Raw genomic sequence first — 57472 nt, 5'->3', positions numbered from 1 at the left:
GTTTCGAAGATGGCGGCCATACCCATCTTGGTCATGCCCATGAAGGCATGGCTTGCATGGGCCGCGACGATGGCGTCGGCGGCGATCTGCACTCCGCCGTCGGTGCCGTTCTTGAAACCGATCGGGCAGCTCAGCCCCGAAGCCAGTTGCCGATGGCTCTGGCTCTCTGTCGTCCGTGCGCCAATAGCGCCCCAGGCAATCAGGTCCGCAATGTATTGCGGGCTCAGCAAGTCGAGAAACTCGGTGCCCGTTGGCAAGCCGATGCCGCTGATGTCGAGCAGCAGCTGGCGCGCGCGGCGCAGGCCTTCGTTGATACGAAACGTGCCGTCCAGCAGCGGGTCGTTGATGTAACCCTTCCAGCCCACCGTGGTACGTGGTTTTTCGAAGTACACGCGCATCACGATCAGCAGGTCGTCGCGCAGTTCGTCAGCGGTTGCTTTCAGCAGATGCGCGTATTCGAGCGCCTGGTCGTGGTCGTGGATCGAGCACGGTCCGACCACAACGACCAGCCGGTCGTCGCGGCCTTGAATGATGTCGGCTATTTCAACCCGGCTTTTTTCAACCAGCGTCTGCACCGCGAGCGGCACAGGCAGGTCGTCTTGCAGCAGCGCAGGGGAAATCAGCGGACGGACGGCGCCAATGCGGACATCGTCGATGCGGGTCGTATCTTGCGTCGAGTCGGCACGGCCGGCCTCTTGGTCGTGATACGGGTTGTCGAGGCGGCTCATGGGATGGTTCTCCGGAAAACAGGGTGACAGCCGGGGATTATCGCATTTGGGCCGGGCAATGCAGGTGACCCGGTAGAGCAAATGACAGGCCGGATGAGTTCGGTCGTCATCAATGCCAAGCCTTGTTTCGACAACACCGACCCAAGCGCGTTTACCCGCAATGTAGTCATACTATTTTGAAGTTTATGTCGCCGTGCTTATGCTGTGGTATGTCGGTCAAGACTGAGGCTTTCTCTACCTGAACATGGACTATCGACATCTGCAGCAAGGCAAAAGCATGCACGGGCGCATCGTGCAGAACCTCGGCATGGATATCGTTGGCGGTAAGGTGGCGCCCGGCGAACGCCTGCCCGCCGAAGTGCTGCTGTGCGAAACCTACGGCGTGAGCCGCCCGGTCTTGAGGGAGGCAACGCGTGTGCTTGTGGCAAAGGGACTAGTGGTGTCGAAACCGCGGGTTGGCAGCGTCGTCAGGCCGCGCGCTGACTGGCACATGCTCGATCCCGACGTGCTCTACTGGACGCTCAGCAGCGTGCCCGAGGGCGAGTTCTTCCGGTCGCTGCTCACGGTGCGCCGCGTCATCGAACCGGCTGCTGCGGCGCTCGCGGCGACGAGCGGCAGTGGCGAGGATCTTGCCCGGATCGAGGCCGCATACACTCGCATGGAAGCGGCTGCGACCGCGCCTGAATTGCTCGAACCCGATCTGGAGTTTCATCGCGCGATCATGGCCGCCACCCATAACGACATGCTGGCGTATATCGGCAATATGCTGTCGCTGGCATTGTCCGAATCCATTCGCCTGACCAGCCGTCATCCCGATACCCACGCGCTGTCCTTGCCCCGCCACAAGGCAATTCTTACGGCCATTCAAAGCCGCGATCCGCTGGGCGCTCGGCAGGCGAGTCTGGTGCAACTCGAAAGCGCGCGGGTGGATGCTGACAGCGTGCTTGAAGAGGGCGGTAAGCGGCACGCTTAGTGAGTTGCGAGCTGCGTATTGGTTTCCCATTGGTGGGAAATATAGTAAGACTATTTGATGATTAAGCCGGGTTTACTCCGCTGCCTGTCCGAATCGTTGCGAAATATAGTGTGACTATTAAAAGCCCCTAAAGGCCGCCTATTAGGCGCCCGATCAAGGGCGTCCATTCGCGTAGACGAGGAGACGGATGTGGCTGACAAGCTTGTATCTCCCGCTGGAGCTACAACCGGCGCCGGCATGAATTTTCGCTGGACCGTGCTGATTTGGCTGGTGGCGGGCGGCATCATCAATTACATCGACCGGGCTAGCCTCTCCATTGCGGCGCCGGAAATGATTCGCGAGCTTGGGTTGTCGCGAACGCAGATCGGCTTGCTCGGCACCGTGTTCGCGTGGACCTACGCCGTGATGCAATTACCGGCGGGCTGGGTGATTGACCGCTTTGGCGCAAAGAAGGCCTACGCCGTTGCCATGATCTGGTGGAGTGTCGCGACCTACATGACGGGCGTGGTCGGATCGGTCAGCGCGCTGCTTGTGATGCGCGCGCTGCTCGCCGTTGGCGAAGCGCCGTGCTGGCCAACCTCGGCGAAGATTACAGCCGCGTGGTTTCCGACCAAGGAGCGCGGATTTGCCACAGGCATCTGGGATTCGTCATCCAAATGGGGACCCGCGCTTGCGCCCGCTGTGCTCGTTGCGTTGATGGTCGCGTTTGGGTGGCGCTCGCTGTTTCATGTAGCGGGGTTCGTTGGCATCGCGTTCGCCATTGTGTTTCTCTTTCTTTATCGAAATCCCGAGCAGAGCAAGCGGCTTTCGAAGGAAGAGTTTGCTTATATAGAAGCGGGCGGAGGCGGCCGTGAGCGGTCGATCAGCAATTCAACCCACGAGTGGCGCGGACTGTTCACGCACCGCAGCGTATGGGGCATGATCCTCGGCTACTTCTGCGCGATCTGGCTGTGGAACCTCTTCCTCGTGTTCCTGCCGCTGTATTTGCTTGATCGCTTTCACATATCGTTCGTACAACTGGGGATTTACGCGAGCATTCCGTGGATCGGCGGCGCGGTGGGTGAGATTATCGTTGGGTATCTGACGAAGAAGATGGTTGATCGCGGAATGGCGACGCCGATTGACGCCAAGCGCATGTGGATCGTGATCTGCGCGATCGGTGCGGCGGCTTCGGCGGTGGCAATTCCTTTCGTTGATTCACTGGGTGTCACCATCACGCTGATGACGCTGGGTCTTGCGTTTCTCGCGGCCATTATTGGCGCGGCATGGGCGCTGGCATCGGACGTTGCGCCCAAGTCGATGGTCGCGTCCGTCAGCGCGATCCAGAATTTCGGCGGCTATTTCGGCGGCGCTTTCTCGCCGGTGGTGGCGGGGTTTATCGTCGATAAAACCGGCTCTTATTCGATCGCGCTGATTTCAGGCGGGTTGATTGCAGGATGTTCCGCGCTGTTTTACTGGTTCATGGTGCGGAGGGTGGTGCCGGAGGGGGAGTGATTCAGGGGTGTGAAATTTGATTGATGGTTCTGCCCGATTTAAAGCTTGTCGGGCAGATCACGCTTGATTTAAGCGACGTCAATCTTGGTCAAAGGCCACGGTAAGTGGACCGTACGGCCTGATTCGTCCTGCCGAGCGGTCCCATGTTGCTTCGAACACGACCTCAAACCGCCGTCGCTTGCCCCGATCCAAGATCGGCTCCGGTAGTCGGATCCGAACTCTTGTCCGATGCCGTGCGTGCGGCCATGGCTTGCAACACATCCACGTCTTCCGCCGATACGCCCACGGTCGCAGGTCCATCGCCGCCATCCACGGCGGGTTGCGGATCCTCCACGAACTTCCAGTCGCCGCCTTCGTTCCACGGTCCGCGCACTGCCGGCTCGCTGCCTTGCGACATGTTGTAGTAGACGCTTGTAAACTCCGGCACACCCGGCAACTTGCCTTGCGGGAAATTCGGCTGGATGGAATGCAGTGCCTTCTCGAACGACTTCTGATGCGCAATTTCACGCGTCATGAGGAATCCGAGCGCTTCCTGGATACCGGGGTCATCGGTGACATTGATCAGGCGCTCGTACACAATCTTGGCGCGCGCTTCGGCCGCGATATTCGAGCGCAGATCGGCAGTCGGCTCGCCAATGGTGTCGATATACGCCGCCGACCACGGCACGCCCGCCGAATTCGTAAGGGCGGGACCGCCGCCGTAGAGAAGCGCGGTGGTGTGCGAGTCGTTGCCGCCGGAAGTCATCGACCGGTACAACTCGGCTTCCTGTTCGACTGCTTCGGCCAGTTGACCCTTCGCGCCTTTATTCAGCATCGCGACAATTGAGCCGATGATTTCCAGATGGCTCAGTTCCTCGGTGGCGATATCGAACAGCAGGTCCTTACGGCCCGGATCATCTTCCCCTACGGCTTGCGTGAAGTAGCGACAGGCCGCGGCAAGCTCGCCCTGCGGGCCACCGAACTGCTCGAGCAGCAGGTTGGCGAGACCGGGATTCGGCGCAGCGACGCGGACGGTGTATTGCAGGCGTTTATTATGAACAAACATAATTAGGATTCCTTTGATAGTTGATCGTTCTGTGTTTCTTAAGCGCGCGACAGGCGGACGAAACCACGCGAAATGGTCGCGATGAAAAAACAGAACGAAGGTGGCGATTGCTCCGGACAGCAACGTGAGGCCAAAAGCCACGTCGCACCCAACCTTGGGCGCCCGGGTCTCAGAGCGGCGAAACGCTCTGGCGTACAAGCGGCAGTTTCGCCGCGAGGGAAAAAAGGAGTGCGATGACCACTCCAGCATGGGCCGTTCCTGAGGCGCCTTCCCCCAATTTCGATGTGCCCCAGATCGCTGCGAATCGGCGAAAAGCGTTGACGCAATGCAAAAACCAGCCTATAAACATCCCATTGGATGGTAAAGGGATGTTTTTGATGATTCAAAAAATTGAAGTGCTCAGGCCGAAAGGCGGTGAGACAGAGAAGATCACGATCAACCTGGGTCCTGTGGACCTGGGGCAGATCGACTTGCTGGTGGAAGAGGGTTTTTATTCAAACCGCACGGACCTGATTCGCACGGCTATCCGGAATCAATTGGCGACGCACTCGCAAGTCGTGAATGAAACGGTAACGCGGCGCGCGCTGGTGTTGGGCATGCAGCACTTTTCGAAGCGTGATCTGGAAGCGGCGCGCGAGGCGGGTGAGCGGTTCGACATTCAGGTGCTGGGACTCGCCAGCATTGCTGCTGACGTCTCTGCCGAACTGGCGCTGGACACCATCGCATCGATCGTCGTGCTCGGCGCTTTTCATGCCTCGCCTGCGGTGAAAGCGGCGCTGGCCGGCCGGATTGCCTGAGGGTGCGGGGCGTGGGTAGACAAGCAATAGCAGGGAACAACGGGAAAGATAATGAAAATCAATGAAGGATTCCTGCATTCGATGCAGGATGCAATGAAGCTGCTGCGCGCACGCGGCCCGAAAGAAGCGACCGAGGCGCTGCAGCGTGCGCTCGGGGGCCACGCTCAGCCAATGTCCCAACCGAATACCGACGCCCCGGCTGACACGTATCCGGGAACGTTCACGACACATACGTTCGCGAACGCCGCTGGTCACCGCAACTACAAGCTGTACGTGCCGAAGCACCACAACGGCCGGCCTTTGCCGCTGGTGGTCATGCTGCATGGCTGCACGCAGGACGCCGACGACTTCGCCGCAGGCACGCAAATGAACGCGGTGGCGGAGCGGGACGGATGCATCGTGGTGTATCCGGTGCAGCCGCAGGGGGCGAACGCATCGAAGTGCTGGAACTGGTTCAAGCCCGCCGATCAGCGGCGTGACAGCGGCGAGCCGGCGCTGATTGCAGGCATCACGCGAGAAGTGATGTCGAAGCACGCAGTTGATTCGGCGCGCGTATTCGTCGCCGGTTTATCAGCGGGCGGGGCGATGGCCGCCATCATGGTCCAGGCGTATCCGGATCTTTATGCCGCCGCGTGTGTGCATTCGGGGCTGGCAGTGGGAGCGGCGCATGATTTGCCATCGGCGCTGGCGGCCATGCGCGGCGGAAAGTCACCTGGCGTTCGTGTCACGGCAGCACCGAAACGGCCGCTGATTGTGTTTCACGGCGATGCCGACGCAACGGTGCATCCATCAAACACGGCTGAGTTGTTACGCGGGTTCGGCGCTCAGGCCGTCGTATTCGACGAGACTTCTCATGGAGAAGCGGGCAAGCGCAAGAGCACGGTGGAACGGCTTAAATCAGCGGACGGTGTGGATGCCGAGTTGTGGCTGATCCATGGTGCTCCGCACGCGTGGGCCGGGGGTAGCAAGAATGGTTCGTACACCGATGCGACGGGTCCGGATGCAAGCACGGTCATGATGCGCTTTTTCCTCGATCATCCGTTGCAAGGTTGACCCGTAAGGCCTTCGAAAACAGAATGTTTGCGGATGCAAAACAAAAGGGCCATGCGAATGGCCCTTTTGTTCATCGTGTTCTAGCTACTCCCTCTCAAGCCGGCAGCGAAAAGCTCCCGATCGCTTCACGCAGCACATCGACCTGATCCTTCAGCGAATGGGCCGCCGCTGCCGCTTCTTCCACCAGCGCCGCGTTCTGCTGCGTCACCTGATCCATTTCACCCACTGCGCGGTTCACCTGTTCAATACCCGCGCTTTGCTCATTCGAAGCGTGGCTGATTTCATCGAGGATTTCATTCACGCGGCGCACCGAGCTTACGATTTCACCCATCGTCGCACCGGCGTTCGACACCAGCGAAGCACCTTCTTTCACCGTCTCCGTCGATGTCCCGATCAGCGCCTTGATCTCCTTCGCTGCCGTCGCCGAGCGTTGTGCAAGGCTGCGGACTTCCGCTGCGACCACGGCGAAACCGCGTCCTTGTTCGCCGGCACGCGCTGCTTCCACGGCCGCGTTCAGCGCCAGGATGTTGGTCTGGAACGCGATCCCATCAATCACGCCGATAATGTCGCCAATCTGCTTCGAGCTTTCCGTAATGCGCGTCATGGTGTGGATGACCTTCTCGACCACGCCGCTGCCGCGCTGGGCCACATCGGCGGCTTCGCCGGCCAGCTTGGCGGCTTGCGTGGCGCTGTCGGCATTCTGCTTCACGTTAGCCGTCATCTCGTCCATGCTCGACGCGGTCTGCACCAATGCGGCGGCCTGCTGCTCGGTGCGTTGCGACAGATCGGTATTCCCCGCGGCAATCTCCGATGCCCCCACGTTGATGTTCTCGGTCCCGGTGCGCACACGCGTGACGGTTTCGACCAGGCCGCTTTGCATCTCGCTTAACGCAAACATGAGGCTATGCGAATCGCCGTCGATAAGCGGTACATGCGTGGTCAGGTCGCCGCGCGCAATGCGTTGCGCCGCGCTGACAGCAATTGACGGATCGCCGCCGAGTTCGCGCTTGATGCTGCGTAACACCAGCAGCATGACAAGCGAAGCGAGCACGCCGAGCACGGCGGTGATCGCGAACCAGCGCCATGCGCTCGCGTAGAACGCGGCGTTGATGTCGTCCGTGTACATGCCGGTCACGATGAACCAGTCCCACGGTACGAAGTGCTTCGCAAAACTCATCTTCGGCACGGGGGTGTCGCTGCCGGGCTTCGACCACAAATAGTTGACGAAACCACCCTCGGGCGACGAACTGCCGGCGTTGACAATATTGACGAAGAGCTTGTTACCCGCCGGGTCGGTGAAGTTGGCGAGGCTTTGCCCGTTCATGGCAGGCTTGATCGGATGCATGATCATCTTGGACTGCGAGTCGTTGACCGAGATGTAGCCGTCGGTGCCGTAACGCATTGAAGCAAGCACTTCCAGCGCGCGCTTTTTCGCCTCGTCTTCGGAGATCGTCTTGTTCGCGGCGAGACTCTGGAAGTGAGCGGTGGCGGTCATGCCTTCCGCAACCAGCGCTTTCAATTGTTCACGGCGATCGTCCATCGTCGATGAACGGCTTTGCCACGCCCCTATAAAGCCGATCGCGATCAGTCCGAGCCATAGCACGGCGATCATCGATCCGAGCTTCTGATTCAATGTCATTTTCTTCATGTTTTCGCCGTCGCTTAATGTTGAACCGTTAAATTGAATATGCGGCGTCGGGCGTTGCCGAACGCTATGCCTCACTCCTTTACGGCATAGCGGTGGCGGAATGTAGGGGTGGGATAACCCGTAGTAAGAGAAACAAGCGTCTGTTATTCATCAGACAATAAGATCGTTGATGCTTAAGTCGCGTATCCGTTTGCGCGGCCGCATGGAGCAACCGGATACGCATCGTATTGACCGTCAGTAGTCAAATCATTAAATCAGAAAGTGCTGCGAATTCCCGCACGGCCAACCGCCTGCTTCTGATTGCTCGAAGGATTGAAGCCTGCGATCTGCGCGGCTTGTGCGTCGCCGGCAGCTTTCTGGAACACGCCCAGCACATACAGCGATGTCCGCTTCGACAACGCATATTCGGCCGTCAGGTTGAACTGGTTGTATTTGGGCTGTGCGCCGGTCGCATGATCACGGCCGGTGGTGTAGGTGTAACCCGCGCCGATCGTCACTGCGGGTGTCGGGTTATAAAGGCTCGACAACTCGTAGTTCTGGAAAGTTGCATCGTGTCCCGCGCTGCCTTGCTGGAAAATTGTATTTGTGAAATCGGCTAGCACGCGTAGCGACGCGAGGATCTGATATGAAGCCCCTACGCCCAGCACTTTCTGCGCGCGGGCGGCGGCCAGGAAGTCGCCATAGACCGCGTTCGTGAAGCCGGGATAGTTCTGGTAGCCCTGCGTCGAGACACCTGGATCGTTGATGCGCAAATATCCCACGCCTGCGCTGATCGGCCCCGCTGCATAGGTCGCGCCTGCGCTAAACGTGGAGTTATTCGAGAACTGCCCGGCGATACCGCCTAACGAATACAGTCCGCCAAAGGTGAACCCGGCGAAAGTGGGGCTGCGATATTTGATTGCATTCGAGATGGGAAAACCGTTGTCGGTGTTGTCCATATCGTTGGGATGGGCGAAGTAATAGCCACCGATATTGCCGTTCAGCGTATAGGGTTCGACGAAGTCTACAATCGAGTCCCATTGGCGTCCGAGTGTGACTGTGCCGGCCTGCTCGCTTTGAAGACCCACATAGGCGTTACGTGAGAATGCGAGACCGCTGCCCAGGTTTCCCGAGTTGATATTGAAGCCGCTTTCGAGGCGGAAGACGGTTGAAAGGCCGCCCCCCAGGTCCTCGGTGCCGCGCACGCCCCAGCGGCTACCCGCGGTCACACCGGATGCAAGCTGGACCAGATGGTTTCCCTGCACGTTGCTCACTATATCGGCACCGTCCTCCAGGATTCCGTATAACGTGACCGCGCTCTGGGCATGCGCCATGGCGGCGGTGGCCATGATCGGGATAATCGCTGCAAGTTTTTTAATCATATAAACGCCCGGTTTAGAAGGTTAGGGGATGGTTTGATTTAGAGGGCATACACTTAGTACAACAAAGGTAGAAAAGCGAGAGATTGGAGTGTCAAATTTCGTCCGTTCGATAATCGAGGCGTTATCTGTTACGATCACGAAATTTTATTTCGGATGACTTATAAATAAGGTTTCAGATAATTCTGAATTTCCGCTGATCGCTCGTCTGCGAGCGATCAAACGTGTTCCATCACTATCGTTATTACCGGGCTAACGCGAGAAATCCTGCGATCACAGCGCAACGAGCGCGCGTTCATTCCCTGTTTGAACGGCCGCAGCCACTGCCCTGAAAAATAGATCGAGCCACAGCAATTGGTCGATGGCACGCGCGGCGATCTCACCCATCTGAAAAAACGTCAGCGGCATTAATCGCCGACGCTCAAGTCCGAATCTCCCCGTGCCGATAAACAAACATGGCGAGCCGCCGCTGATTTAAACAGCCGTTACAAAGCTGTGCCGATTAACCCGGCGCTTTCCCCCTTTGCGACAAAGTGTTGCGATTTTGCCGACAACCCGCCCAAACGGGCGATCCAGGCATAGAGTTAAAGTGTTTTATCAAGTTCAGGTTGCAGTGCGGGAGGTGTGTCATGAAGCGCAGGACAGCTAGGCAACTTGTTGCTCAACTTGCAGATTTAAGTTATTTGGCGCGGTGCAGCGCACTGAGGGCGTCGGCAGTCAGCAGGACCATGGCTCAAAGCCCGGATGAAGAAACGGGGCGGACCGCGGACAGCGTCGAGCCCGTGCGAAACGGAGTCGAGCAAGAGTCGTTTGCCGGAGCAGCACATGAAATCCACGCATGAATATTCGCTACGTACGCAAGTCGATAAATGGCTGGCGCCCGCCCTCTCGGCACCCGTTCGTGTCACCGAGTTCAGCCGCACCCGCTTGGGCGGAAGGCGGTATGTGTGTGTAGAAACCGCATTGCCGCTTGGATCGCGCGCGCTGCTTTTCTTTCGGCACGACGACGGTTGCTGGTGCGTGTTTCCGCCTGCGTCGGATCGTCCGAATATGACGATGGGACGTTTCACCGAACATTGACTGGCGTTTCGAATGCACGTTGCAAATGCACTGAATGACGGGTCAATAGTTTGGGATGCTTAGTTCGTTAAGCTGCTGGTGTAAAGATGGTGGGCCACCGGACGGCGGCGGCTAATAGAACGGAAGACTGATAAGCGGAAAAAAGGAGGGCTATGCCAGAAACGACAGCATCTTTATACGCCACCCCCCCTTAATTAGCGGAAGCGGATAAGCCCATGTCGCCGCGCGAATGCGCGTTCGAACCCCGAGCTGCCGACTTTCCGTGAACTCAAAAGTCCAACGTTGGGAGAGTCACCATGTACATCGGGCTGCTGGTCTCGCAGGTTCGGCAGGTTCAGGAGGTTCACTACCATCCGGACGAAGAATTGTCGATCGACGTCCCGACCCCGCACCGTCTCGCGTTCTGGCAACGAATCAGGCGCCTCTTCGCGTAAAGGCTGTTTGTGGCAGAGTCGTCTACTGAGTATTAACGTCGCAGCGATGCTTGCAAAAACCGTTTCAACCACGGGCAAGAAACGCATTCGCTGCGACGTTTCGCTTATCGGGCCACCAAGTTCGACGTTCGAAGTTTTCATCTCGACCCCCGCCATCGCAGCGACTCACGATGCAGTCAGCGAGTCGCCAGAAACATGCACCCGTTGTCCGCTCTGAAGCCCCGGGTCTGTCTGGTAACTGAAGTTGCGATAACTGCCGTCCTCCATCCGGACCTGCACATCGTAGGTGGTTGCTTTGTGCACCGCATGCTCCACCGTGTTGCCCGCCAGTCCACCGCCAAGCGCACCTGCTATGGTCGCGGCCGTGCGCCCACGGCCGTTGCCAATCTGAGTGCCGGCAAGTCCACCCAGCACGGCGCCGCCCAACGCACCCAGGCCCGTGGTCGGCTCCGCAGTCCTGACCGCGTTAATGGAAACGACCTGGCCGGCGTACGGGTCCGCAGCAGGAGCGGCGGGGAACGCCGGTCCTGCTGGCACGCGATTGATTTCATTCGATGCATAGTTTTGCGGCGACGGCGCGACGTGGTGATGGTGCGTCACAGTCACCGGACGAGTCGGCGCGGCGCTCGATGCTTGCGGCTCCACGTTGGGTTTTAGCCCGTTCAAGGAATCGCTGGGCTGTGTGTCGATGAGTGCGGGCCCGGTCACTGCGACCGGAACGGCCTTCGACGAGGGGAGAATTCCGGTCAAAGCAGCGACGCCAACACTGCTGACCACAATGACCGCGACGGCGGCGGCTGCAATCAACGGGTGAATGCGGCTACGTGGTGACTCTGACAAATTTGGATGGGCGCTCACGGCAATCTCCAAGGTGGATGCGTCCCTATACAACGCACCTGTCGGATTGCGCGCTTACCATCAGCTTGTTAGATGTGTAAGCAATTGTGGGAGATAGAGAAGCGGCTTGGGAATGGACAAGCTAGCCGAGCTAGCTACCCGGCGTCGTCGGCCAACTCAGGCCGCAGCATGACGCGGCCTAGTAGCTTGCGCGCCTGATCCGTTTGCGCGTGCTCAAAAGCATCCTCGAAGTCATCCAGCTCCTGAGCGCCAAGTCCAACGTCCGGCGTAACGGCCACTTGCCGCCAGTCCATGACCGCGTCCAGGACCTCCCCAAGAATCATCTTGGCCTGCGCATCGGAGAGTGAAAAATAGGCGCACGTATCCAAAAGCATCTGGACTGATTCGATAGGACCCGCATCTTCAGTGAGCCAGGTCTTCGACTCCCGTACCTTGCCGGGCATCGGATTTACGTCGAACGCTGGCGAGATGCGCCACAGGCCGTTGCCGTCGTACAGGAAACCGAGGTTCTGCAGATGGTCGTCGGTGTTAGTGACGAGCAGGTTGAAAATCAGGCGACGCCATAACTCGCGCGCGTCGTCGTCCGGATGCGAGCACTTTTGCTGCATGACATCGACGATCTCGGTGTAGGCGTGGACATTCTGCCGCGAGGCCTGAAGCATGGACGCAGCCGAGAGATAAGGGATGCGCAGGTCGCCGTCCTCCCGGTCAAACCGTTCGATGATGGCGACGGGCGTGTCATTGAGCGTGACGCACCGGGCGTTGGCCGTCGTAATGCCGGCCTGGCGCGCGAGCTTGAGCGCCAGTACTTCGCCCCGGGTCACATTGATGGTGTCATTGACACTCGGAAACTTGCCGATGGCGAGCTTGCCGTTTTCATCGAGTACGGTGCATTTGGGCCGCATCCCGCCGAGCGAGGTGCCTTTGCCTTGCAAGTAGCGCAGGTCCTCGACGGTTTCCCTGGTTGTCTCGACTGCGCGCGTGGCCCTGAACATGCGTTCGAGTTCGATCAGGGGCGGCGTAGTACGCCGGCCTTCATCAACCGTCCTGAGATAGATCCCTTCCTTGCAAAGACGAAGCGCGCCGATGCGGCTGAAGTCGTCCACTGCACACAGATAGTCGAGCTCGTTCAGAGGGAGCAGGCGCGGATTGTCCTTGCGCGCCTTGGCGTGGATACGGTTGATGACACGACGCCCCCACGCGTCAGGGGCCGTGTCGGCCAGTGCAAAGTGAAACACCGAGTCCACGGGGTTGGGTGCTCGACGCGGCTGATAGCCAGGTTCGAGGGGCAAGTCGGGGGAGACTTCAAACCGGTCGGGGTTGGCCAGCCAAGCCTCGTCATAAGCGAACTGCGACAGTTCGCGCCGCCCCTGACTGACATAGTTCAGATGGCCGGCAAGCGTACCTGCGGCCCCGAGGCAAACCTCCAGGGCCGTACTGATGCCGGGCTTGCCGGACCTGGCAGGTTTGGTTTTCATTCACTTATGCCGTCAGAATGCTTTGGTGGTTTTTTTGGCGGTTCGCACCCGTTGCGGCAGTTTTTCATCCATCAATGCGAGGCCGATATCGTCCTGGCCGCTGTCGAGGAGGTCATTGAGCCGCTGCAGCTCACCAAAAAAATGGAGCGCGCGCACGAGGAAATGCAACTGCACGTGCGGATCGCCGTTCTCCATGCGCTTGACGGTGTTGAGCCCCGCGCCGATGCGCGCGGCGAGCGCTTGCTGCGTCAGCCCTCTGCGGCGGCGCGCGCGATTGAGGTCATCGCCGAGTTTCGCGAGCGACCGCTGCACAGGAATAGGGAGCGGTTTACTTGCTTTACGGACCTCAACAGGGCTCTTAATTGGTTTAGTAGACTCCATATGGGCCATTATAGCGGTTCAGAGAGAAAGTTTCGAGATTTTTACTTAAAGTACCTTATGCGGACTCTTATCGAATTTTACGGTCTTTATGAGGGTCTTTATAGCGATACTGGAGCGGGCAGAAGATTTGTCACCAACGCGGCTAGATCGCTCCGCTGGTACCCTCTCTGTTGCGTTAGACCTGAGCAGAGGCCTGCATCCTGTCCAGCAGATAGCCTTTGGAAAAAACCCGTGGATCGGAGATCAGACTCTGGCATTCAATGGCACGAAAGTACCTGCGACGATCCGCTTGCGTTGCTAACCACCCAGTCGGTTGCGTTTATCCGGGAACAGGCTTCGTTAAGTCTGCAACCAAACGAAAACGTCATTGAAAAAAACGTGGGCGCGTGTTTAAGTGCCCGCTGAACGTCGTTTTTGTCACTCGTCAGGAGCGTCACGCGACGGACCTTGGCCGCCAACGTGAATTTCAATGAACGCCGTCTTCAAGACTTTTCTCGCGCTGATCCGTCTTCCCGGTTATCCCGGCATTTCCCTCGCGATGTTCCTGTCGGGCATCGCATCCTCTTTCGCGGTGCCGTACACGTCACTGTTCGGCGCGACCGAGGCGCACATGACGCCGGTTCGGTTAGGCATCTTCATGACGCTGACCGCGGTGAGCAGTGTGGTCGTGAGTACGTATCTCGGGCGTATCGCCGATCGCCGGACCGATAAAAAACGCATCGTGCTGCTGTCCATCGCGGGGTCGGCGCTGGGTTATGCATTGCTGTGCGTCACGCGCAACTATGTGTTGCTGACGATCTTCGGCTGTGTCTTCCTGAGCATCGGCGCGGCGGTGTTTCCGCAACTTTTCACGTTCGGTAAAGCGAGGCTGCACGCGGAAGGTATCGAACATACCGAACTGCCGATGGCGACGTTGCGCACCACGCTTTCTTGCGCGTGGGTGTTCGGTCCGGCGGTGGGCGCGATCGTGCTAGGTGTGTCGGGATTTAACGGACTGTTCTTGTCGGCGGCGGGCGCGTTTGCGGTGGCGGGTTTCATCGTGCTGTGCATGCGCGAGCCCAAGGCCTACGACACCTTTGAAGCCGCCGATAAAACCACCAGCGAAATTCCACCGCAAGGCAAAAACGCACACGTATATGCAGCGCTCGTGAGTTTTACGCTGATCGGCATGGGCTCAGCGATCGCGACCATCATGCTGCCGGTGCTGATTGTCGATCAGTTGCACGGCACGACCGCGCATGTCGCACAGATGGTCGGCCTCGGCGCGTTCGCCGAGATTCCGATGATGCTTTTTCTCGGCGGCGCGTCCCGGCGCATCAACAAGGCAAACATGATTGCGTTCGCGTCGCTGTCGCACATTGTGTATTTCGCGGGCATCGCGCTCGCGCCAAACCTGTGGGTACTCGTGCCGCTACAGATCCTTAACGCGGTTGTGGTCGCGGTGACATCCTGTCTCGGCATGTCGTACTTTCAGGAACTGATGCCCGGCGCGCTGGCCCGGGCGACCACGCTGTTTTTCAATACCATGCGCACCGGCTCCGTGCTGGCGGGCGTGGCGTCGGGATTCGTGGCGGCGACGTGGGGTTATCGCGCGGTGTTCGTGTTTTGCGTGTTGCTGGCGTCTACTGCGTCGGTCGTGCTGTTCATGTTTAACTATCAACGCGGTACGAAGATTTTCTTCGATCCCACCCTGGAACCCGTTGTGCAAGGCAACGCGGTTGCCATGGTTGTCGCCGATGGCGAGCAATAGGAAACCGCGCCATAACGTTGGTTGATACCGGGTCTACTAAACCGGATGCCCGTCCGGCGGCGCGTCGGGATGCTGCGGCTCATCGGGGCGATGCCCCGGCGACGGCGGCGACAGCGGGTCTGCCTCGGGGTCGCGGTTTGGATCGGCGAGCGGGTCGGGGATCGGGTTGGTCTGCATGTCGTATCTCGTGTACTGCAAGTGGTTCACGTAGTTCATGAGTGGCCTCGGTTTGTTCTGTCATCGACAGTGAATGTCATTGTTCTTCAGCATAGGCGCATGCGGACTGAAAGGCAGGCCCGCAAGCTCCAACTGCCCACGTTAAACCCGTCGGGCACCGAGCGGGCAACGATTCACGACGGATGACCTGCGTCCCGTGGTCCGATGACAATTAAAGGAGTGCCGCGTTCACGCCCGGCACGTCCCGCATGCCACCTCCAGACTACCCTCAAGCCGCCATTTTTCGTAGCCGTACAGGGATCGCCTTGGCTGCCGGCACCTTGCTGCGTTTTGCGTGATGCGACACCGGAATCAGACGATTGCACTCCGGGTAATAGCCCATCACGCACCCGGCGGGAATGTCGAACGCATGCACGCGCAGACCGCCCAACTCGCGCAGTACCTCATCCCGCGAGACTGTAATTGCCGTGACCGCATCGTTTTCAGCGAAGCCCAGCCGGGTCATATCGGCTTGGTTCATCAACAACACGTCACGCGTGTCATACACGCCGCGGAAACGGTCATCGAGTGAGTACACGGTCGTATTGAACTGGCTGTCGCCGCGCGTGGTCATCAGGCGCAGCGTGCGTTCGCCGTCAAAGTCCATGTCCGGATCTTCACCGAAACCATCCGGCACGATGAAGTTCGCCTTGCCAGTCTTTGTTTTCCACTCGCGTTTCGCAGCCGGCAACGGCCGATGAAAACCGCCGGGTTGCGTCATGCGCCGGTTGAAATCCTTGAACTGCTCGGGGTAGGTGCGCTCGATGGCATCACGAACTAATCCGTAATTGCCTACCCACGCATCCCAGGGGACATTCGGGTTCGGCGGCAGGATCGCTTTCGCCAGCCCCGCGACAATCGCCGGCTCCGACAGCAAGTGTTCACTCGCCGGATCGGCCATTCCCTTCGATGCGTGAATGCACGCGGTGCTGTCCTCTACGGTCACTGTCTGCTCGCCGCTCGCCTGCCGGTCCACCTCGATCCGGCCAATACACGGCAGCAAATACGCCGCGCGCCCATGCACGATATGGCTGCGGTTAAGTTTGGTCGCAATCTGCACGGTAAGCGGCAGTTGCTTCCACGCCGGGTCCATCACGCCGTGATCGGGAATCGCGCGCGCGAAATTGCCGCCGAGTCCGATAAACGCATCGAGATTACCGTCCCTGACGGCTTCGCAGGTATCCACGGTGGTCAAGCCGGTTTCCTGGGGCGGCTCGAATTGATACAGCTCCTTGAGCTTGTCCATGGGGACGAGCGCAGGTTTTTCGGTGATGCCCACCGTACGCTGCCCTTGCACGTTCGAGTGGCCGCGAATCGGGCAGATCCCGGCTCCCTTCTTGCCGATATTGCCGCCAAGCAGCATCAGGTTCGTCAGCATCTGTACAGCAAGCACGCCTTCCCGATGCTGTGTGATGCCCATGCCGTACAAGATGATCACGGCCTTCGCGCGCGCATATTCGGTCGCGGCCGCTTCGAGCGCGGAGCGTGTCAGCGCCGACATCGACTCGATATCTTTCCAGTCCGCGGCCCGCATCGCGTCAGCGAAGGCATCGAAACCGTGTGTATGTTCCGCGATGAAACCCGCGTCCAGCACGCGCGGTGCGTTCGCTGCCTGGGCTTTGTCGTCGGCTTCTATCAACGACTTGCAAATGCCCGTGATCGCCGCTATGTCTCCGCCGATCTTCACCTGATGGTATTGCGTGCTGATGCAGGTTTGCTCGGTCGAAAGCATTTCCTTCGGCGACTGCGGATTCGCAAAACTCACCAGTCCGCGTTCGCGCAATGGATTGAACGTGATGATCTGCGCATTGCGTTTTCTCGCTTCCTGCAACGGATGCAGCATGCGAGGCGCGTTCGTGCCGGTGTTGTGGCCGAAGAAAAACAGGCAATCAGTGTGGTCGAAGTCTTCGAGTGTCACGGTTCCGACCGGCACGCCGATGGTGTCGGGCAACGCCACGGACGTGCTCTCGTGGCACATGTTCGAACTGTCCGGCAGGTTGTTGCAACCGTATAAACGGGCAAGGAGCGCGTACATGTAGGAGGTTTCCAGCGACGCGCGCCCCGACGCATAGAACACCACGCGTTTCGGATCGAAGCCACGGAGCTTTTCGCCGATTTCATCGAAGGCTTGCTGCCACGGGATGGGCAGATAGCGATCGGTCGCGGCGTCGTAGCGCATGGGGTGGGTCAGCCGGCCTTGCGACTCGAGTTCGAAATCGCTCCAGGCTTCCAGCGCGGCGACGGTGTGGTGGTCGAAGAACTCGGGCGTCGCGCGTTTGGTCGTGATTTCCCACGCGGTGGCTTTTGCGCCGTTTTCGCAGAACTCGAACAGATGCGGATCGGCTGGTTTAGCCCACGAGCAGCTCACGCACGCAAAACCATCCGGTTTGTTCTGCTTGAACAACACCCGCGTGCCGTTCACGGCGACGTGCTCTTGCATCAGTATCGATGAAACGGCTTTGACTGAGCCCCAGCCACCTGCCGGATGGTCGTATTGCTTGATACGAGGTTGTTTGCTCATGGTTGCATCGCTCCGCGGGTGAACAGGCGCGAACGACGAGAATGCGTTCGCGGGCGGAACTCATTCAGCAAGAAACAGGCTCGACGCAAGAACATAAAAATGAAAGCCGCCGGCCCGCGAATGCGGGGCGGCGGCTTTCAGATTGTTCACACCTGGATTTTCACCCGGCGAACGGCGACGATATTTGGCCGTCTTTCGCCGCGGTTTATGCGACGGCAGGCACGACTATCAGCTTTCTGCCGGCTCCAGACCTTCCGTTTGCGGTTTGAACGCATCGGCGCGCCGACGAATTTCTTCCGCTTCCACGGTCACGAACGTCCGGTTGTCGGCGGCGAGGGCGTTTTGATACGAGATGCCTTCCGGTACGCGATGCAACAGCGCACGCAGCTCGCCCTGGGTGGTCTGCTCGACCGGTTCGTAGTTGTAGAGCCGGAGCGTGAGTTCCGTGCGCTCGTGCAGCAGGAACAGGCACGCCGCGAACACGGCCACGCCGACCACCTCCTGGGCACCAAAACTGAAATCGTTGGGGATAGACGAGAACGGCAGCATCGCCACGGCGATTACGCCCGCGATAGCCAGCGCGATGGTCGCATACAGAAAGAACCTCGCGCGGCCGACGATGCGGTCGTGTTCCGTCTTGAGTTGGCCGGCGGATCTCGGGACGAGCGCCGCGTGGCCTTGTTTTTGTCGACGTTGCTGGAGTGCTGAAAGCGGGAGGGCGGCCATGGAGTCGGTTGCCTTGAAAAGCGTCGCCAGGATTGGCGCTGTCCACGGGTTAACGCCAAGCTTTCAGGAAAGTTGACTCAGGTTACGTGTTGTTTCAGTTGGACCTCAAAAAAATGTTTCGGGCGGTTTTACTCGTTAGCCATTTGGACAGCTATCAAGGGCCGAGGTCTCGTGTGTAATATTTACCACACCCGGATGCTTACCTCGTCGATAGTTGTAAGCAACCTTGGCGCTAACAAGGGAGAATAAAACGAATGAAAGTAGGTCAATATAAGGGGAGGCGCATCGCTGTGCTCACTAGAGACGAGCATTGTCCGCCGCATGTGCATCTGGATGGAGGTGACTGGTCCGCGCGGTTTGAATTTTCGTTTTGGCACAATGGGGTGAGTCTGCTAGATGTCATTCCAGATACCGCCAGAGTGCCTTCTCAAGTGAGCAGTGACGTCATCGCCATTGTCAAAGATCGCTTGCCCGAGGCCAGGGAAAGTTGGATGGAAGCTATAAAAAACACGTGCATGGAAAATCAGGCATGGGATGAAGCAAAACAGTATGTTGTGAAGCCGAATCTGGCGGGAAGGACGCTGGTTAACATCCAGGCGGGAACGTATGATCCCGCCGAGCGGATGACCGTGTTGCACTTGGCAGACCGCACGCAAGTAGGGATCAAGTTATGAAAATCATCAACGCGCCCGACGAAAAACCTGTCGACCTCGACGAGGGACGCGACACGCTTTTTGTTCTGGAGCGTCGCCCGGCTGGCGCACTGTTCAAGCTTAAAACTGCGTTCGAGACCATCCAGAGCACTTGGCATGGCTCTCATTCCGGTGCCCTCCCTAGCGTTGCGGAAGGTGTGAAATATCTTCCGGAACAGGCCGTGATCATGATTCATTTCCCGCGCGGAAAGAGTGTAGTGATCCCCGTTGACCAGATATCGGAATTGGACAACGTCCCGGCTGGCGCGCTCTCGTCAATTGCGCTGTCCTTTGCCGGTACGGCGCTTACCCTGATAGACCACAATATCGACATATCCATACAGGGGCTACTAAAGTCCCGTCAAGGTAAGGATGGCTCCGGGTCGGCGGAAGACCAGTTCAATGGAAACGCCGCGAAGCACGTCGGTTAAACCGGAAGCCGGCAAGTCTTGGCACCAGTATGGGCAAGCAAAAGTCCAGATCGAATTCCTCAACGCCCTTGCGCCGGTGAAGTTCAGCTAAGGGCTGCCAACAAATTTCACGTTTCCGATGCCCGATTGAGCCGTCCGATGCCGTTTCTCTGTGAGGCGGCCGTCTCGATGAGCGTGTGACGCGACTGACTCGCTGTTGCGCGTCCCACGTGCAGGCCTACTCCAGACGCCCCACGCCGTCCAAGTATTGCCCACGCTCCAGCCGTCAACCCCGTCCAATGTTCGCTTGCCCACATTTAGCCTAGGCACCGGCTGACCTTTCAAATCGCTGGGAATAGCCATTGCTGTGTCCTTCTGCAACCGTGTCCGGGCAATCCGGACGCCAAAAATGCGAAGGGAGAGAACACATGCTTGGCATCATCATTCCTGCTCATAACGAAGCGGGGCACATCGGGGCATGCGTGAGTGCGGCAAAACGCGCAGCGAATCATTACGAATTGCTGGGGGAGGACGTACGCGTGATCGTGGTCGTCGATCATTGTATTGACGAGACTTCTGCCATTGCTACTTCGCTCGGCGCCGACGTGCTTAGCGTGAATGCGCGAAACGTCGGCGTGGCGAGGGCGGAGGGGGCGCGCCACGCGTTATCGCTGGGCGCGCGCTGGCTGGCGTTTACCGACGCGGACAGCATCGTCGCCGATGACTGGCTGGTCCGGCAGCTAGATTGCCGTGCCGATGCCGTATGTGGCGTGATCGCTGTCCACGACTGGTCACCGCACCTAGCAGCCGTGCGGGAGCATTTCGCGCGCACTTATACCGATGCGGACGGTCATCGGCATATTCATGGCGCGAACATGGGGGTATCGGCGCAAGCTTATGTGCGGGTGGGCGGCTTCGCGCCACTCGAGCACAGCGAGGATGTGGCGCTGGTGGAGGCGTTGATTGCGGATGGGGCGTCAATTGCCTGGAGTGCTATGCCAAGGGTAGTGACGAGCGCGCGCACGGATTTTCGCGCGCTGAAGGGATTTGGAGCGACGCTGGTGGATGTGAGCCGACGGTGTTTTTTGGCAGGGGAGCCCGATGCCAAGATCGCCGCGTGAAGAAGGTTGGGTCGGCGGGTTGGATCGGCGTTTGGGGGCCGAACCCGGCACGAATGCAATCAGCAACATCATTTAGTGCAATTGCAAATCCCCCGGTAGATCCACATCGCGCAAAATGTTCGCATCTTCAACGTCGATGCGCTCAACCACCTCCGACATAAACAGCGCCCGCGCGCCGGCATCGCCGTCGAGCGCGCTGAGCGCGTCCAGATGCATGGCGCCAAACCCCGCCGGATGTCCCCTTTGCCCGCGATAAAACGGCGCAACAATCGACGCCCCGCCGTCCAGCGATCGCGCCACCGCCTCGACCGTTCCCGGCTCAATCCACGGCATATCGCCCAGCGTGACCAGCCAGCCTTCGGCGTCCTGCGTCGCGCGCACTGCAGCGGCAAGCGTCGCGCCCATGCCGCGCTCGGCATCGATGCAAAACATCACGTCGCAACCCGCTTCGTTCAACACCTCCGCCAATTTCTCCGACCCCGGCCGCACCACGGCCACCACCCGCGACACCGCGGAAAGCAATCGCCGAGCGGACTGAAACACGACCGGCGTACCGTCGGGGAGCGTGGCGAGAAGTTTGTTGTGAAGACCGCTTGGATCGAAGCGGGAACCGTAACCGGCTGCAAGCAGAATGCCGGTCGCACTCGATGAATAACTCATGGCCGGCTTCCTGATAGTAAGAAGCGTCGATTTTGACAAGCACCAAGGCTCGCCGCAAGCACGAAAAAAAACCGCGCGGCAAGCGCCGTGGCGCAACCGCTCGGTTTCCCCGGCAAAAACGTCAGACCGTTGTTTTTGGCATCACTTTGTCAAGCGTGATCGGCAAATCGCGCACCCGCACGCCGGTCGCGTGATACACGGCATTCGCGATCGATCCGGCCACCCCCGTAATGCCGATCTCGCCAATCCCGCGCGCGCCAAGCGGGTTGATATGCGGATCGGATTTGCCCAGCAACGTGATGTCGAGCACACCGATATCGGCGTTCACCGGCACGTGATACTCGGCAAGGTTGGCGTTCGTGTAGCGGCCATAACGCGCATCGAGTTCGCTCTTCTCGGTCAACGCGGAGCCGATCCCCCACACGAGGCCGCCCATCAACTGGCTATGAGCGGTCTTTTCGTTGAGCAGGCTGCCGACGTCATACACCCCGACAATGCGCGGGACGCGGATCGTGCCGAGATCGGCATCGACGTGAACTTCCGTGAACACCGCGCCGAACGAGTGAAACGCGAACTGCTGTTTCTCATCGCCGGGCTTGGTGGTCGCCATTGCTTCAATCGGCTTGCCGCCGTTGCGCGCGATCACTGCGGCCGCTGGATCGCGCTTCGATGGGTCAGCGCGGCTGATGACCCAGCCGTTGTCGACGGTGACATCGTCGATGGAGCCCCCGCTTAGCGGCGACCCCGAATCCGCTATCGCCATGGCAATCAACTTGCCGCGTGCCTGCGACGCCGCTTCACGCACTGCGGGCGACACGCTCGCCACCGACTGCGAACCGCCCGACACCGGCGCGTGCGGCAGCGACGAATCGCCGAGCGCGAAGTCGACCTTATCCATCGGAAAGCCCAATGCGTCGGCGGCTACTTGTGTCATCACGGTATAGGTGCCGGTGCCGAGATCCTGCGTGCCCGATGCGACCATCGCCGTCCCATCCGGCAAAATGCGTGCGATAGCCGATGCCTCGCTGCGGTTCGCCGGATAGGTTGCCGTCGCCATGCCGAGACCGATCAGCGTGTTGCCGTCGCGCATGGAACGCGGCTTCGGATTACGCCGCGACCAGCCGAATTTATCGGCGCCAATTTGATAACACTCGCGCAGCGACTTCTCCGACCACGGCTTCTTTTCCTGCGGTTCCATCTCGGCATAGTTCTTTAATTTGAACGCGAGCGGATCCATGTTCAATTCGTACGCCATTTCATCCATCGCGGATTCAAGCGCGAAAGAGCCGCTCGTTTCGCCCGGCGCGCGCATGAACGTCGGCGTGCCGACATCGAGTTTCACCAGTTTGTGCGTGGTCGCCTGGTTCGGCACGGCATACAGCATGCGCGTGAGGATGGCCGAGCTTTCGTTCCAGTCTTCGAATGTCGATGTAGTCGAGATCACGTCATGGCGCATGCCGGTGAGCGTGCCGTCGTCGCGCGCCGAGATCTGGATGTGCTGATCCGTGAATGGCCGGTTGCCCACCATGCCGAACATTTGCGGACGCTCCAGCACGAGGCGAACCGGCCGGCCGGTTTGCTTCGCGGCCATGGCGGCGAGCACGACATGCGACCACGCCGAGCCTTTGCAACCGAAACCGCCGCCGACGAACGGGCAGAGCACGCGCACGTTTTCTTCCTTGATGCCGAGCGTTTTCGCCACCGCGCCGCGGGCGCCGGAGACGCCTTGGGTTGCATCGTAGAGGGTGAGGTTTGGACCATCCCATCGAGCAAGCGTGGCGTGCGGCTCCATCGGATTGTGATGTTCGTTCGGCGTCGTGTAGACCACGTCGAGGCGGGTAGGTCCTTGACGCAGACCGGCGGCCACATCGCCACGTTGTGTATCGATTGGTCGCCCCATCATTTTTTCCGGCCGGTACGCGGAGCCTTTTGCGCGCTGATAGTCCGTGTTCGGCGTCGCGGCTTCGTAACGAATCGATGCCTGGAGTTTGCGGGCGCCATCGGTTGCGCGTTCGAGCGTATCGGCCACGACTACGGCGACCGGCTCGTTGCTGTAGCGCACTTCGTCGGTTTGCAGGAGCGACAATCTGCGCACGGCCGGTGGCTCGGCATTCGGTTTGCCGCCATTGGGCAGGCGCATGGCGGTTTCGTGGGTCATTACGAACAGCACGCCGGGCATGGCTTGGATGCGCGCGGTATCCATGGAAGCCACCCTGCCATGGGCGATCGTGCTTGTCACCAGCACTGCGTGCGCGAGCTTCGCTTCGGGGTTGTCGGCGGAATATTTCGCCTGGCCCGTGACTTTCAGAAGACCGTCGGTGCGGTCGAGCGGTTGTCCAAGAACACTCATGCCACACCTCCTGCAGTCGATACCGCGCGGACAATCGCGCGTTGCGCCAGCTCGATCTTGAAGCCGTTCTCTCGATAACTCCGCGCGTCGCGAACGGCGAGCGCCGCGGCGCTACGCAACGTGTCGCGTGATAACGGCTGGCCAGTGAGCGCTTGCTCGGTCGCTGTGGCACGCCACGGTTTGTGCGCGACGCCACCCAGCGCAATGCGCGCCGTCTTCACGGTGTTGCCGTCCATCTGCAATGCGGCGGCCACGGACACAAGCGCGAACGCGTAGCTCGCGCGGTCGCGCACTTTCAAATAATGCGAGTGCTGCGCGAAGAGCGGGGGCGGCAGATCGACGGACGTAATCAGTTCACCGGGTTGCAGCGTGGTATCGACTTCAGGATGATCGCCCGGTAAGCGATGAAACTCCGCGAACGCAATCGTGCGTTCACCCTGCGGGCCGTTCACGCGAACCACGGCATCGAGCGCGGCGAGCGCCACGTTCATATCGGATGGATTCGTCGCGATGCATTGCGCGCTCGCCCCCAAAATTGCGTGGATGCGGCTGTTGCCTTCTATCGCCGCACAGCCGCTTCCCGGAGTGCGTTTGTTGCATTGGGGAAAGCCTGTGTCATAGAAGTAATAACAGCGCGTGCGTTGCATCAGATTGCCGCCGACGGTGGCCATGTTGCGCAATTGCGCCGATGCACCCGCGAGGAACGCCTGCGACAGCAGCGGATAGCGTTCGCGAATCCACGTGTGATTTGCAGCGTCGCTATTGCGAACGAGTGCGCCGATCCGCAGGCCGCCGTCGGGCAGTTCGCTCACCGTGTTCAAGCCGGCTATGTGCGTGATGTCGACAAGCTTCATCGGCCGCGCGACACCGCCCTTCATAAGGTCGAGCAAATTCGTTCCGCCGCCGATAAACGCAACACCCGGCTGCTGCGCCGCCTTGATTGCCGCGCTCACATCAGTGGCGCGTTCGTAAGAGATGGCATCCATGTGGCGCTCCTAAGCTTTATTGATCACGACGGTTTTCACCGCCGCGACAATGTTCGGATACGCGCCGCAGCGACAGATATTGCCGCTCATGCGTTCGCGGATTTCATCGTCGGAGAGTTGGGGCGGACGGAAGCGGACATCGGCGGTTGCGGCGCTGGCGTCGCCGGCACGGAATTCGTCTATCAACGCGGTTGCCGAACACAGTTGGCCGGGCGTACAGAAGCCGCACTGGAACGCGTCGTGATCGATGAAAGCCTTTTGTATCGGGCTGAGGGTGAGCGTCTGCGCGTTGGCAAGTCCTTCCACCGTCACGATCGAATCGCCATCGTGCATGACGGCGAGCGTCAGGCACGAGTTGATGCGGCGGCCGTTCGCGATCACCGTGCACGCGCCGCACTGGCCCCGGTCGCAGCCTTTCTTCGTGCCCGTGAGGCTCGCGTATTCGCGCAATGCGTCGAGCAACGTCGTGCGTGCTTCAAGTTGCATGTCGTAAGCATGGCCGTTGATGGTCAGCTTCACGGGCATGAGCGGCGCGGCCGTGGTGACCGTGGGGGTTGGCGGCGGTGGTGCGGAAGTCGCTGCCGGTTGCTGCGCATGGGCGAGCGGCGAGGCGGTGACGGCCGCCGCTGCTGCTGCGGATTGCAAGAACCTGCGGCGCGACGGTTTTATCGCTTCGGATGATTCGGGGTCTGGGGTGCTGTTGCAGGGGACGTTGGTGTGGCGCATGGCGAAATGAAGCTCCTCGCTCGATCGATTTAGCGCTTTGTGTGGCTGGACGCGTCGCGGAAGTCGGCGTGTCTGGCTGACAGAGGCGCTTGCACCATTCGCTCGGGTCTTGCGGGTTGCAAGCCAATGGCGCGAATGGCGACGATGAGAGTCAGCAAATCCAGTGCCATCAGCGAGTGGCGCGCTGGTACGGTGTTTGCCGTTAAGGATTGCAGGTAAGGGCTACATTCATCGGTAAATCGGAGGCTCGCAGTGGAGTGAAGGTATCGAATGAAGAATGGAATACCGGAGGCCGGCGACGTGGTCAGGTTGCACGTCGGCCCATCCAAGGGCAATGAACAGGACGGCTATCGCGCGGTCTTGATCATCTCCGATTCAGTCGTGAATGAGATCACCGGCCGCTTCACCGGTTTGCCCATTACGTCCACCGTGAGAGAGTGGGCGACCGAGATTCCGCTCAAGAGCCTCAAGCGCCCAGGCGTGGCCCTCGTTGATCAGATTCGGAGCTGGAGTTACATCGCCAGCGAGGTCAACTTCAGGGGCAAAACCGTCACGACAGAGGAGCTTAACGCGGCTAAATACGCGACTAGATCCTTCCTCCAGCTTTGAGCTTGGCGGGCTCGGAATGAGCCGTTTTGCGAGAGTTGAGCGGCTAAGGTAGCAGCGCCAGGCGCTGTGAATTTAAATCGCTCAAACGAGCATTTTCAAAAATAGCCAAAGGCGGCATAAGTCGCGGTCACCGTACCAGCCAAAAACGCAAACTGCCACCTTTCGGTGGCAGTTTGCATTTCACATCGTCGACGTTCAGTCTTGTTTACAAATCGCTCGGATACGGCGCTTTGAGCCACTTCGTCGAGAGCTTGTTCAGTGTGCCGTCGTTCTTCGCTTTCAGCACAGCCGCATCCACTTCCTTCAGCAGGCGCGTCTCACCTTTGTTCACGGCGACATGATCGGGTGAACTAAAAAGTGCGAATTTCTGCTCGGGCGCAATCGGCGGATTACGCGCAATGATCGTGGCGCCCACGTCGTTGCCCACCACCATCAACTGAACCTGTCCCGACAGAAACGCCGAAATGGCGCCATTGGGGTCATCGAAACGCTTGATCGTTGCGTCCGGCGGTGCGACCTTCGTCACACTCAAATCCTCCAGCGTTCCGCGCGCCACTGAAATCGTCTTGCCTGCCAGATCCTTTTCGCTTTTCACCGGCAACGACTTCGGTCCGAACACCGCGAGATAGTACGGCGCATATGGTCGCGAAAAATCGAGCACTTTCTCGCGCTCCGGCGTCTGACCCACGCTCAGCAGCACGTCCGCCTTGCCGGTCGCGAGATAAGCCATGCGGTTTTCGCCGGTGATCGGTACGAGGTCGACCTTCACCTTCATCGTCTTGGCCAGATAGTCGGCCATCTCGATGTCATAACCCTGCGGTTTCATATCCGGACCGATAGCGCCAAACGGCGGATAGTCCATGAATACGCCCACTCGGAGCACGCCGTTTTTCTGCACGGTATCGAGGGCATCCGCGTGAGCGAAGGGGGCCGTGGCCGCTAAGGGCACAGCGAAAGCCGCAGCCACGAAGAGGCGCCGGGCGAGGCGGGAAAGGCGAGTCGTCATGATGGTGGCCTTGAGCAGAGAAGTCGGAGAGCGGGAAATGGAGATGGATATTCAGTCGCAAAAATATTCACTCGATATCCCGGAGCGCTACCTAACCGTACGTAACGTACGCGTGAAAGCACTCTAGGCAGGCCAAAAACCCGCAACAATCGAAATATGCTCATGCCAGCCATGACCGGCGTGCATGGCTGAAGGCATTTTCACCGATGCTATTTAATCAGCGCCAACGCGTCCCTGAAACGCGGATGCTGGCAGCTTCCCAACCAGCCGAAGATCGCCGTTTCGGTGGTGGTAGGAAGCGCTCCTTCTTGTTGTGCTCTAGCTAGCGCGATTACCTTATTCTCCGGGACGCGTGAACCGGCCGCATCGGCGATCAGTTCCACCGTGTAGCCCAGTTTGAGCAAGCCGGTCACGGTCATCAACACGCAAACATGCGCTTCGCAACCGGCCACAAACAAAACCGTGTCCTTCGACGGCAACGCCGCCACGAAGTCCGGACATAGCGTTGCATCGAACGTCTCTTTCTCGATCACGCGATGCCGCTCGCCAATCAGGCCATCGACGCTCGCACCCAGGCCGCGCGGATTCTGCTCGGTGACAAGTACAGCGATATCGAGCAAATCAGCTGCTTTGACCAGCGTCAGGCAACGCTGTAAAACAGCCGCGCCGTTATCGACATGCGGCATCAATTTCGCCTGCATATCGATAACAACAAGCATCGGATCAGGCTTCACTTTCCATGATCCGGTCGATCAGCCGCGCGTTTTCCCCCGCCGATCCAATGCCTTCATGCTTGGCCATCGGGATGAAAAAATGCGTCTTCACGTTCGGCAGGTTTGCACGATCCAGCCATTCCGTCAGATGCCGGGTGAGCCTGTGCGCGGGCGCATCGACCTCGGCACGCAACGCGGGCGGCAACTGGCTGAGATACCGCACTTCGGTCTGATACGGCTCGGGCGCGACGCACAAAGCATCGGGACGGCCATCGGAATCCGCGGGCAGACGTTGCAATGCTTCACGCAGCAACGCGACCCCCAGGCCCTGGCCACGCCATGCCTTCCTCACTTCCCACGTGCTGATATACACCACCCGATGCGTATTGAACACGCTGCACAGGCGCTCGGGCCCAAGCGCTTCGGTGGCGGCGAGCGCGAGGGACAGCATCTCGCCGGAGTAGGTATCGAGGACATAAACGAGGTCCGCGCTACTCTGGATGGGCGGCACTTTCACGAGTTTCAATTCCACCGCCGCCGCAACGATGTCCGTGCCCGCCTCGTGAAATACCGCGAACGCGGTGCCGAGCCGTTCGTCGTCGACCTGCGGATATTCATGTCGATAAGTCATGGTCAGCAGGAACGGGCCGATCTTTTCACGATAAGCCAACGGCTTGTCGACGTCGTAATCGCTCGTGCCTTGCAGCCCGTAAGGGTCGTAATCCTGCCTGGCCGATGCTGGCGCCAGATCCGTGGCCTCTTTCGACACCACGGCCGGCCGTCGCGACTTGGGCACCAGATCCTCCGGCAGACCCTCCCAGCTCAAACGAAGAAATTCGCGACCGCCGCGATAGTGCGTTTCAAATAACGACGCGATTGGCGACGCTTCGAACGGCGCAAGAATGCGTTCCGCGGATTCGAGCGCACGGTCCATCAACTGATCAGCTTCAGCGGGATCGGGGACGTGCCGTGTGCCATCGCTGTCCGAGCCGCCGTTGGCCGCGTGCTGTTGACGCGCAAGTTCTAGCCATTCGTCGGCGGCCCGTTCAGCGAGAAATCCCGCTGCGATCTGATAGCCAGATAGCACGATCGACTTGCCTGTATCTCCAAGCGGGAACACGTACTCGTCGGTCATGACATCCGCGACGTGCACGTTTTTGTAATCCTTGCGCGCAGACGGCGCGTTCTCGGCCGCGTCATAACGCTCGTGCGACAGCACATAGGCTGCCAGATCGGGAGCGGCCGGTGCGGCGTACGGCCCGGTCGCGGCGGTGACCGTCGCGCCGGAGGGGAGCAGAGCCAGCAGGGATACGTGCTTCATGAGTGCCATCTCCGTCTCGTGGGGGTGTCATCGTAGCAAAACCGCGCTTTTTTGCACGTCGCGAAGCCGACGCGGCGCGCAGGTTGCTACCACGCGGATTGCTACTAAGATTGTTGCCATGGCCGCTGCTGCCCGGGTAACCGAATCCTTCAAGGATCCTGCATGCTAGTAGATAACAGATACCAGATTATAGGGAGGCTGCGATGAACGACATGATTCAGAACACGGGTCAGGAGGTTCGACATGAAGGGGGCTGCGCGTGCGGCGCGTGGCGCTTTACGGCGACGTCGGGCCCGGACCGCGTTGGTCTTTGCCATTGCATGACATGCCGCCGCGTGCACGGTTCGGCGTTTGGGGCGTACGCGGTTTATGCGGAGGAGCAGGTCACCATGTCGGGCGCGACCAAAGCCTGGCAAAGCTCCGTCGATGCTCGCCGCCACTTCTGCCCGGTATGCGGCTCAGTTGCGTTCATGGCGTACGTCAACAGTGACGAGATCGACTTGCCGATTGGCGCCTTCGACGAAACCGGCTTTCTCGACCCCTCCTACGAACTCTGGTGTATCCGCCGCGAACCCTGGCTGTCCGGCCATGGACGGCGGGAGTATGCCGAAGACCGGTCCTGACGCACGCACCGGATTGCCGGACCCGTGGATCGCCGGATGAACATTTGATGAACGCGCCTTTTTTCACCATTGGTCACTCGACGCGCTCGCTGACGGAATTGACCGGCTTGCTGAAGGAAAGCGAGATCGAACTGCTGGTCGATGTCCGCAGCATTCCGAGATCGCGGACCCATCCGCAATTCAATCTGGAGACATTGCCGGCTTCGCTGCTGGGAGAGGGTGTTGCCTACCTGCACATGGCGGCGCTCGGCGGCCGGCGCGGCAAGCGCAACACGGACGCTCCATCACCGAACACCTACTGGACCCATCCGGCGTTTCGCAACTACGCCGACTACGCGCTGGGCGAACCGTTTCACGAAGCCCTGGAACAACTGCTTGAGCTGGGTCACGCGCGGCGCTGCGCGATCATGTGCTCGGAAGCCGTGTGGTGGCGGTGTCATCGGCGGATTGTGGCGGATTATCTGCTCGCGCGAGGCGAGACCGTCTTGCACATCATGGGCCCGCATCAAGTCAGGCCTGCGACGCTTACGCCACAAGCTTTACCCCAGCCCGACGGCACCGTGATCTACCCCGAAGCAAGCGCAAAACCGGGGGGCACGCCGAATTGACAGCCTCCTGGCGCCGATGCATAAGCAGAAGGCAATCGTTTGCCTATGCTGGAACTGCGCCCCTCGCGCCGTGTCGGATAACAGGCTGAAGCAAGCAGGGGTCTCTCCCGCGAGTCGAGGGTGTCGCCAGTAAGCGCTGGGTAAGCGCTAGATAAGCGCTGGCAAGTCATCTCGAACCCTGAATCCGCGCGACACGAATTTTCCCGTACCAGCAAGGAGCCACAAGTCATGACCAAGCATCCAATAGCCGGCAGCGACAAGTCGCAACCCGAAGGCGCACGTTGCATCGGCGCATGCAATCCGGACGAAAAAATCGAGGTCGTAGTGATGCTCCGGCGGCAAAACGAGGACGCATTCCGCCAGTTGATGCAAAAGATCAATACAGGCGCCGCCGATGCCGTGCCGGTTTCCCGCGATGAGTTCGGCAAGCGCTTCGGGGCATCGGCCGAGGATGTGGCCAAGACGGAAGCCTTCGCGAAGGCGCATGGTCTGAGCGTAGTCCGCGCCGATGCGGGCTCGCGCAGCGTGGTGCTGTCGGGCACCATCGCCCAGTTCAGCGCGGCCTTCAGCGTCAAGCTGGAGCGCTTCGAACATCACGCGATTGGCGAGTATCGCGGGCGCACGGGGCCGGTGAACGTGCCGGACGACATGAAGGACATGGTGACCGCCGTGCTGGGTCTCGACAGCCGCCCGCAGGCGCGTCCGCATTTTCGCTTCCGGCCGCCGTTCAAGACCGCGCGCAGCGAATCCAGCACGTCGTACACGCCGCTCGATCTCGCGCGGCTCTACGACTTCCCCAGCGGCGACGGCAGCGGCCAGTGCGTTGGCATTATCGAACTGGGCGGGGGGTATAGCGAAAGCGACCTGAGCGCTTATTTTTCGCAATTGGGCGTGGGCAAACCGAACGTGGTCGCGGTTGGCGTCGATCAGGCCAACAACGCGCCAACGGGTAACCCGAACGGGCCTGACGGCGAGGTGACGCTGGACATCGAAATTGTCGGTGCAATTGTGCCGGGCGCGCGCATCGCGGTGTATTTCACGACCAACAGCGACGCGGGTTTTATCGACGCCGTGAACCGCGCGATCCACGACGATACCAACAAGCCATCGGTCATCTCGATCAGTTGGGGCGGCCCGGAAACCAACTGGACGTCGCAGTCGCAAAACGCATTCGATGAAGTCCTGCAATCCGCCGCGGCAATGGGCGTGACCGTGTGCGCGGCCTCCGGCGACAGCGGTTCCAGCGACGGCGCCGCGGACGGACAAGATCACGTCGACTTCCCGGCGTCGAGCCCCTACGTGCTCGCGTGCGGCGGGACGCAGCTGGAGGCATCGGCGAAAGGAATTAGCAGCGAAGTGGTGTGGAACGACGGCGAGCAGGGCGGCGCAGGCGGCGGCGGTGTGAGCGCCGTGTTTGCGTTGCCGGTCTGGCAAAACGGCCTGAGCGTCACGCGCGTCAGCGGTGGCAAGTCGGCGTTGACCAAGCGCGGCGTGCCCGATGTCGCAGGCGACGCGTCGCCGGTCACGGGCTACGATGTAATTATCGGCGGGACGCAGACGGTAGTGGGCGGAACCAGCGCGGTCGCGCCGCTCTGGGCGGGGCTAGTCGCCCGGATCAACGCGGCGGCGGGCAAGCCGGTGGGTTTCCTCAACCCGAAGCTGTACGCTGCGAAGACGGCGGGCCACGACATCACCCAGGGCAACAACGGCAGCTTCAAGGCGTCAGTTGGGTGGGATGCCTGTACGGGGCTGGGCAGCCCGGACGGCGTGAAAGTCGCGGCGGCGCTGAAGTAGCGGTTGCAGGTCGAGATCAGATGAGTTGAAGTAGACAAGTTGCGACGATGGGCCAGGCAAGAACTCCAACAACACCGGCAAGGGAGCAATCATGACGAACTCCAGTTCAGCGGCAAAGACATCTTCAAAAGCACCTTCAAGCGCACCTTCAGGCACGCCTTCAACCAAGTCTTCCGTAGCAGGGGATCAGCCTTACTTCGATTCGACCGCTTACGGCAACGGTCCCGATGATTCCATCGACGCGACTCAAACCGACGAAAACGCTGCGATCACGCATCACTCGGCCGTCATAGGCGGCAAGACGATCGACTACACGGCGACGGCCGGACACCTTGTGATTGTCGATCCGAGCAGTTCGAAGCCCGAGGCGAAGTTGTTCTATGTTGCGTTCACGCAGGACAATCAGACTGAAGAATCGCGCCCGGTCACATTTTTCTATAACGGCGGACCGGGGTCGTCGTCGGTATTCGTGTTGCTTGGGTCCTTCGCGCCGCAACGCATCAAGACGTCGATGCCCGGATTCACGCCGCCTGCGCCCTACCAGATGGAGGACAACCCGGACAGCTTGCTGGACAAGAGTGATCTCGTGTTTATCAACCCGGTCGGCACGGGCTATTCAGCGGCTATTGCACCGAACAAAAACATCAATTTCTGGGGCGTTGACCAGGACGCGAATTCTCTCAAGCAATTTATCAAGCGCTTCCTGACGAAAAATAATCGCTGGAATTCGCCGAAATTTCTTTATGGCGAGTCGTATGGCACGGCGCGAAGCTGCGTGCTTGCGTACCTCTTGCACGAGGACGGCGTGGACCTGAACGGCATCACGCTGCAGTCGTCCATTCTCGACTACACGCAATCCGGCAATCCGGTGGGCGCGTTGCCGACCGCTGCGGCCGATGCCTGGTTTCATCGGAAATTGGGTGTGCATCCACGGCCCACGGATCTGCTGACGTTCTCCGAGGAAGTCGCGCAATTCGCGCGTACGGATTACCTCGCGGCGCTGCGCAAATTTCCGCAGACCGACAACGACACCGTGGAGAAGCTGACCGAATACACGGGTATCGATAAAGCCACGCTGATCGCGTGGAGTCTCGACGTCGCTTCTTACGACAGCCGCGGCAACTCGCTCTTTCTCACCACGCTGCTGAAGTCCAAAGGCGTGGCGCTAGGTTCCTACGATGGCCGCGTGACCGGTATCGAGACGGGTATCGCGGGCAAGATCGATCCGAACTCCGGCGGTAACGATCCCACCATGACGGCGGTGACCGGTGTCTATACGGCAATGTGGAACGAGTACCTGAACGAGAAGCTGAAGTTCACGTCCACGTCGTCGTTCACGGACCTGAACGACCAGGCTTTTGCCAACTGGGATTTCCATCACACGGACCCGACGGGCGCCCAGAAGGGTGTGGACGCGAAGGGCAACATCATTCTCTATACGGCGGGTGATCTGGCTGCGGTGATGGCGCTCAACATCGACTTGAAGGTGTTGTCGGCGAATGGTTTCTACGACTTCGTGACGCCGTTCTACCAGACCGTGCTGGACCTGCAGCAAATGCCGCTCATCGATAAAACTGTGCGGGCGAATTTGACGGCGAAGTTCTATCCGTCGGGTCACATGATCTATCTTGACGGCGGTTCGCGTACGCAATTGAAGGCGGATCTCGCGAAGATGTATCAGGCCGCAACGACTGATCATGAGGCCATGGGCCGGATTCGCGCACTGCAGCAACGTAAGGTTGAAACAAAATAGCGCGCAACAATCGGGGAGTCGAGCGGAGAGTGGAGCGCCGCGCCTTAGTCTGATAAACGGGGTCGGCGGGAACACAAGTTGCGAACGGACGAACGAGCGCATGTCTGATGCGCCACTTCAACTGCACACTGGAGTTCCCCCGATGCCGACCTCGAAGAAGAACGCTGGCGCGCCCGCGCCCTCAAAAGACACCAGCGCAGTTGCGCGGACACCCTCGCAAAACAACACCAATCCGAAGCTCGACAGTCTTGAGCAGTTTCGCTCGGATGCGACGAATCAAGCGCTGACGACCAACCAGGGCGTCAAGGTTTCCGATAACCAGAACACCCTTAAAGCCGGTCCTCGGGGACCCTCGCTGCTCGAAGATTTCATCATGCGTGAAAAAATCACGCACTTCGATCACGAGCGGATTCCTGAGCGCATCGTGCATGCACGCGGTTCAGCCGCGCATGGCGTGTTCAAGCCGTACAAGGCGCATACCGACCTGACGAAAGCGGCATTCCTGTTGGACCCGAACAAGGAAACGCCGGTGTACGTACGATTCTCGACGGTGCAGGGCTCACGCGGCTCAGCGGACACCGTGCGCGATGTGCGTGGTTTTGCCGTCAAGTTCTACACCGAAGAAGGCAACTTCGACCTGGTCGGCAACAACATGCCCGTGTTCTTCATTCAGGACGCGATCAAGTTCCCCGACTTCGTTCATGCAGTCAAACCGGAGCCGCATAACGAAATGCCGCAGGGCGGCTCGGCCCACGACACGTTCTGGGACTTCGTCTCGCTTGTGCCGGAGTCTGCGCACATGGTGCTGTGGACCATGTCGGACCGCGCCATTCCGCGCAGCCTGCGCACCATGGAAGGATTCGGTATCCATACGTTTCGTCTGGTGAATGCAGAGGGCAAGGGCCGGTTCGTTAAATTCCACTGGCGTCCGACTATTGGGTCGGCTTCGCTCTTGTGGGACGAGGCGCAGAAGCTGGCCGGCAAGGACGCGGATTTTCATCGGCGCGATCTGTGGGAAGCGATCGACATGGGTGACTACCCGGAATGGGAGTTGGGCGTACAGATTGTGGAGGAGGACGACGAGCATTCGTTCGACTTCGATCTGCTCGATCCGACCAAGATCATCCCCGAAGAAACGGTGCCGATCACCATGCTCGGCAAACTCACGCTGAACCGTAATCCGGATAATTTTTTCGCGGAAACGGAACAGGTGGCGTTCTGTCCCGGACACATTGTGCCGGGCATCGACTTCTCGAACGATCCGCTGCTTCAGGGCCGTTTGTTCTCGTACACGGACACGCAGATCAGCCGGCTGGGCGGTCCGAACTTTCACGAGATCCCGATCAACCGCACCATCGCGCCGATGCACAACAACCAGCGCGATGCGAAACACCGGATGACGATTAATCGCGGGCAAGCTTCGTACGAACCCAATTCCATCGATAGCGGCTGGCCGACGGAAACCGAACCGGCGGCAATGGGCGGCGGGTTTGAGACGTACCCTGAGCGCGTGGATGCCGTGAAGATCCGCCAGCGCAGCGAGTCCTTCGCCGATCATTATTCGCAAGCCACGCTGTTCTGGAACAGCATGACGAAGCCGGAGAAGGATCACATCGTGGGCGCGTATTCGTTCGAGCTGAGCAAGGTCGAGCGCAAGTTTATCCGCGAGCGGCAGCTTGGAATCCTGGCGAATATCGACAGCGAACTGTGCGCACGTGTTGCCGAAAATCTCGGCTTGCCGGCGCCGAAATCGAGCGCAAGCGCGGCGGAATTGGGCAAGTCCTCGCTGGCTGAGTCGCCAGCGTTGAGCATTGTCGCGAAGACCAAGCCGTCGGTGAAGACGCGCAAGGTTGCCATTCTCGCCGCGAAGGGTGCGGATGTTGCGACCATCAAGGCGATCAAGGAGGCGCTGATGGCGGAAGGTGCGCATGCAAAAGTGATCGCACCGCAGCTCGGCACGTTGGGCGACGGCGTGGAGGTCGATGCGACCATTCTCGGTTTGCCATCGATCATGTTCGACGGCGTGGTGGTGGCCGGCGGCGCAGCGAGCGCGAAGCTCCTGTCGGAATCCGGCGATGCCCGCCACTTCGTGCTCGAATCGTTCAAGCATCTCAAGGCGATCGGTGCGGTGGGTGACGGCGAGGACGTGCTGGCCGCCGCACATTTGCCGACCGGTGACGAGGGTATCAGCGTAGGCAGCGACACGAAGAAGGTGATGAAGGCGTTTATTGCGGCGATGTCGAAACATCGCGTATGGTCGCGGGCCGAAAAGGCGGAAAGCGTGCCGGCATGATGGGCGCTGAGTGCATCGGCATGTGAAAGGAACCCGTGGCGTCCAGTCGCGGGTTTCTTTTTTAGCGCTGCACTCTGCGCTGTTATTTGTCCTCGCAGGGCCTGTCGCGCTTTTGCAGGTAAGCACGGGTAAGCACGTAAGTTTTATGATCGATGAACGCGTCTCCAGACGGAACACGCGAGTCCAAGTACACGGAGGATGACATGGTCAAGACAGCATTGTGGGTCCGGTTGGAAGCAAAACCCGGCAAGGAGAAAGATGTGGAGGCGTTCTTGTTGGGCGGCCTCGCGCTGGTCGAGCAGGAGCCAGCCACAACCGTATGGTTCGCGCTGCAGTTGGACGCAAGCACGTTCGGAATCTTCGATGCCTTTCCCGATGAAGCCGGTCGCGACGCGCATCTTTCCGGCAAGGTCGCCGAGGCGCTGATGGCGAAGGCGGGCGAACTGTTCGCCTCGCCGCCGCAAATCATGAAGATCGATGTATTGGCAGCGAAGCTGCCGGGCTAGACTTTTGCGACACGTGGGGCAGTTGCTGCGGCATCGAGCTTAACGCCGCAGCAAACCCGCCGAGTCATTTCAAATCGAACATTTCAAATCAATTTCAATGATGGTCCGGGAAGTCCGCGCGCGGTTTCGGCGTCGCGGGCATCTTCGCGTATTCAAACTCAGGCAGCGCCTTGATGGCCGCCTTCGTTGCACCCGCCAAGACAATCTTGCCGCCGACGATATCGAGTTGCTCGATAGGAATGGCGACGTCGTGATGCGAGACGCCGGCAAACTGGCTGGCCGCGACAATCGCAAAAGACACCGACTTGTCCGGCGCCACGATGATGTCGTGAATCACGCCGACCCGGTCGCCGTTCTCATTGACGACCGGCTTGTTGAGGATGGATTTCTTGATACTCCAGCCGCCCAGGATGGCCGTGGATTCCTGCACGGTAATGCCGAGCGTTTGCGAGCCGGCAACTTGCGCCTGCGAAGGAAGGGCGACTTGAGCGAGCGCTGCTGCAAGGAGCGCTGCGATGAGTTTCGTCTTCATGTGTGTCCTCTTGCGCGAGTGAATGAGCAGGCAGGCGGCGCGCGTATGCACGGCTACGGGTTGGAAGACCGGAGACACGCTTGGCACTTACCGCCGGAAAAGCCATCGGCTAAGAACGGATAGCTGATGGTTATGGGTGCAGCGGTTTTACGACTACGCGAAACGGACGGCTTGATACGCGTGACACGAAACACATTGGGAAAGCGAACGAGCATGCTCACACCGACGATGAACCTCGGCGTTTGACCGGTCAGGTTGGATATTGCGTGACCCGGATGGCTTGATTGAGCGATGTGACACGGATGTGTCATGGTTTCGCAATGAGCGGGCCGATTGGATATGGCAACACAACCTTGCCGAATGGTAACGGCGAAATAAGTTTCTGTCAGAGAAGGGCTAACGGGCGGCTAACGCACGGCTAACAGGCGCTAAGCGAGGGAAGGCTGAGACGGACACGACTGCATTGCCGGTCTATTCGTAAAGTCCGGATCGCGCTGCTTGTAAGGCTGAGGTTAAAACAAAGAGAGCCGCTAGATAGCGGCTCTCTTTGATTACTTCAATTTAACTAAAGCGTTAATTTTGACTAGATGGCAATCTGGTCATAAATGTCCAGCTTAGTGCCCGAAGTACACCGAATGTGTTTCGTCCGGTTGGGCCATTGGGGCGCTTCGCATGCCGACCGCGTACGAACCATCAGTTGGCGAGCCATAAGACGTTGCCGTGACGCCGCGGTTCGTTTCAACGCGTTGCTCTGCTGCTTGTGTCTGCGCCGGGTAGGTGGTGTGATCGCCTTCAACGTTATAGCCGGATTGTTCCATCTGAAGCAGATCGGCCTTGACTGCAGGGCGGCTTACCGTGTCCGCGTCTTGCGCATAAGCGAATGCCGGTGCGCCCAGCGCGGAAGCAAGCACGATTGCGGGAACCAATGACTTGAACATGATGGAATCTCCTCTCTTATGATGTGGGTCGAGTTTGTTCCAGCACCAATGAGGTCATGCTGAACAATCTCAACACTGAAGTGTAGGTAACTAAGTGTTGTTGCATTAGCCGTGAATCTGTCGAAATAGTATTGTGCGTCTCGCAATAATGAATGCACTGGATCGGTGCGAATGATGACTTGAGCGATGACTAATTAACCGTGCGGTTAATGGCCAGGCTTACATTTTCGTCAGCCATGCATAACTGCATGCGGCGCCGCTGCTGCGTGCTTAGTGACTGTGTCATTTAGGCCGACTGATCGTTTCAACTTCGGCGATTGGCGCGGCCGCTCGTATTTGCGACACTGGCGCTCCTTTCAAGAACGCATGTCTAGCGTCGTGCGCAGGCAATCACCCAATGAGTTCGCTAAGGACACACGTCGCGATACAAAGCATCAGCGCGTTGCATCAGGCAATGGTGTTCGCCTGTCTGCTGGCACTTTCCATTGCAGTTAGCGCCGCAACGCTTAAGCCATTTATTGTGGGCGCGGTGCCGGGCGCGTTGCCGCCGATGGAAATGAATGATCCGGATGCATCAGGTTTGGGCATTCGCGGCGTCTCTGCCGACTTCGCGCAACGCGTGGCCATCGCGTTGCACAGGCCGCTCGAATGGCGGACCTTTCCTGACCGTTCTGCCATGTTGGACGCGCTGCGTCACCATCGGATTGATGCGGCGACCAGTGCGACCGGCAATGACGCAGGACCGGCGTTGCGTTACAGCCGGCCTTATGTCGAGACCAAGCAAGTTTTCGTCGAGCGGCGCGTGGCGGGTCCGCGCACAGGACGTATCGCCTATGTTGAGCAGCAAACATCGGCGCGACGGTTGCATGATGCTTATCCGGCCCTGCGCGCGGTAGGCTATCGCGATACGTTGAGTGCGTTGCTGGCGGTGTCGCTGGGCGATGCGGACGCGTTCGTGGGCGATCTGGCCACGGCGGGTTACACCATCGATCACCTGGACCTGGTGAACCTCACTCTCTCGGGCTTCGCGCCATTCGATGAAGCCGGCTACAGTTTCGCCTTCGCCGCCGACGCCGCAGGAGACCTCCAGCGGCAACGCGTGGATGCGGCGCTCGCCGCGCTGCCGCCCCGCTTTCTGCTCGAAGTGCGTGCGCGATGGGCGGCTGCCGCCGCAGTGACGTTCACCCGGCCACTTACCTTAAGCGATGCGCAACGTGCCTGGATAAGCGCACATCCGGTGATCGACTACTCCATGTATGCAGACGCCGCGCCCATGACATTCCGCGATTCAAGCGGTAAGCCCGCGGGTCTGGCAATCGATATGCTTGCGGCGATTGGCGCCCTCACGGGCCTCAGCTTCGAAGGCCGGCTGCGTGGTTCGACAGAGCGAGTAACCGATGACCTGGGCGACGGCCGCGCGAGCCTGATCGCCTACGGGCTGAGCGCGGGTCAGATCCCGCCACAGTTCGCGCCGAGCAAACCTTACGGCGAAGGCGTGCTGGTAATCCTCACGCGGGCGGGGGCCGAGCCGCTGCGCGACGCGCAAGCGCTTGCAGGCAAACGCGTTGCGCTTTGGCGCAATCACGCGCTCATGAGCATGTTGCGCGAGCGCATGCCTTCGGTGCATATCGTCGAGACGTCGCCGATCAATGGGCAGTTCGATGCCGTGGTGAACGGCCAGGCCGACGCCACCATCATTGACATGACCTTCGCCAACTATGCGGTAGGCAATCCGTATCGTAACAAGCTCGTTATCACGGGCGCGTTCTCGGATCAGCCCGTGCAGCACGGTTTTCTCATCGCGCGTAATCAGCCCATGCTGCTGGAGATCATGAACCGCGCGATCGAACACATGCAGCCGACGGAGCTCGACGCCATTCGCCGACGCTGGATGCTTATCGAGCATCCGGAGAGCCAGTGGGAACGGCGGCGTCCGCAAGTCATCTTTGGCGCGCTGCTGGCGATAGCCCTGCTCGCGCTATTGATCGGCTGGGCGGTGTCATTGAAAGCGCAGATCGCACGCCGGCGGGCGGCCGAACATGCGATGCGCGCGGCAAAGGAAGAAGCCGAAACCGCGAACCGCGCGAAGTCGACGTTCCTCGCCACCATGAGCCACGAAATCCGCACGCCGATGAACGCCGTGCTCGGACTTCTCGAACTCGAATTGCGCAGCCCGGGCGACCGTGCATCGACTGAGCGGGCGCTGGGTACGGCGCATCAGGCAGCGCATGACCTGCTTGGCATGATCGACGATATCCTCGACATGGCGAAGATCGAAGCCGGGCGGCTCGTGTTTATCTCTGCGCCGCTGGAATTGGGCGGGTGGGTGAGAAGCGTGGTGGCGATCTATGAGCCGGCTGCGCGCAGCAAAGGCGTTGGGCTAGTGGTGCGCGTGCGTGGCCCTAAGGAGCACGAATTCGAGCACGAGCGCGTGTGGGTAATGGCCGACGCGCTGCGCCTGAGGCAGGTGCTGGGCAACCTGTTGTCGAATGCGATCAAGTTTACGGATGCGGGTCAAGTGACGCTCGAGTATGCAATCGGAGCGGTGAGCAAGGGCCACGCGCATAACCCTCCTGGTAACGATCGCACCGCGCATCGCGAACTATTACTGGCAGTCTCCGACACCGGTATTGGTATCCCCGCGGATCAGCAAGCGTTGCTGTTCGCGCCGTTTGCGCAGGCACGACAGGAGCGGCCCGGCCGCTTTGGCGGCACCGGTCTCGGCTTGACCATCTGCCGGCGCTTGATGACCTTGATGGGCGGCACGATCCGGTTGTCCAGCAAGCCGGGGCAAGGAAGCCGCTTCACCGCGCGGGTACGCTTGCCCGTAGCCCGCCCGCCGCTGGAAACGCTTGCGCCCGCACTCATGCCCGATCTCGATACGCACGACTTGCTCGGTCTGCATGTCCTCGTTGTCGACGATCATCCGGCCAATCGCATCTTGTTGGCGAGCCAGTTGAATACACTTGGCTGCTTGATCGAAACCGCCAACGACGGCGGGGACGCTTTTGCGCGTTGGGAGCGGCATCGGCAAGAAGGCGCTCCGTTCGACCTGATCCTGACCGATTGTTCGATGCCCACGATGAGCGGCGAGGATCTTGCGCGTGCAATCCGAGCGCGCGAACGGGCGCTGACGCGCACGAACGCCGATCTGAAGCCGACGCCCATCATCGGCGTGACCGCGAACGCGCAGCCCGAGGCGCTGACTCAAGCGCTCGACGCAGGCATGACGGTGTGCCTCGTGAAGCCGCTGGGGCTCGATGCGCTGCACCGCGCGCTGGTTCTTGCCCTACGCAATGAGCCGGCGGCGAAGGTCGCCGCGCCGAGTCACTCATTGCCCGTCGCCACTCGATCCGGACGTCAGAGACCACGCTCGGATTTCAGATCTTTCTTCGATCGCATAGTGGGTACTGCACCCATGCATATGTCGACCGCATCGATTGGTTCTGCGAGCTCCTTCGCGTCCGGCAGTGCCCATGCCGATACCTATGGCCCCACACAAAACTTTCCGGCGAACAGGGCAGTCGGCCGTGCCGTTTCAGCTGCACTCAGTGTGTCCGTTTCTTATCCCGGGCAACTGAACGGCGCGGCCTACGTGGCTCAACTTGCTGATCACGCCGTTGCGGAACCATCCACAGTCCCGCGTTTCAACGTGGATCAACTCAACGGCTTCGGTGATCAAGCCGCCGCCTTGGTCGATGCATTGAAGTCGGCGAACCGGCAGGATCTCGAGGAGGCGCGCGGGGCGTTTGCATCGGCGGACTTCGGCCGTCTGCTCGAACTGGCACATCGGATGAAGGGAGCGGCGTTCGTGATCGGCGCCACGCCTTTCTCCGATGCCTGCCTGGCCCTGCAGCATGCATGCGCGAGAGAGCCAGGACAAGGCTACGACACCGCGGCGATCCACACGGCCTACGCCCGTTTCTACGATGAAGCCATAGCGCTCCATACGGCGCTCGAGCAGCACTCTGCCTAAGCGCCTCAGGGCGCTTTACCATCGATTGGCGTTGATCGAAGCGGGTCATCCGACGGTCGGGATTAATATCCGATTCCGTTCCTGGAACGCGCATGTGTTTTAATTAGTCCCTCCTCTCGCTCCGACATAGGGCCGTTGCGTTTTCAGCGCGGCCTGATCGCCGAATGAATAGAAGGTTTCTTTCGCATTACCGTGACCGCCGCGACAGTTGCCGGCGTGTTGCCACCGTGTGGTTCCTGCTTGCGCTTTCGGCCGCCGGTATGCCGGTTCACGCGCAAAAACCCGAACTGCTCGATCCGCGCGTGACTCAGTCGACCATCGTGGATACGATCTGCCGCCCCGGTTATGCCGACGATGTCCTGCCGCCCTTCGACACCTTGCAGCGCCAGAAAGAGCAGTTGCTGAGTCAACGCCATGTGGACCCGCAGACCGCTTCGGACTACGCGCTCGATCACCGTATGCCGATTCTGCTGGGCGGCTCCCCAACCGCAGCGGCGAACCTCGATATCCGTCGCTGGGACGGGCGTGCGGGGCAGCGCCGCAAGGAACGGCTGGCGGTGTTCCTGAAGCGCTGCGTGTGTACGGGGGATATGCCGCTGGCAGCGGCACAAGCAGCGATGTCGGGCGACTGGCCGAACCGTTTCCGCAATCTGTCGAGTCCTACTTGCAACGGGTCGTGAGGGGCGGGTCGTCCGCCTTTTCCGAGCGGCTCGTCATCCCATTGTGAACGTATCAAGCGGCTGATTCGCTTGCGCCTCGCTGGCGAAACGCCTCGCGAGCTGGTCGTGGAGACGGCGGGCTTCATCCAGTGTCAGGTCGATCCAGTACGGGTCTCCCGCGCCGTCGTTCAGACGCTCGGGCGGAAACTGGATCTCCAGCACAATGCCTTTCTTGTAGCTCATCGATCAACACTCCGCGCAGTCGCAGAAAGAACAGGCGTCGAGTTTATCGGGTGGGCGCGCCTTCATTGCCGTGCATCGGGGAAATAGACTCTTGCCGCTCGTTTGATGAAGCGCGTCCGCGACGCTACGCCTGAAGACGCCGTATCTGCGACAAGTTGTCACGCCACGGGCAGCGCTGCGCCGTCAAGCAGATGACTAACTATGCACTCGCCCAGCGCCGGTCCGACGCTCATGCCCACGCCGCTATGCATGTACACGCCGGTCACATTCGGCGCGGCCCGCAGGATAGAAAACGGTGCGCCCGACGTCCCGGTGCGCGCGCCATACACCCCTTGCCATCGTTCGACGACCCGCAGCGTAGTGCCGAGCGTGTCCTCCGCCAGACCGAGCAGGATTTCATCGATAGCTTGCGCATTGAACGGTGACGGATCATCGCCATAATCGTGCGAGTCGCCCACGATCAGATCGCCCTCAGGCGTCGGACTCGCCAGCAAATGGATACCGTGCTCGAGCACCGCAGGTTCCCGAGCGGCCACTTCCGCTTGCAGCGCGGCGGCTTCGGGAAGGTCCGAGAACGCGCCGTAATGCAGGCAGCTCAGTCCGGTCAGCACGGCGTGATCGAGGGTGAAAGGCGTGGTTGGCCGCACGCGCAGCATCTGCAACCGGCACACCCGCGGTTCCAGCACAGCGAGTTGCGGCGCGAGCAGCGACAGGTAATCGTGTCCCGCGCAGACCACCACATGCTCCGCTCGCCACTGGCCCGCAGTCGTCTCGACCCGCCCGTCGTCTACATCCTGCACGAGCGTCCCGAAGCGAAAATCCACGTTGAACTCACGCCGCAAATAGTCGATGAGCGCAGGCACCGCCTCGCGCGAATACACCTGCAAGTCAGCACGCCCATGCAGCGCAGCGCGATGTTTCCGGAAGCGGCCGTCATAAAGATCGTCGAGCGCGGCGCGTGAAAGCATCGCGGCGTCGTAGCCCGCCGCCTCAGCGCGCGTTGCCGCGAACGCCTCCATTAACTGAGCTTCGGCCTCGCTGCGGGCGAACATCAGCGAACCGGAACGCCTGACATGCAGCGCCGCGCCGGACGCCCAGTCGAGCCATATTTTCCGCGATGCCTGCGCAAGCGCATGCATCGCGCCCGGCGGCTGGCCGGTCACCAGCACCATGCCAAAGTTTCTGATGGACGCACCGACCGGCGTGCCGCTGCGCTCGAATACCGTCACGCGCAAGCCGCGTTTAGCGAACGCATAGGCATGCGCCAGCCCGAGAATGCCCGCGCCGATAATCGCGACGTCCGTGTGATGGGAAGTGTGGTTGGTTGTCATGGTCATCCGTGTGACGGCCCGTCGCGTACTATCGCGTACTACAATACGCGCGGTCCCGTGTTTATCCCTTTGCTCGTTCATTTATTGCCGGCATGCCCGGCCGCACTCGATGCTCGCCGAACAACGTCATCAATACATCCTGTCGGAGTTGTCGAAGAACGGCGCGCTGTCGGTCGCCGAACTCGTGCGCGCACTCGACGTCTCGCGCGAGACGATCCGGCGCGACCTCAACGCCCTCGCCGAACGCGGCCTGATCGCGACCACCCACGGCGGCGCGCTGTCCAATGATCGCCGGGAGCCGGACCTCGACGTGCGGGAAGCCGCGAACGCAGCCGCCAAGCGCGCGATCGGCGAGCGTGCCGCGCAACTGGTACCCGACGGCGCGTCGGTGATCATCGACTCGGGCAGCACGACCCAAGCCGTTGCGCGCGCACTGGGCGACCGGCACCGGTTGATGGTCTATACCAACGACTGGCGCATCGCTCTGCTGCTCGGCCGCCGCAACGACAACAAGGTCACGCTGTTCGGCGGCGAACTCTCGGACAACGAGGACGCGGTATTCGGTCTGGACACCGTGCAGCAACTTTCGCAATATCACGTGGACTTCGCGTTCGTCGGGGCGGGCGCGATCACACCCGAAGCCTTCCTGACCGACTACTCGCGTCTCGCCGCCGAAGTGCGCAGCCGCATGATCCTGGCGGCGAGCACGGCGGCTATCGTCGCGGACAACTCGAAGTTCGGCAACGTCACGCCCGTGCGTATCCGCGACTTCGAAAAGGCGCGTTACCTGATCACCGAGGTCGCGCCCGACAAAGCCATGCGCCGTGCAATCGCCGCGCGTGGGCCGGAATTGATGATCGCCTGAGTGGTGCTGGAGTTTCACGTGTTGTTACGCTGCCAGGCGCACGTGCAGCGTGCCCAGCGCCCGCCCGATTGCCGCGACTGCGTTGAACATTTCGTTCGCATCGATTGCCCCGATGCAGCCAACGCGGAATGTCTCCACCTCCGTCAGCTTGCCCGGATAGAGCACATAACCTGCATCGCGGACGGCTTCGTAAAAGCGCTGGAAATCGTAGGCCGGATCGCGCGGCGCATGGAACGTGACGATCACCGGCGCCTGCACCGCGGCATCCAGGAACGGTTTGAAGCCCAGCGAAGCCATGCCATCGATCAACGCCGCGCAATTGCGCCGATACCGCGCGCCACGCGCCGGCTGACCCCCTTCGGCGATGAACTGGTCGAGCGCCGCGCGTAACGCGGCAACCACGTGCGTAGGTGGCGTAAAACGCCATTGCGTGGTCTTCATCATGTACGCGTGTTGATCGTGGAGATCGAGCGCGAGTGAGCGCGAAATGCCCGCCGATGCCTCAAGCAGGGTGCGCCGCACGATCACGAAGCCCATCCCCGGCACGCCTTCGAGACACTTGCCGCTGGCGGAAATCACCGCATCGATACCGCCCTTCGATACATCGATAGGCAATGCGCCGAACGAACTCATTGCATCGACGATCAGGCGCTTGCCATGCTGTTTGCACAGCGCTGCGATGTCGTCGAGCGGGTTCAGCAAACCCGCGCTCGTCTCCAGATGCACCTGCGCCACATGCGTGATGCGCGGCTCGCGGCGAAACATCTCCTCGATCCGTGCAACGCTCGCCGGCTCGTCATCGCGAAATTTCAGTTCGACCGACGCCACGCCCAGCCGCTCCAGTATTTTCAGTAAGCGCGTGCAATACGCGCCGTTGTTCGGCACCAGCACCACGGCATCGCGCGGCACGAGCGAGCCGAGCGCGGCTTCCACGGAAAACGTGCCGCTACCTTGCATGGGGACGCACACAAAATCTTTTTGGCCAGACACGATCGCAAGCAGGTCGCGGCAGATATCGCTTGTCATCCGGTTGAAAGCCGCGTCCCACGAACCCCAGTCGCGCAACATCGCCTGGCGGGTAGCAGGCGATGTTGTCAGTGGGCCAGGGGTCAGTAAAATCGGGTCACTTCCGTTAATCACGTTTTCTCCATTCATCGCTTCAAGTGCCGCCCGACGGTTTTGCATCGGTCGGCAGACATGAAATAGTCTACGTCGGAATTTTGGCGAAATGTGTTCTTTGTTGGAAAAATGTGGCATCGTCATGGCGCTGTCATGAAGTTCTGTGATCCTTCGTTCCGGTTGCTGGTGGACCGACATTCGGGACGCCACGCCAATGAATCATCGGACGCATCGGACGTATCGGACGTATCGGACGTATCGGACTTAAAAGAATCGAGCCGATGCCTGGAAAAACGTGTGAAACGTACATCTAACCTCACGCCACTTGGTTGTATCCGCTATCCCGGAGAAACAAGCACCATGACAAAAAATCGCTTTCCCGCATCCCGTTTTGCGAAGCGCGTAGTGCCGGCGCTGGCCGTGGCCGCTTTCGCGAGCGTTGTGACCGTGCCGGCTTTTGCCGCCGATGCAGTCGTGCTGTACAGCGCCGACGGTCTGGAAAACCTGTACAAGGACGTATTGCCGGCCTTTGAAAAGAAGGAAGGCGTGAAGGTCAATATCGTGATCGCGGGTAGCGGGGAAGTCGTGAATCGCGCGACGGTGGAGAAGGATTCGCCGAAGGCGGACGTGCTCGTCACGCTGCCGCCGTTCATTCAGCAGGCGTCGCAAGGCGGCTTGCTGCAGCCTTATCAGAGCGTCAACTACAAGAACGTGCCGGCCATCGCCAAGGCTCCGGACGGCGCCTGGGCGACCTTCGTGAACAACTATTTCTCGTTCGCGATCAACCCTGAAATCACGAAGACCGCGCCGAAGACCTTCGCGGATCTGCTGCATCCCGACTTCAGCGGCAAGGTGGCTTATTCGAATCCCGCGACCGCCGGTGACGGCATGGCCGTGATCATCCTGACGAGCGCGCTGATGGGCGAAGACAAGGCGTTCGACTATCTGAAGGACCTGGAAAAGAGCGCAAAATTCCACACCAAGGGCACAGGTTATCTCGACGTCCTGCTCTCGCGTAACGAGATCGCGTTCGCCAACGGCGACCTGCAGATGGACCTGGACGACTCGACCAACGGCGGCCTCTCGCTCAAGCCGGTCTTCCTCTCGGTCAAGCCGGGCGAAGCACCGACCACGTTCCAGTTGCCCTACGCAATCGGCCTGATCAAGGGCGGCCCGAACCAGGCTGAAGGCAAGAAGCTGGTGGACTACCTGATGTCGAAGGAAGTGCAGGCGAAGGTGCCGGATATCTATGGTATTCCGGGCCGTACCGACGTGCCGCTGGCAGGCAAGAACGGCGAGACGGTCAAGCAGGCGATCGCGGGCGTGAAGCTGATTCCGGTGGACTGGAACCAGGTGATGGAGAAGAAGGCTGCATGGACCACGCGCTGGAAAAACGACGTGATCGGCAACTCGGACAAACAGCTCGACGTCGTCAAGCCGAAGTCCTGAGCCTTCTTTGACCTTCGGGCTCGTCCTGTTTTCTCCAAGCTCTCAAGGATGCGAACCGTGAACACTTTGACGCTTGCTCCGGCCGCTCGCGAAGCTGCTGCCGTGGATTCAAATCAGCACACGCACGGTGGCGTGCGTATCGACCGACTGAGCGTGCGCTTCGGCTCACGCACGGTGCTCGATGACCTGTCGCTGACTATCGAGCGGGGCGAACTGCTGACCGTGCTCGGCCGCAGCGGCTGCGGCAAGACCACGCTGCTGCGGTTTATCGCGGGCTTTATTGAGGCGGACGGGCTCGCGGGGACGTTGACGGTGGCGGGGCGTGACCTCACGCATGTGCCGCCGTTCAAGCGCAATCTCGGCTTGCTGTTTCAAAGTTATGCGCTGTTTCCGCATCTGTCGGTGTACGACAACGTCGCGTTCGGTTTGCGGGCGCGGCGTCTGAAAGCAGGGGAGATCGCACGGCGCGTAGCCGATGCCCTCAAGCTCGTGCAACTCGGCGACGCGGGGCATGTGATGCCCGCGCAGTTGTCGGGCGGCATGCAGCAGCGCGTGGCGTTGGCGCGGGCGCTGGTGATCGAGCCGGACGTGCTGCTGCTGGACGAGCCGCTGTCCGCACTCGATGCCAACCTGCGGGCATCCGTCCGTACTGAACTCAAGGCGTTGCATGAACGCTTGCCGAACCTGACCATTGTGTGTGTCACGCACGACCAGGACGACGCGCTCGTGCTCTCCGACCGCACGTTGCTGATGCGCGATGGCCGCATTGCGCAACTCGGCACACCGCGCGAACTCTACGATAACCCGAAGGACGCGTTCGTCGCGCGCTATCTTGGCGCGGCGAACCTGTTGCCACCGTCCATCATGTTTCCCATTGGCGACCCCCGTCACGACGATCGCGACCACGTGGCGTGCATACGTCCCGAGTGCCTCAAGATCGTGCCGCTGGGCGATGCCCAATTGCACGGCACCATCGCTTCGGTGGAATGGTATGGCGCGGCGTTGTCGGTATCGGTCATGCTCGATACGCTGCCCGATCAACCCGTGCTCGTTACCATGCAGCGTGCTCACGGCCCGATGCCCGTCAAGGGCGCGCGTGTTTCCCTACGCCATGAGGTTGACGATGTCGTCCTTATCAGTGAGTGAGCACGTAGTCGACGACGTCGCCCATACCGCAGCCAAGCGGCGTCGCGAACGGCTGGCGCAGTGGCACCTGTGGTTCATATTAGTTGTTGTACTGGGCCCGCTGGTCATCTATCCGCTCGTGCAGCTTCTGTTGCTCAGCGTGAGCGGTGCGCATGGCTTGAGCTTTCATGCGTACACCGCGTTCTTCACCAATCCCGAGACAAGCGGCGTGATTGGCACGACGCTCGGTATCCTGTTCGCCAGCGCGACACTCGCTTCCTTGCTCGGCGTGCTGCTCGCGGCGATGCTGTTTTTCAAGCCATTTCCCGGCGCGAAGCTCGTCACCCGGTTCCTCGAATTATTCGTAGCGTTCCCCTCGTTTTTGGTCGCGTTCACGCTGATCTTTTTATATGGATCGCAAGGCTCGGTGAGCATCGGCCTGCAGCGGCTTTTCAACCTGCAGAGCCCGCCGCTCGACTTCTTGTTTGGTATCGGCGGCGTGATTCTCGCGGAAGTCGTGTTCTACGCGCCGTTCGTCGTGCGGCCCACGCTCGCGTCCTTCGCCACGCTCGACATGCGCCTGATCGAAGCCGCAAAAAGTCTGGGCGCAAACGGCTGGATGGTCGCGTTCAAGGTTATCTTGCCGCTCGCGTGGCCCGGCATTGCAGCGGGCACGATCCTGTGTTTCCTGCTGACGCTCAATGAGTTCGGCATTCTGCTGGTGCTCGGCAGCGCGCATCTGATTACGTTGCCGATGGCCATCTATAGCTCGGCGACAGTCGACCTCGACTTGCCGACGGCCGCCGCCGGCGCTGTCGTCATGCTCGCGATGTCGCTCTCTCTGTACGCGCTGTATCGACGAGTCAATCGACGCTCGGGAGGCCGTAATGGCAACTGAATTCACGCTGCCCGCAACCCGTGCGAAGCCCTATTCGTTGAAGCGGATTGGCGCATGGGCATTCACCGCTTTTGCCGCACTGCTGTGCTTCTGGCTGTTCGTGTTGCCGGTGATCGTGGTGGCGCTGTCCAGCGTGGCGTCGCACTGGTCGGGAACGATCTTCCCCGATGGTTTCAGCATGCGCTGGTTCGAACGTTTGGGCTCCAGCGACTTCGATGCGTTGACCACGAGCCTTGAAGTCGGCTTCGGCGTCGCGGTGCTGGGTACCGCGCTCGGTCTATGGCTCGCGCTGGCGCTGGAAGGGCGCGATCGTCGCGGCGTGGGCGCATGGGTCGACACCATCGCGATGATGCCCAATGGCGTGCCGAGCGTCGTGCTCGGCTTGTCCGTGTTGATTGCGTACCACAAGAAACCGCTGGATATCTCGGGGTCGGCAGCAATCGTGGTGCTGGTGCAGCTCGCGCTCGTGTTGCCCTTTTGTTATCGATGCGCCGCTGCTGCGCTGCGCCCCGAACTCACGATCTTGCGTGAAGCTGCCGCCAGTCTCGGCGCGCCGCCTTCGATGGTCCTCTCACGCGTTGTCTTGCCGCAGCTTGTACCCGCGATCCGTGCGAGCCTCGCGTTGGGGTTTGCCCTGTCGCTCGGCGAACTGGGCGCGACGCTGACCGTCTATCCGCCGGGATTTGCGACCGTGCCAATTGTGGTGGTCGGGCAGGTGAATCGCGGTTATTACTTGCCGGCGTCGGCGCTTTCGCTGATCTTGCTGGCCGTCTCACTAGCCGCACTGCTGCTGATCGCGGCAAAAGAGCCACGGCGGCGAATGGCCTGATCCCTGATCTGGCTTGGCCCTGCCGAAAATCCCATTTTTCGGGACTGTCTTGCGTCGAAAAATGTGGCAAATATTGGCGTTGTGCATCAAAATATGGAGTAACGTACTAACCGCAATGGTTAGGAAAACGCTGGTTCATCACGGAAAGGAATTTCATGTCCACGTCCACCGAAATGCTCATGGAAGTTAACGGCCGCGCTTACGGTCCGGCGCGCGCGCTGACCGTGGTCGTCTGCGTCGACGGCTGCGAATACGATTACCTGGAAGCGGCTGTTGCCGCAGGTGTCGCACCGTTTATCGGCACGATGCTGCGTGGCGGGTCCGCCTTTCGCGCCGATTGCGTGATTCCGTCGTTCACCAACCCGAACAACTTGTCGATCGTGACGGGCGTGCCGCCTTCGGTGCATGGCATTTGCGGCAACTATTTCTTCGACCCGCAAGCGAACGGCGGCAAGGGCGGTGAAGTGATGATGAACGACCCGGCCTACCTTCGCGCCGGCACGATCCTCGCGGCCGCTGCGCAACGCGGTGAGAAAGTGGCGGTGATCACGGCGAAGGACAAACTGCGCCGTTTGCTCGGCTGGCAACTCGACGGCATCTGTTTCTCGGCGGAGAAAGCCGACGCGGTGACGCTCGCGGAGAACGGCATCGAGAACGTGCTGGAACTGGTCGGTAAGCCCGTGCCGGACGTGTATAGCGCTGACCTTTCCGAGTTCGTGTTCGCGGCCGGCGTACGGCTCGCCGAGACCCGCAAGCTCGACCTCATGTACCTCTCGACCACCGACTACGTGCAGCATAAATGCGCGCCTGGCACGGACGGCGCGAACGCGTTCTACGCGATGATGGACGGTTACCTCGCGCGCCTGAATGAACTCGGCGCGGTGATCGGTCTGACCGCTGACCACGGTATGAACGCGAAGCACGACGTCGCGACGGGCGAGCCGAATGTGGTGTACCTGCAAGACTGGCTGGACGAAACGATCGACGTACAGAATGCCCGCGTGATCCTGCCGATCACCGATCCCTACGTTGTGCACCACGGCGCGCTTGGTTCGTTCGCGACCATCTACCTGCCGGCTTCCGTCGATGCAAAAGCGTTGGCGGCGCGCATTGCTGAGTTGCCGGGCGTGGATATCGTGCTCGACAACGCCGCTGCGTGCGAGCGCTTCGAGTTGCCGAACGATCGCGTGGGAGACCTCGTGGTCGTGAGCGGACGCAATACGGTGCTTGGCACCCGGCGCGCGGAGCATGACCTATCGGGATTGACCGTACCGCTGCGCTCGCATGGCGGCGTGTCCGAGCAGGAAGTGCCCTTGCTGTTCAATCGTCCAACCGATGGTTTCGAGTCGAAGCAGGACGGGAAACGCTTGCGCAACTTCGACGTCTTCAGCATCGCGTTGAACCACCTGGAGCTTGCATCATGAGCGCCGTTCTTGCGGTTGAGAAGCATGCGCTGCGAGTCGAAACACTGCGCCTGAAGGGCGAACATGCGGCGCGTGCACGCACTATCGATGTTTTCGATCCTTACACGAACACCCGTGTGGGCACCGTGCCGATGGCAAGCGTCGACGACGTGCGCGATGCATTCGAGTACGCGGTGAACTACCGTTCGACGCTGACGCGCTACGAACGCTCGCAGATTCTCGAACGCGCTGCTGCGTTGCTGCGTGAGCGCACGGAAGAGGCGTCAGACCTTATTTCGCTTGAATCGGGTTTGTCGAAACAGGACTCGCGCTATGAAATTGGCCGCGTAGCCGACGTGTTCAAATTCGCGGCGATGGAAGCGTTGCGCGACGATGGTCAGAGCTTTTCCTGCGACCTTACCCCTCACGGCAAGGCCCGCCGAGTGTTCTCGCAACGTGAGCCGCTGGCTGGCGTGATCGTCGCCATTACGCCGTTTAATCATCCGATGAATCAGGTCGCACACAAGCTTGCGCCGGCTATTGCGACGAATAATCGCGTGATCCTGAAGCCGTCGGAGAAAGTGCCGTTATCGGCTTATTACCTCGCCGACGTGTTGTTCGAAGCCGGTTTGCCCGCCCCCATGTTGCAGGTTTTAACGGGCGACCCGCGTGAGATCGCCGATGAACTCGTCACGAACCTGCATGCCGATCTCGTCACTTTTACCGGTGGCGTGACGATCGGCAAGGAGATTGCAGCGAAGGCGGGGTATCGGCGCGTGGTGCTGGAACTGGGCGGCAACGACCCGCTGATCGTGCTGGACGACGCCGACCTGGAGCGCGCGGCAACGCTTGCCGTGCAAGGCTCGTACAAGAATTCCGGACAACGCTGCACGGCGGTCAAGCGCATGCTGGTGCAGAAGGGCGTCGCCGCCCGGTTCACGGAACTCGTGGTGGAAAAAACGCTTGCGTGGCGTCACGGCGATCCCTTCGATGCCGCCAACCAGATGGGTACGGTGATCGACGAGGTTGCAGCCAAATCGTTCGAAGCACGCGTGAATGAAGCGGTATCGAAGGGGGCGCGGCTGCTTTGCGGCAATCACCGCCATGGCGCGCTGTATTCGCCCACGGTGCTTGACCGCGTTGATCCGGCCATGACGCTGGTGCGCGAGGAAACGTTCGGGCCGGTGTCGCCGATCATCGAATTCGATACCATCGACGACGCCATCCGTATCAGCAACGGCACCGCGTTTGGGTTGTCGTCCGGTGTATGTACGGATCGGGCGGACCTGATCACGCGCTTCGTGAACGAGCTGCGCGTGGGTACCGTGAATGTGTGGGAAGTGCCGGGTTACCGGATCGAGTTGACCCCTTTCGGCGGCATCAAGGACTCGGGCCTGGGTTACAAGGAAGGCGTACAGGAAGCGATGAAAAGCTTTACGAACCTCAAGACCTTTTCTTTACCCTGGGCATAAATCATGGCGCTTACGCTCACCGACATCCGGCATCTCTTCGACACATACGGCGCCATCGCCTATAGCGGCGAGCCGGTCACGCAACTCCAGCACGCGTTGCAGACGGCGGCACTGGCCGAGGAGGCCGACGCTGACGAAACACTTGTTGGCGCCGCTTTTTTGCACGACCTGGGCCACTTGCTCAATCTCCAGGGTGAGACGCCGAGCGAGCGGGGTATCGACGATCTGCACCAATATTTCGCGCTGCCCTTCCTGCGGCCGCTGTTCGGCAACGCTGTACTCGAGCCGATCCGCCTCCACGTGGACGCGAAACGCTGTCTATGTGCAATTGATACCGATTATTTTTCGACGCTATCAGCGGATTCGGTCCGTAGCCTGAAACTGCAAGGCGGCATTTTCAGCAAGGAGGAGGCAGACGATTTCATGCGCAAACCTTTCGCGCAGGATGCACTTTCGTTGCGCCGCTGGGACGATCTCGCCAAGCGGCCGGAGCGCGTCACGCCCCCGCTTGAGCACTATATTCAGCTAATCGAAAGGCTGGCGGAAAGCCACCGCGCGGCGGCATAAATCTGTGGTTGAACAGGATTATGATAAGGAAACCAAAGTAATTTAACAATTTTGTTCAGGGATCAGCCAGGTTGTTCCCGATGACGGAAATGCGACAAAAGGACGGACCGCTGGCGAATGTCGTGCCAATTACACGCGGGCATAGGCCGAATGTCGTGCCAATTACACGCGGGCATAGGCCATTACCAAAAAAATAAAAATAGCGTAACCTGCCTGTTCACCCGGCCCCGTCCCGCTTGACAGAACGCGGCTCGCACTTAGCGCGTTGTCCAGCAATGCATTTCTGGAGAGTTCGATGACATCCGTCGACCTGGAATTCGAACAGCTGAACAGCACCGTCGAGGCGCTCAGGCGCTCCATTTCCAACCGCCTCATGTACGGAGTCGGCAAGGACGCCGTCACCGCGCAGCCGCGCGACTGGCTCCATGCGGCCGAACTGGCGGTCCGCGACCGGCTGGTGGCGCGCTGGATGAAAACCACGCGCCAGCAGTACGAGCAAGATGTAAAGCGTGTCTACTACTTGTCGATGGAGTTCCTGATCGGCAGGACGTTTACCAACGCTTTGCTTGCGCTGGGTATTCACGACGAGGTCCGTGACGCCCTTGCCGGCCTTGGCATAGACTTAAATACGCTAGAGAACCTGGAACCGGATGCCGCACTCGGCAACGGTGGCCTTGGCCGCCTTGCCGCGTGTTTTCTCGACTCCATGGCGACCGTCGGCATTCCTGGCTTCGGCTATGGCATCCGCTATGAATACGGCATGTTCCGGCAGACCATCGTGGACGGCAATCAGGTCGAAACGCCCGATTACTGGCTGCGAGCGGGCAATCCGTGGGAGTTTCCGCGGCCCGAAGTGAACTATGTGATTCATTTTGGCGGCCACACGATACGTCATGGCGACCGGACTGAATGGATCGACACGGAACACGTGAACGCCATGGCGTACGACACCGTGATCCCCGGTTTTGCCACGACCGCGACCAATACCTTGCGCCTCTGGTCGGCGCGGGCGACCGATGAATTCGACTTGTCCGCGTTCAACCAGGGCGATTATCGTCGCTCGGTGGAAGCGAAGAACACGTCTGAACACGTATCGCGCCTGCTGTACCCGGACGACTCCACGCAGGCCGGCCGCGAGCTGCGCTTGCGCCAGGAATACTTCTTTGTCTCTGCAACAATGCAGGATCTGATCCGCCGATATCAACGCACGCACACGCATTTTGGGCGGCTGGCGGAGAAGGTGGCGGTGCATCTGAACGACACCCATCCGGTGCTCGCCATTCCCGAGTTGATGCGTTTGCTGGTGGATACGCATCATTTGCCGTGGGACAAGGCGTGGAAGCTGATTCAGCAAATGTTCTCGTACACGAACCACACCTTGATGCCCGAGGCGCTGGAAACGTGGGACGTGGAAATGCTGTCGCGACTGTTGCCGCGCCATCTTGAGATCATCTTCGACATCAACGCGGATTTTCTCAAGCAGGTGGGCGAGAAGTTCGGGCGCGACATGGAGCTGATCCGCCGCATTTCTCTCGTCGATGAATACGGTCAGCGGCGTGTGCGCATGGCGCATCTGGCGATTGTTGCAAGCCACACGGTGAACGGCGTGTCGAAGCTGCATTCGCAGTTGATGACGCAGAATATTTTCTCCGATTTCGCGCGCATGTACCCCGAACGTTTCACGAACGTGACGAACGGCATTACGCCGCGGCGATGGTTGTCGCAGGCTAGCCCGAAGCTGTCGTCACTGATCGACGAACGGCTTGGACCGCGTTGGCGGACTGATTTGTTCGAGCTGGCGCGGCTGCGTGAATGGCGCGATGACCCCGAATTCACCCAAGCCTTTCACGACGCCAAGTTTGCCAGCAAGCTACGGTTGGCTGCGCGTGCGAAGCTTGAGACGGGGGCGATTATCGACCCGAATGCGCTGTTCGATCTGCAGGTCAAGCGCATTCACGAATACAAGCGCCAGTTGCTGAACATTCTGCATGTGATCGTCCGGTACAACCGGATTCGCGAGCAGCCGGAGAAGGCGTGGACACCGCGTGTGGTGATGTTTGCCGGCAAGGCGGCGTCGGCGTACAAGATGGCCAAGACGATCATCAAGCTGATTAACGACGTGGCGGAGAAGGTCAACAACGATCCGTTGATTGGTGACCGGTTGAAGGTCGGATTTATTCCGAACTATGGCGTGAGCGTGGCCGAACTGATCATTCCGGCAGCGGATTTATCGCAGCAAATTTCGATGGCGGGGACCGAAGCTTCGGGTACGGGCAATATGAAGCTCGCGTTGAACGGGGCATTGACCATTGGCACGCTGGACGGTGCGAACATCGAGATTTGCGACGCGGTTGGGCTCGAGAACATGTTTATCTTTGGGCACTCGACTGAAGAGATAGATGCGCTGCGGGCGACGGGATACAGGCCGCGGCATATCTACGAGGAGAATCCTGAGTTGAAGATGGCGCTTGACCAGATTCGGCTGGGGCATTTTTCGCCGGACCAGCCGCATCGGTTCTATGACATCTTCCATACGCTGGTGGATTGGGGCGACCATTACATGGTGCTGGCGGATTTCGAGAGTTTCGACAAAGCTCAGGCTGATGTGGACGCGAAATTTCTCGATAAGGAAGCGTGGACGCGCAGTGCGATTGAAAACGTCGCGGGGATGGGGATTTTTTCGTCAGACCGGACGATTGCGGAATATGCCAAGCATATTTGGCATGTTGAGCCTTTGATTGTTTAGCGTGTCTCTCGCGCCGGTGGACGGTTTTTTGAGGTCCGCCGGCGCGAGCAGTTATGGTGGGGTGCTAGGTTCTGGCGTTAGCGGTTGGAGTCAGTGCCGGGGTTGGTGCTTTCGGCCTTAGTGGTCTGCATGAGTCGGATTTTCTCTTTATCGCTATTAGCCACTGCGCGTGGCGGCGCGTCATTTCTTTGTCCAAAGCGACAAAGAAACGAAGCAAAGAAAACGCTTTAACCGCACCACCCTAAGTGTCCACAGCGTGCAGTTTCTATTCATAGGTGCCCCAAAAGCACGGTGCTCGCCAGAACCACCGATGTTTGAACCCCTCCTTCTCGCGAATCCTGACATAGACACGCTTCGCCACCCGTGCTCTCGGGCAAGAACCCTTGCCAAGGAACCGGCGCGGCCTAACGCGTCTTTACTGCGGTGGCTTTTGACAGGTTAGCTGCCCGGCCTGCACTGTCGTATTCGTGGACCAGAGCTTGATAAGTAGTAACCTTTCGCGTACTACCATCTCCGTTTTGGGTAAGTTGGATGCTCTGCCTGAACGGTTATTGTTGTCCGGTACGGCCCCACGCATTCGGCGGCCTTGTTCCGAGGTAGGTTGGCGAT

At 60.0% G+C, this 57472-nt stretch carries 51 protein-coding genes (1 of these 51 only partly in view); 28 read left to right on the top strand and 23 right to left on the bottom strand.

Annotated features, from left to right (window positions below):
* Positions 1-728 carry the 5' portion of a 3-deoxy-7-phosphoheptulonate synthase gene (locus tag GSQ93_RS30205; protein WP_158939461.1) on the bottom strand. It extends 391 nt beyond the left edge of the window, so the window shows 728 of its 1119 coding nt (coding positions 1-728); it begins with the start codon at positions 726-728; its stop codon lies off the left edge, out of view.
* Positions 729-972: 244 nt separating this feature from the next.
* Here GSQ93_RS30205 and GSQ93_RS30200 point away from each other — a divergent pair, with 244 nt between their 5' ends.
* A complete protein-coding gene (locus GSQ93_RS30200; RefSeq protein ID WP_158939460.1) occupies positions 973-1701 on the top strand; it encodes a FadR/GntR family transcriptional regulator in 729 nt (242 codons plus the stop codon).
* Positions 1702-1890: 189 nt separating this feature from the next.
* Entirely contained in the window at positions 1891-3195 is a 1305-nt protein-coding gene (locus tag GSQ93_RS30195; protein ID WP_254074138.1) for an MFS transporter, read from the top strand.
* A gap of 163 nt (positions 3196-3358) precedes the next feature.
* On the opposite strand, the gene GSQ93_RS30190 is transcribed toward GSQ93_RS30195, so the two are convergent.
* Positions 3359-4240: a manganese catalase family protein gene (locus GSQ93_RS30190; RefSeq protein ID WP_158939458.1), complete on the bottom strand. Its 882-nt coding sequence runs from the start codon at positions 4238-4240 to the stop codon at positions 3359-3361.
* 377 nt (positions 4241-4617) lie between these two features.
* Between GSQ93_RS30190 and GSQ93_RS30185 the strand changes: the two genes are divergently transcribed.
* Both GSQ93_RS30185 and GSQ93_RS30180 read left to right on the top strand, forming a co-directional pair.
* Positions 4618-5037: a CopG family transcriptional regulator gene (locus GSQ93_RS30185; RefSeq protein ID WP_158939456.1), complete on the top strand. Its 420-nt coding sequence runs from the start codon at positions 4618-4620 to the stop codon at positions 5035-5037.
* A 51-nt stretch (positions 5038-5088) separates the two neighbouring features.
* Positions 5089-6090: a PHB depolymerase family esterase gene (locus GSQ93_RS30180; RefSeq protein ID WP_158939454.1), complete on the top strand. Its 1002-nt coding sequence runs from the start codon at positions 5089-5091 to the stop codon at positions 6088-6090.
* A 94-nt stretch (positions 6091-6184) separates the two neighbouring features.
* On the opposite strand, the gene GSQ93_RS30175 is transcribed toward GSQ93_RS30180, so the two are convergent.
* From GSQ93_RS30175 to GSQ93_RS38565, 3 genes are all read right to left on the bottom strand, one after another.
* Positions 6185-7729 carry a methyl-accepting chemotaxis protein gene (locus GSQ93_RS30175; RefSeq protein ID WP_158939858.1) on the bottom strand — a complete coding sequence of 515 codons (1545 nt, stop codon included), beginning with the start codon at positions 7727-7729 and terminating at the stop codon, positions 6185-6187.
* Between the two features lie 263 nt (positions 7730-7992).
* Complete coding sequence (locus tag GSQ93_RS30170) at positions 7993-9096, bottom strand: porin (RefSeq protein ID WP_158939857.1); 1104 nt, start codon at positions 9094-9096, stop codon at positions 7993-7995.
* A 273-nt stretch (positions 9097-9369) separates the two neighbouring features.
* Positions 9370-9504: a hypothetical protein gene (locus GSQ93_RS38565; protein ID WP_301952099.1), complete on the bottom strand. Its 135-nt coding sequence runs from the start codon at positions 9502-9504 to the stop codon at positions 9370-9372.
* A gap of 417 nt (positions 9505-9921) precedes the next feature.
* On the opposite strand from GSQ93_RS38565, the gene GSQ93_RS30165 reads away from it, so the two are divergent.
* Both GSQ93_RS30165 and GSQ93_RS30160 read left to right on the top strand, forming a co-directional pair.
* On the top strand, positions 9922-10176 hold the full coding sequence (locus tag GSQ93_RS30165) for a hypothetical protein (protein ID WP_158939452.1): 255 nt from the start codon (positions 9922-9924) through the stop codon (positions 10174-10176).
* Positions 10177-10472: 296 nt separating this feature from the next.
* Positions 10473-10610, top strand: a complete 138-nt coding sequence (locus GSQ93_RS30160; RefSeq protein WP_158939450.1) for a hypothetical protein — start codon at positions 10473-10475, stop codon at positions 10608-10610.
* A gap of 165 nt (positions 10611-10775) precedes the next feature.
* On the opposite strand, the gene GSQ93_RS30155 is transcribed toward GSQ93_RS30160, so the two are convergent.
* The 3 genes from GSQ93_RS30155 to GSQ93_RS30145 form a co-directional block, all read right to left on the bottom strand.
* Entirely contained in the window at positions 10776-11468 is a 693-nt protein-coding gene (locus GSQ93_RS30155) for a glycine zipper 2TM domain-containing protein (RefSeq protein WP_158939448.1), read from the bottom strand.
* A gap of 134 nt (positions 11469-11602) precedes the next feature.
* Positions 11603-12946: a type II toxin-antitoxin system HipA family toxin gene (locus tag GSQ93_RS30150; protein WP_158939446.1), complete on the bottom strand. Its 1344-nt coding sequence runs from the start codon at positions 12944-12946 to the stop codon at positions 11603-11605.
* A gap of 12 nt (positions 12947-12958) precedes the next feature.
* Complete coding sequence (locus GSQ93_RS30145; RefSeq protein ID WP_367889791.1) at positions 12959-13336, bottom strand: helix-turn-helix domain-containing protein; 378 nt, start codon at positions 13334-13336, stop codon at positions 12959-12961.
* Between the two features lie 460 nt (positions 13337-13796).
* On the opposite strand from GSQ93_RS30145, the gene GSQ93_RS30140 reads away from it, so the two are divergent.
* Positions 13797-15077 carry a sugar efflux transporter gene (locus GSQ93_RS30140; protein WP_158939444.1) on the top strand — a complete coding sequence of 427 codons (1281 nt, stop codon included), beginning with the start codon at positions 13797-13799 and terminating at the stop codon, positions 15075-15077.
* A gap of 36 nt (positions 15078-15113) precedes the next feature.
* On the opposite strand, the gene GSQ93_RS30135 is transcribed toward GSQ93_RS30140, so the two are convergent.
* From GSQ93_RS30135 to GSQ93_RS30125, 3 genes are all read right to left on the bottom strand, one after another.
* Entirely contained in the window at positions 15114-15293 is a 180-nt protein-coding gene (locus tag GSQ93_RS30135; RefSeq protein WP_158939442.1) for a hypothetical protein, read from the bottom strand.
* Between the two features lie 229 nt (positions 15294-15522).
* Complete coding sequence (locus tag GSQ93_RS30130) at positions 15523-17814, bottom strand: FdhF/YdeP family oxidoreductase (protein ID WP_158939441.1); 2292 nt, start codon at positions 17812-17814, stop codon at positions 15523-15525.
* Positions 17815-18042: 228 nt separating this feature from the next.
* Positions 18043-18540 (bottom strand): hypothetical protein, encoded by a 498-nt coding sequence (locus GSQ93_RS30125; RefSeq protein ID WP_158939439.1) that lies wholly within the window; start codon positions 18538-18540, stop codon positions 18043-18045.
* A 254-nt stretch (positions 18541-18794) separates the two neighbouring features.
* Here GSQ93_RS30125 and GSQ93_RS30120 point away from each other — a divergent pair, with 254 nt between their 5' ends.
* From GSQ93_RS30120 to GSQ93_RS30110, 3 genes are all read left to right on the top strand, one after another.
* Positions 18795-19214 carry a DUF4160 domain-containing protein gene (locus GSQ93_RS30120; protein WP_158939437.1) on the top strand — a complete coding sequence of 140 codons (420 nt, stop codon included), beginning with the start codon at positions 18795-18797 and terminating at the stop codon, positions 19212-19214.
* Positions 19211-19663: a DUF2442 domain-containing protein gene (locus GSQ93_RS30115; RefSeq protein WP_158939435.1), complete on the top strand. Its 453-nt coding sequence runs from the start codon at positions 19211-19213 to the stop codon at positions 19661-19663. Before GSQ93_RS30120 ends, GSQ93_RS30115 begins: the two co-directional genes overlap by 4 nt.
* 407 nt (positions 19664-20070) lie before the next feature.
* A complete protein-coding gene (locus tag GSQ93_RS30110; RefSeq protein WP_158939433.1) occupies positions 20071-20763 on the top strand; it encodes a glycosyltransferase family 2 protein in 693 nt (230 codons plus the stop codon).
* A 72-nt stretch (positions 20764-20835) separates the two neighbouring features.
* On the opposite strand, the gene GSQ93_RS30105 is transcribed toward GSQ93_RS30110, so the two are convergent.
* The 4 genes from GSQ93_RS30105 to GSQ93_RS30090 form a co-directional block, all read right to left on the bottom strand.
* The gene (locus GSQ93_RS30105; RefSeq protein WP_158939431.1) at positions 20836-21423 is read right to left on the bottom strand and encodes an NTP transferase domain-containing protein; all 588 of its coding nucleotides are present in this window, start codon (positions 21421-21423) and stop codon (positions 20836-20838) included.
* A gap of 121 nt (positions 21424-21544) precedes the next feature.
* Positions 21545-23773 carry a xanthine dehydrogenase family protein molybdopterin-binding subunit gene (locus GSQ93_RS30100; RefSeq protein WP_158939429.1) on the bottom strand — a complete coding sequence of 743 codons (2229 nt, stop codon included), beginning with the start codon at positions 23771-23773 and terminating at the stop codon, positions 21545-21547.
* On the bottom strand, positions 23770-24759 hold the full coding sequence (locus tag GSQ93_RS30095) for a xanthine dehydrogenase family protein subunit M (protein WP_158939427.1): 990 nt from the start codon (positions 24757-24759) through the stop codon (positions 23770-23772). Before GSQ93_RS30095 ends, GSQ93_RS30100 begins: the two co-directional genes overlap by 4 nt.
* A gap of 9 nt (positions 24760-24768) precedes the next feature.
* Positions 24769-25485: a 2Fe-2S iron-sulfur cluster-binding protein gene (locus tag GSQ93_RS30090; protein WP_158939425.1), complete on the bottom strand. Its 717-nt coding sequence runs from the start codon at positions 25483-25485 to the stop codon at positions 24769-24771.
* A 270-nt stretch (positions 25486-25755) separates the two neighbouring features.
* Here GSQ93_RS30090 and GSQ93_RS30085 point away from each other — a divergent pair, with 270 nt between their 5' ends.
* Positions 25756-26094 carry a type II toxin-antitoxin system PemK/MazF family toxin gene (locus tag GSQ93_RS30085; RefSeq protein WP_158939423.1) on the top strand — a complete coding sequence of 113 codons (339 nt, stop codon included), beginning with the start codon at positions 25756-25758 and terminating at the stop codon, positions 26092-26094.
* Positions 26095-26299: 205 nt separating this feature from the next.
* Here GSQ93_RS30085 and GSQ93_RS30080 read toward each other — a convergent pair whose 3' ends face one another.
* The 3 genes from GSQ93_RS30080 to GSQ93_RS30070 form a co-directional block, all read right to left on the bottom strand.
* Positions 26300-27100 (bottom strand): transporter substrate-binding domain-containing protein, encoded by an 801-nt coding sequence (locus GSQ93_RS30080; RefSeq protein WP_158939421.1) that lies wholly within the window; start codon positions 27098-27100, stop codon positions 26300-26302.
* A 209-nt stretch (positions 27101-27309) separates the two neighbouring features.
* The gene (locus GSQ93_RS30075; RefSeq protein WP_254074137.1) at positions 27310-27834 is read right to left on the bottom strand and encodes an isochorismatase family protein; all 525 of its coding nucleotides are present in this window, start codon (positions 27832-27834) and stop codon (positions 27310-27312) included.
* Positions 27824-29134, bottom strand: a complete 1311-nt coding sequence (locus GSQ93_RS30070) for a GNAT family N-acetyltransferase (RefSeq protein WP_254074136.1) — start codon at positions 29132-29134, stop codon at positions 27824-27826. Before GSQ93_RS30070 ends, GSQ93_RS30075 begins: the two co-directional genes overlap by 11 nt.
* A gap of 203 nt (positions 29135-29337) precedes the next feature.
* On the opposite strand from GSQ93_RS30070, the gene GSQ93_RS30065 reads away from it, so the two are divergent.
* The 6 genes from GSQ93_RS30065 (at position 29338) to GSQ93_RS30040 (ending at position 36711) form a co-directional block, all read left to right on the top strand.
* Positions 29338-29757: a GFA family protein gene (locus GSQ93_RS30065; protein ID WP_174254694.1), complete on the top strand. Its 420-nt coding sequence runs from the start codon at positions 29338-29340 to the stop codon at positions 29755-29757.
* Positions 29758-29804: 47 nt separating this feature from the next.
* Positions 29805-30365: a DUF488 family protein gene (locus tag GSQ93_RS30060; RefSeq protein ID WP_158939419.1), complete on the top strand. Its 561-nt coding sequence runs from the start codon at positions 29805-29807 to the stop codon at positions 30363-30365.
* Between the two features lie 228 nt (positions 30366-30593).
* Positions 30594-32159, top strand: coding sequence for a protease pro-enzyme activation domain-containing protein (locus tag GSQ93_RS30055; RefSeq protein WP_158939417.1), 1566 nt, complete (start codon positions 30594-30596; stop codon positions 32157-32159).
* 91 nt (positions 32160-32250) lie between these two features.
* Positions 32251-33912, top strand: a complete 1662-nt coding sequence (locus GSQ93_RS30050; protein ID WP_158939415.1) for a S10 family peptidase — start codon at positions 32251-32253, stop codon at positions 33910-33912.
* A 142-nt stretch (positions 33913-34054) separates the two neighbouring features.
* Complete coding sequence (gene katE, locus GSQ93_RS30045; RefSeq protein WP_158939413.1) at positions 34055-36205, top strand: catalase HPII; 2151 nt, start codon at positions 34055-34057, stop codon at positions 36203-36205.
* A 203-nt stretch (positions 36206-36408) separates the two neighbouring features.
* A complete protein-coding gene (locus GSQ93_RS30040; protein ID WP_158939412.1) occupies positions 36409-36711 on the top strand; it encodes a putative quinol monooxygenase in 303 nt (100 codons plus the stop codon).
* A gap of 94 nt (positions 36712-36805) precedes the next feature.
* Here the strand turns inward: GSQ93_RS30040 and GSQ93_RS30035 are convergent, their stop codons facing one another.
* Positions 36806-37243, bottom strand: coding sequence for a PRC-barrel domain-containing protein (locus GSQ93_RS30035; RefSeq protein ID WP_158939410.1), 438 nt, complete (start codon positions 37241-37243; stop codon positions 36806-36808).
* A 614-nt stretch (positions 37244-37857) separates the two neighbouring features.
* Entirely contained in the window at positions 37858-38181 is a 324-nt protein-coding gene (locus GSQ93_RS30030; RefSeq protein WP_158939408.1) for a DUF4148 domain-containing protein, read from the bottom strand.
* Between the two features lie 397 nt (positions 38182-38578).
* Here GSQ93_RS30030 and GSQ93_RS30025 point away from each other — a divergent pair, with 397 nt between their 5' ends.
* Entirely contained in the window at positions 38579-42157 is a 3579-nt protein-coding gene (locus GSQ93_RS30025) for a transporter substrate-binding domain-containing protein (RefSeq protein ID WP_158939406.1), read from the top strand.
* Between the two features lie 164 nt (positions 42158-42321).
* The gene (locus GSQ93_RS30020; protein WP_254074135.1) at positions 42322-42837 is read left to right on the top strand and encodes a hypothetical protein; all 516 of its coding nucleotides are present in this window, start codon (positions 42322-42324) and stop codon (positions 42835-42837) included.
* Positions 42838-42870: 33 nt separating this feature from the next.
* Here the strand turns inward: GSQ93_RS30020 and GSQ93_RS30015 are convergent, their stop codons facing one another.
* Together GSQ93_RS30015 and GSQ93_RS30010 are read right to left on the bottom strand one after the other, a co-directional pair.
* Positions 42871-43059: a hypothetical protein gene (locus GSQ93_RS30015; RefSeq protein ID WP_158939404.1), complete on the bottom strand. Its 189-nt coding sequence runs from the start codon at positions 43057-43059 to the stop codon at positions 42871-42873.
* A 158-nt stretch (positions 43060-43217) separates the two neighbouring features.
* Positions 43218-44471 (bottom strand): TIGR03364 family FAD-dependent oxidoreductase, encoded by a 1254-nt coding sequence (locus GSQ93_RS30010; RefSeq protein ID WP_301952098.1) that lies wholly within the window; start codon positions 44469-44471, stop codon positions 43218-43220.
* 28 nt (positions 44472-44499) lie between these two features.
* Here GSQ93_RS30010 and GSQ93_RS30005 point away from each other — a divergent pair, with 28 nt between their 5' ends.
* Positions 44500-45255 (top strand): DeoR/GlpR family DNA-binding transcription regulator, encoded by a 756-nt coding sequence (locus GSQ93_RS30005; protein WP_158939401.1) that lies wholly within the window; start codon positions 44500-44502, stop codon positions 45253-45255.
* Positions 45256-45279: 24 nt separating this feature from the next.
* On the opposite strand, the gene GSQ93_RS30000 is transcribed toward GSQ93_RS30005, so the two are convergent.
* Positions 45280-46395 (bottom strand): 2-aminoethylphosphonate--pyruvate transaminase, encoded by a 1116-nt coding sequence (locus tag GSQ93_RS30000; protein WP_254074133.1) that lies wholly within the window; start codon positions 46393-46395, stop codon positions 45280-45282.
* Between the two features lie 339 nt (positions 46396-46734).
* Here GSQ93_RS30000 and phnS point away from each other — a divergent pair, with 339 nt between their 5' ends.
* From phnS to GSQ93_RS29960, 8 genes are all read left to right on the top strand, one after another.
* Entirely contained in the window at positions 46735-47823 is a 1089-nt protein-coding gene (gene phnS, locus GSQ93_RS29995) for a 2-aminoethylphosphonate ABC transporter substrate-binding protein (RefSeq protein WP_158939398.1), read from the top strand.
* Positions 47824-47880: 57 nt separating this feature from the next.
* Positions 47881-48969, top strand: a complete 1089-nt coding sequence (phnT, locus tag GSQ93_RS29990; RefSeq protein WP_254074132.1) for a 2-aminoethylphosphonate ABC transport system ATP-binding subunit PhnT — start codon at positions 47881-47883, stop codon at positions 48967-48969.
* Complete coding sequence (locus tag GSQ93_RS29985) at positions 48947-49846, top strand: 2-aminoethylphosphonate ABC transporter permease subunit (RefSeq protein WP_254074131.1); 900 nt, start codon at positions 48947-48949, stop codon at positions 49844-49846. The genes phnT and GSQ93_RS29985 overlap by 23 nt, the downstream gene beginning before the upstream one ends.
* Positions 49836-50675, top strand: coding sequence for a 2-aminoethylphosphonate ABC transport system, membrane component PhnV (phnV, locus tag GSQ93_RS29980; protein ID WP_158939393.1), 840 nt, complete (start codon positions 49836-49838; stop codon positions 50673-50675). The genes GSQ93_RS29985 and phnV overlap by 11 nt, the downstream gene beginning before the upstream one ends.
* Positions 50676-50848: 173 nt before the next feature.
* A complete protein-coding gene (phnA, locus tag GSQ93_RS29975) occupies positions 50849-52099 on the top strand; it encodes a phosphonoacetate hydrolase (RefSeq protein WP_254074160.1) in 1251 nt (416 codons plus the stop codon).
* Positions 52096-53550 carry a phosphonoacetaldehyde dehydrogenase gene (gene phnY, locus GSQ93_RS29970; protein ID WP_158939389.1) on the top strand — a complete coding sequence of 485 codons (1455 nt, stop codon included), beginning with the start codon at positions 52096-52098 and terminating at the stop codon, positions 53548-53550. The genes phnA and phnY overlap by 4 nt, the downstream gene beginning before the upstream one ends.
* A 3-nt stretch (positions 53551-53553) precedes the next feature.
* A complete protein-coding gene (locus tag GSQ93_RS29965; protein WP_158939387.1) occupies positions 53554-54117 on the top strand; it encodes a phosphonate degradation HD-domain oxygenase in 564 nt (187 codons plus the stop codon).
* A gap of 295 nt (positions 54118-54412) precedes the next feature.
* Positions 54413-56863 carry a glycogen/starch/alpha-glucan phosphorylase gene (locus GSQ93_RS29960; protein ID WP_158939385.1) on the top strand — a complete coding sequence of 817 codons (2451 nt, stop codon included), beginning with the start codon at positions 54413-54415 and terminating at the stop codon, positions 56861-56863.
* Positions 56864-57472 lie beyond the last annotated feature (609 nt).

Origin of the sequence: Burkholderia sp. S171, from assembly GCF_009766085.1 — a bacterium.
In the GTDB taxonomy this organism is placed as follows: Bacteria; Pseudomonadota; Gammaproteobacteria; order Burkholderiales; family Burkholderiaceae; genus Caballeronia.
Note: the sequence above shows the minus strand (reverse complement) of the source record. Positions and strands in the feature narration are given on the sequence as shown.

Excerpts from the sequence above, each read along its gene's own strand:
- GSQ93_RS30200 (WP_158939460.1), top strand. The coding sequence starts at position 973 with ATGGACTATCGACATCTGCAGCAAGGCAAAAGCATGCACGGGCGCATC.
- GSQ93_RS30190 (WP_158939458.1), bottom strand. The coding sequence starts at position 4,240 with ATGTTTGTTCATAATAAACGCCTGCAATACACCGTCCGCGTCGCTGCG.
- GSQ93_RS30185 (WP_158939456.1), top strand. The coding sequence starts at position 4,618 with ATGATTCAAAAAATTGAAGTGCTCAGGCCGAAAGGCGGTGAGACAGAG.
- GSQ93_RS30180 (WP_158939454.1), top strand. The coding sequence starts at position 5,089 with ATGAAAATCAATGAAGGATTCCTGCATTCGATGCAGGATGCAATGAAG.
- GSQ93_RS30175 (WP_158939858.1), bottom strand. The coding sequence starts at position 7,729 with ATGACATTGAATCAGAAGCTCGGATCGATGATCGCCGTGCTATGGCTC.
- GSQ93_RS38565 (WP_301952099.1), bottom strand. The coding sequence starts at position 9,504 with ATGCCGCTGACGTTTTTTCAGATGGGTGAGATCGCCGCGCGTGCCATC.
- GSQ93_RS30165 (WP_158939452.1), top strand. The coding sequence starts at position 9,922 with ATGAAATCCACGCATGAATATTCGCTACGTACGCAAGTCGATAAATGG.
- GSQ93_RS30160 (WP_158939450.1), top strand. The coding sequence starts at position 10,473 with ATGTACATCGGGCTGCTGGTCTCGCAGGTTCGGCAGGTTCAGGAGGTT.
- GSQ93_RS30150 (WP_158939446.1), bottom strand. The coding sequence starts at position 12,946 with ATGAAAACCAAACCTGCCAGGTCCGGCAAGCCCGGCATCAGTACGGCC.
- GSQ93_RS30145 (WP_367889791.1), bottom strand. The coding sequence starts at position 13,336 with ATGGCCCATATGGAGTCTACTAAACCAATTAAGAGCCCTGTTGAGGTC.
- GSQ93_RS30140 (WP_158939444.1), top strand. The coding sequence starts at position 13,797 with ATGAACGCCGTCTTCAAGACTTTTCTCGCGCTGATCCGTCTTCCCGGT.
- GSQ93_RS30135 (WP_158939442.1), bottom strand. The coding sequence starts at position 15,293 with ATGAACTACGTGAACCACTTGCAGTACACGAGATACGACATGCAGACC.
- GSQ93_RS30130 (WP_158939441.1), bottom strand. The coding sequence starts at position 17,814 with ATGAGCAAACAACCTCGTATCAAGCAATACGACCATCCGGCAGGTGGC.
- GSQ93_RS30125 (WP_158939439.1), bottom strand. The coding sequence starts at position 18,540 with ATGGCCGCCCTCCCGCTTTCAGCACTCCAGCAACGTCGACAAAAACAA.
- GSQ93_RS30120 (WP_158939437.1), top strand. The coding sequence starts at position 18,795 with ATGAAAGTAGGTCAATATAAGGGGAGGCGCATCGCTGTGCTCACTAGA.
- GSQ93_RS30115 (WP_158939435.1), top strand. The coding sequence starts at position 19,211 with ATGAAAATCATCAACGCGCCCGACGAAAAACCTGTCGACCTCGACGAG.
- GSQ93_RS30110 (WP_158939433.1), top strand. The coding sequence starts at position 20,071 with ATGCTTGGCATCATCATTCCTGCTCATAACGAAGCGGGGCACATCGGG.
- GSQ93_RS30105 (WP_158939431.1), bottom strand. The coding sequence starts at position 21,423 with ATGAGTTATTCATCGAGTGCGACCGGCATTCTGCTTGCAGCCGGTTAC.
- GSQ93_RS30100 (WP_158939429.1), bottom strand. The coding sequence starts at position 23,773 with ATGAGTGTTCTTGGACAACCGCTCGACCGCACCGACGGTCTTCTGAAA.
- GSQ93_RS30095 (WP_158939427.1), bottom strand. The coding sequence starts at position 24,759 with ATGGATGCCATCTCTTACGAACGCGCCACTGATGTGAGCGCGGCAATC.
- GSQ93_RS30090 (WP_158939425.1), bottom strand. The coding sequence starts at position 25,485 with ATGCGCCACACCAACGTCCCCTGCAACAGCACCCCAGACCCCGAATCA.
- GSQ93_RS30085 (WP_158939423.1), top strand. The coding sequence starts at position 25,756 with ATGAAGAATGGAATACCGGAGGCCGGCGACGTGGTCAGGTTGCACGTC.
- GSQ93_RS30080 (WP_158939421.1), bottom strand. The coding sequence starts at position 27,100 with ATGACGACTCGCCTTTCCCGCCTCGCCCGGCGCCTCTTCGTGGCTGCG.
- GSQ93_RS30070 (WP_254074136.1), bottom strand. The coding sequence starts at position 29,134 with ATGAAGCACGTATCCCTGCTGGCTCTGCTCCCCTCCGGCGCGACGGTC.
- GSQ93_RS30065 (WP_174254694.1), top strand. The coding sequence starts at position 29,338 with ATGAACGACATGATTCAGAACACGGGTCAGGAGGTTCGACATGAAGGG.
- GSQ93_RS30060 (WP_158939419.1), top strand. The coding sequence starts at position 29,805 with ATGAACGCGCCTTTTTTCACCATTGGTCACTCGACGCGCTCGCTGACG.
- GSQ93_RS30055 (WP_158939417.1), top strand. The coding sequence starts at position 30,594 with ATGACCAAGCATCCAATAGCCGGCAGCGACAAGTCGCAACCCGAAGGC.
- GSQ93_RS30050 (WP_158939415.1), top strand. The coding sequence starts at position 32,251 with ATGACGAACTCCAGTTCAGCGGCAAAGACATCTTCAAAAGCACCTTCA.
- katE (WP_158939413.1), top strand. The coding sequence starts at position 34,055 with ATGCCGACCTCGAAGAAGAACGCTGGCGCGCCCGCGCCCTCAAAAGAC.
- GSQ93_RS30040 (WP_158939412.1), top strand. The coding sequence starts at position 36,409 with ATGGTCAAGACAGCATTGTGGGTCCGGTTGGAAGCAAAACCCGGCAAG.
- GSQ93_RS30035 (WP_158939410.1), bottom strand. The coding sequence starts at position 37,243 with ATGAAGACGAAACTCATCGCAGCGCTCCTTGCAGCAGCGCTCGCTCAA.
- GSQ93_RS30030 (WP_158939408.1), bottom strand. The coding sequence starts at position 38,181 with ATGTTCAAGTCATTGGTTCCCGCAATCGTGCTTGCTTCCGCGCTGGGC.
- GSQ93_RS30025 (WP_158939406.1), top strand. The coding sequence starts at position 38,579 with ATGAGTTCGCTAAGGACACACGTCGCGATACAAAGCATCAGCGCGTTG.
- GSQ93_RS30020 (WP_254074135.1), top strand. The coding sequence starts at position 42,322 with ATGAATAGAAGGTTTCTTTCGCATTACCGTGACCGCCGCGACAGTTGC.
- GSQ93_RS30015 (WP_158939404.1), bottom strand. The coding sequence starts at position 43,059 with ATGAGCTACAAGAAAGGCATTGTGCTGGAGATCCAGTTTCCGCCCGAG.
- GSQ93_RS30010 (WP_301952098.1), bottom strand. The coding sequence starts at position 44,471 with ATGAACGAGCAAAGGGATAAACACGGGACCGCGCGTATTGTAGTACGC.
- GSQ93_RS30005 (WP_158939401.1), top strand. The coding sequence starts at position 44,500 with ATGCTCGCCGAACAACGTCATCAATACATCCTGTCGGAGTTGTCGAAG.
- phnS (WP_158939398.1), top strand. The coding sequence starts at position 46,735 with ATGACAAAAAATCGCTTTCCCGCATCCCGTTTTGCGAAGCGCGTAGTG.
- GSQ93_RS29985 (WP_254074131.1), top strand. The coding sequence starts at position 48,947 with ATGTCGTCCTTATCAGTGAGTGAGCACGTAGTCGACGACGTCGCCCAT.
- phnV (WP_158939393.1), top strand. The coding sequence starts at position 49,836 with ATGGCAACTGAATTCACGCTGCCCGCAACCCGTGCGAAGCCCTATTCG.
- phnA (WP_254074160.1), top strand. The coding sequence starts at position 50,849 with ATGCTCATGGAAGTTAACGGCCGCGCTTACGGTCCGGCGCGCGCGCTG.
- phnY (WP_158939389.1), top strand. The coding sequence starts at position 52,096 with ATGAGCGCCGTTCTTGCGGTTGAGAAGCATGCGCTGCGAGTCGAAACA.
- GSQ93_RS29965 (WP_158939387.1), top strand. The coding sequence starts at position 53,554 with ATGGCGCTTACGCTCACCGACATCCGGCATCTCTTCGACACATACGGC.
- GSQ93_RS29960 (WP_158939385.1), top strand. The coding sequence starts at position 54,413 with ATGACATCCGTCGACCTGGAATTCGAACAGCTGAACAGCACCGTCGAG.